Source organism: Streptomyces sp. NRRL S-118, assembly GCF_000716335.1.
GTDB lineage: Bacteria > Actinomycetota > Actinomycetes > Streptomycetales > Streptomycetaceae > Streptomyces.
In genome coordinates this window covers 67,747-123,016 of sequence record NZ_KL591023.1, presented here as the reverse complement: position 1 = coordinate 123,016, position 55,270 = coordinate 67,747, and the positions used below count along the sequence as shown (strand labels likewise).

Genomic DNA, 55,270 nt, shown 5'->3' with positions numbered 1-55,270 from the left:
ACCCCGACCCCGAGCCCCGCCACGTCCCCGTACCCGCATCTGCTGCGGCCGCTGGACCTCGGCTTCACGACCCTGCCCAACCGCGTGCTCATGGGGTCGATGCACGTCGGGCTGGAGGAGGCCGAGAACGGCTTCGAGCGCATGGCGGCCTTCTACGCCGCCCGAGCCCGCGGCGGCGTCGGGCTGATCGTGACCGGTGGCATCGCGCCGAACGACGCGGGGCGGCCGTACGAGGGTGGGGCGAAGCTCACCACCGAGGAGGAGGCCGCGAAGCACCGCGTCGTGACGGACGCGGTGCACGCCGCCGGCGGGCGCATCGCGATGCAGATCCTGCACTTCGGGCGGTACGCGTACCACCGCGACCTGGTCGCCCCGAGCGCCCTGCAGGCGCCGATCAGCCCCTTCGTGCCGAACGAGCTGACCGACGCCGAGGTCGAGCGGACCATCGAGGACTACGTGCGCGCCGCCGAGCTCGCGAAGTCGGCCGGGTACGACGGCGTCGAGGTCATGGGCTCCGAGGGCTACCTGATCAACGAGTTCATCGCGGCTGCCACCAACCGGCGCGAGGACCGCTGGGGCGGCTCGTACGAGAACCGCGTCCGCTTCCCGCTGGAGATCGTGCGCCGCACGCGCGAGCGCCTCGGCGAGGACTTCATCCTGATCTACCGGCTCTCCATGCTGGACCTGGTGCCCGGCGGGTCCACCCTGGAGGAGGTCGTCGCGCTCGCCAAGGAGATCGAGGCGGCCGGCGCGACGATGATCAACACGGGCATCGGCTGGCACGAGGCCCGCATCCCCACCATCGCGACGTCCGTCCCCCGCGGCGCGTACACCTGGGTGACCCGCAAGCTGATGGGTTCGGTCTCGGTACCGCTGATCACCAGCAACCGGATCAACACCCCCGAGGTCGCCGAGCGGCTGCTGGCGGAGGGCCGGGCGGACATGGTGTCGATGGCCCGCCCCTTCCTCGCCGACCCGGACTTCGTGGCCAAGGCGGAGCAGGGCCGGCCGGAGGCGATCAACACCTGCATCGGCTGCAACCAGGCGTGCCTGGACCACACGTTCAGCGGGAAGATCACCTCGTGCCTGGTCAACCCGCGCGCCTGCCACGAGACCGAACTCGTGCTCTCCCCCACCCGCCTGCGCAAGCGCATCGCGGTCGTCGGTGCCGGTCCCGCCGGCCTCGCCTGCTCCGTCTCGGCCGCCGAGCGCGGCCATGACGTGACGCTGTACGACGCGGCGGACCGGATCGGCGGACAGCTGAACATCGCCAAGCGGGTGCCGGGCAAGGAGGAGTTCGACGAGACCCTGCGCTACTTCCGTACGCAGCTGGCGGAGCGCGGCGTGGAGGTGAAGCTGGGCACGTACGCCACCGCCGAACTGCTCGCCGGGTACGACGAGGTCGTCATCGCCACCGGCGTCACCCCGCGCACGCCCGCCATCGAAGGTGTCGACCACGCCTCCGTGGTCAGCTACCTCGACGTGCTGCGCGACGGTGCGCCGGTGGGCGAGCGGGTCGCGATCATCGGGGCGGGCGGCATCGGTTTCGACGTCGCGGAGTTCCTCACGGACGGCGGCGAGGGAGCGAGCCGGGACCCGGAGACGTACTTCCGGCAGTGGGGCGTCGACATGACGTACACCGGGCGCGGGGGTCTGCGCGCACCCGAGCGGCCGAAGCCGCCGCGCACGGTGCACCTGCTCCAGCGCAAGGCGTCGAAGGTCGGCGCTGGCCTGGGCAAGACGACGGGCTGGATCCACCGCACCGAGCTCAAGCACCGGGGCGTGACCATGGTCGCCGGCGCCACGTACGAGCGGATCGACGACGAGGGCCTGCACATCACGGTGGACGGCGAGGCCCGGACGATCCCGGTCGACACCGTCGTGCTGTGCACCGGGCAGGAGCCGCGGCGCGAGCTGTTCGAGGAACTGTCGGCGGCCGGGGTGCCGGTGCACCTCATCGGCGGCGCCGACGTCGCGGCGGAGCTGGACGCGAAGCGCGCGATCGACCAGGGAACCCGGCTGGCCGCGGCGCTCTGACGCTCCGTACCTAGGATGCGGTCATGTCACTCCCGCACGCGATCCTCACCGCTCTGCTCGAAAAGCCGTCCTCGGGGCTGGAGCTGACGCGCCGCTTCGACCGGTCCATCGGGTACTTCTGGTCGGCCACCCACCAGCAGATCTACCGCGAGCTGGGAAAGCTGGAGCAGGCGGGGCACATCCGTGCCCTGCCCTCCCGGGCACCGGCCCGGGGCCAGAAGAAGGAGTACGAGGTGCTGCCCGCCGGCCGCGCCGAGCTGGCGGAGTGGGTGCGCAGGAGCGAGGATCCCAAGCCCATCCGGGACGCCCTGCTGCTGCGGCTGCGGGCGGCCGCGGTGGTGGGCACGGAGGGACTGGAGGCGGAGCTGCGCCGCCATCTCGCGCTGCACGAGGCGCAGTTGGCGGATTACCTGGGGATGGAACAGCGGCAGTTCCCGCCGGAGCGGAACGCCGAGGCCGACCGGCTGCGCCATCTCGTGCTGCGGGGCGGGATCGAGCTGGAGCGCTTCTGGACGGCATGGCTGACGGAGGCGCTGGCCGCGCTCGACAGGACGGGCCGGCACTCAGCAGATTGTTAATGGGAATCATATTCATGTAGCGTGACCGCCACCGTACCGACGATGGAGGTCCCGCAGTCATGGCCGTGCCCAAGCGCAAGATGTCCCGCTCCAACACCCGCCACCGGCGTGCGCAGTGGAAGGCGTCCACGCCCCGGCTCGTCCCCGTCACGGTCGACGGCTCCGTGTACCAGGTGCCGCAGCGTCTGGTGAAGGCCTACGAGCGCGGCCTGATCCACCCGGAGGACTGAGCGCGATGACGACGGCCACGGCGACCGGTGATCCCCGCCCGCCGGTCACGGTGCTCTCCGGCTTCCTCGGCGCGGGGAAGACGACCCTGCTCAACCACGTCCTGGACAACCGGCAGGGCCTCGAGGTCGCCGTGATCGTCAACGACATGAGCGAGGTCAACGTCGACGCCGCCCTGGTGCGCGGCGGCGAGGCGGCCCTGTCCCGGACCCAGGAGCGCCTGGGGCTGCGCGCCGGGGCCCTGCAGTGGGCGCTGGAGCACTGCCTGGTCGCCGAGGGCGAGCACGGCCCGTGGGACGACCCCTTCCCGGCGTGGGACGTGCACGGTACGGACGAGGCGTGCGCCCACGAGGGGGACCGGCGCCTCTGACGGGTGATCACGGGCCGGCTCCCGGGAGCAGCCGGAGGACGGCCTTCCGCCGTGGCCGCGCAAGACCCGCGACGGACGGAGTGCCGTTCCGGGCGGCTCGGACCCGCCACCCGCCGCGTCCACTGCGGGGACACGGACGCGTCGAGCGGTGGCCCCGGAAGGGGTGCGGCGAGGGAGCGGGCGAGCGACGAGAACGGCCATGCCGGGCCACATCAAACGCCTCCTGCCCCCGCTCCATCAGAAGTGGTGAACTCGGCAGCTCATCGGCGCAAAACGCCCGAATCGCCCTTCATGATGTCGTCGTCCCACCCACCCCCCTCGCACAAGGAGCACGACCATGACCGAGACGACCGAGCCCAACGTCGGTTCGTTCACCCTCGGCGGTCCGCTGACCGCCGAACCCGCCGGGACGATCGAGGTACCTGAGCACGAGGAGTGGACCCTGCCGAACGGCTTCGCCTGGGTCTTCCCCGGCGAGGGCAACGACGGCGGTCTCGTCCGGCCCGTGATCATGGCCGACGGCTTCAACCTCGGCCGGAGCAAGCTCGACGTGCTCCACCACGGACTGGAGAGCGGCTTCCCGTTCATCAGCGAGCTGCGCCGGCGCGGCAGGGACGTGATCCTCCTCGGCTTCGACGAGCGCAGTGCGTCGATCCTGGACAACGCGCGGACGGTCGAGGCCGCCATCATGCGGGCCATCGCCGTGCGGCTGGGCGACGCTCCTCTGGCCGTCGGCGGGTTCAGCATGGGCGGCATCGTCACCCGCTATGCGCTCGCCCGCATGGAGGTGCAGCGGATGGACCACCAGACCCAGCTGTACTTCTCCTACGACAGCCCGCACCGCGGCGCTTCCATCCCGGTCGGCGTGCAGGCGTTCTCCCACTTCATCCCCCTGCCGAACAACTTCGCGCGGCAGATGAACAGCCCGGCCGCGCGCCAGATGCTGTGGCAGCACTACGACGCGGACACCGGCAAGACCGGCGTCTCCCCGCTGCGCGAGGAGTTCCTGGAGGCCCTGCGCCAGGTCGGCTGGTGGCCGCGCAGGCCGAGGATGATCGGTGTGGCCAACGGTCGCGGCGACGGAATCGGCCTGCCGGAGGTGAAGGCCGGCGAGGTCGCGCTGCGCATCGACAAGATCTACCCGGGCACCACCTTCTACACCCAGGCGCAGGGCGACGACGTGACGGCCGCCTACCTCAACCGCAGGCTCCCCAAAGCCGAGAAGACCATCACGACCGGCGGCTTCCCGGAGCTGGACGGCGCGCCGGGCGGAACCCTGCACACCTACAAGATCCTCGCCGACACGGTGAAGAAGTTCGGCGGCGAGGCGGACCTGCGGCACGGGGACGTGTGCTTCGTCCCCTCGGTCAGCGCGGTCGCGATCCGCGACATCGACAAGCAGGACGACCTCTACGCGGGCGTCGACGAACTGGCCCCGGACGAGAGCGAGCTGGACGAGTTCCTCTGCTCCTCCACCACCACCGCGCACACCGCCATCACCGCAGAGCTGTGCACCTGGATCATGGACCGGCTCGCCGACTGACCCCGCGGGGTCACCCGCCGGCCGGGGCTGCCGTCCGCTCGCTGCGGGTGGACGGCAGCCGTTGGGCGGTCCACCGGCCGGCACGCCCGGCCTCCGTCGCCGGATGGACCCCTGCTCGGCGTCCCGGCGCGTCGTCACGTGGCCGGGCCCGGCGATGTGCTGCGCGTCGATGCGCGGGCTCCGACCGCGGCCCCCACCGGCTTCGGCCGCATGGCGGTCCTTCAGGATGCGCCGTCGACGGCGTCCAGCGCCGAGGCGATGACGGCGAAGGCCCGGTCGGTCAGCCCGGCGGGGTCCTGGGCGCCGGCACTGTCGCTCCACTGCCGCAGTACGGCGTCGAAGGCGGTGAGCGCCATCCCGGCCGCCATCTGCGGGTACAGGTCGGCACCCGGGTCGCGCCCGAGACGGCGCCCGAGCTCCGCCGCGAGGTCGTCGCGCCACTGCGCCTGGCGCTCCAGGAAGCGCGCGTGCAGTGCGGGGGGCCGAGGATGAGCCGCACCACGCGCAGAGCCCGGTCGGAGTGGTCGGCGCAGACGGCGACGGGGACCCACACGGCGTGCCGCAGGGCCACGGAGGGGCGCGCGGCGGCCGATCCCGCGACCGGCCGCCGCCTGGGGGAGCTGTCGGAAGAACCGACCGGGGTGCGTTTCGGGTTCCCGGCGCCGGTGTGACCGGCGGGCGGCGAACCGGTCCGCGGTCAGGCTGCCGCGTCGCGCCAGGCCTTCTCGCGCAGCAGCCGCAGGCCGTTGAGGCCGACGAGGACCGTGGAACCCTCGTGGCCCGCGACGCCGAGGGGCAGCGGCAGGTGCCCGGCCAGGTCCCAGATCACCAGGGCGCCGATGCAGACGCCCGCGATCACCAGGTTCTGCACGACGAGCCGGCGGGCGCGCCGGGAGAGGGCAACGACCGCGGGGACGGCGGCCAGTTCGTCCCGTACCACGACGGCGTCGGCGGTCTCCAGGGCCAGGTCGGAACCGGCGCGGCCCATCGCGATGCCGCTGTGCGCGGCGGCGAGCGCCGGGGCGTCGTTGACACCGTCGCCGACGACGAGGGTGCGCTGCCCCGCCCGCTCCCACTCCCGCACGGCCGCCACCTTGTCCTCCGGGAGGAGCCCGGCCCGTACGTCACCGATGCCGGCTTCGGCGGCGATCCGCCGGGCGGCGGGCTCGTTGTCGCCGGTGAGCAGGGCGGGGGCCGTGCCGCTGAGGCGTCCGAGGGCCGCGACGGCGGCCGCGGCGCCGTCACGCAGCCGGTCGGCGATGCCGAGCACGCCGACCGGCACGCCGTCGAGGGCGACGACCACGGCGGTCCGCCCGTCGGCCTCCACCTCGCGCACGGCGACCGCGGCCTCCTGGTCCGGCGCTGCCTCGCGAGGAGCCGCATCGGGTTCGCCGGTCCCCCGAGCCGACACGGACCCGCGGGGAGCCGAGGGCTCCCGGTCGCCGGCGGGTGCGGCGCCGGAGAGCTCCGCGGGGCGGCCCACGGTGACCTCGCGTCCGCCCACGAGCGCACGGACGCCGACGCCCGGGGTGGAGGTGAAGTCCACGGCCTGCGGCACCGCGAGGCCGCGGTCACGGGCGGCGGTGACAACGGCGCGGGCCAGGGGGTGCTCACTGGGCAGCTCGGCCGCGGCGGCCAGGGCGAGCACCTCGGGCTCGGCCGGGGAGCCGGCCAGCAGCCGGACCTCGGCGACCCTGGGCGCGCCCTCGGTCAGCGTGCCGGTCTTGTCCAGCGCCACCCGGTCGGCCTGCCCCAGCCGCTCCATGACCACCGCGGACTTGACGAGGACCCCGTGCCGCCCGGCGTTGGCGATCGCGGACAGCAGCGGTGGCATGGTGGCGAGGACGACCGCGCACGGCGAGGCGACGATCATGAAGGTCATGGCCCGCAACAGCGTGTCGGTGAAGTCCGCGCCGAGCGCGAGCGGCACGGCGAACAGGGCGAGGGTGGCGACGACGACGCCCACCGAGTAGCGCTGCTCGATCTTCTCGATGAAGAGCTGGGTGGGCGCCTTGGTCGCGCTCGCCTCCTCGACCATGGCGACGATCCGGGCGATGACGGACGCGGCGGCGTCCTTGTCGACGCGGAGGCGCAGCGCCCCGGTGCCGTTCAGCGTGCCCGCGAAGACCGGGTCGCCGGCCGCCTTGGGCGCGGGCAGCGGTTCGCCGGTGATGGTCGCCTGGTCGACGTCGCTCGTACCGTCGAGGACGGTGCCGTCGGCGGGCAGCCGCTCCCCCGGCCGTACGAGGACGGTGTCGCCGACCCGTAGCGCGGCCACATCCACCGGCTCCTCGCCCGCGGCGGTCAGCCGCACGGCGCGGGCGGGCGCCAGGTCGAGCAGGCCGCGGACCGAGTCGGCGGTGCGCCGGGTCGCGAGGGCCTCCAGCGCGCCCGACACCGCGAAGATGACGATGAGCAGCCCGCCGTCGAGGTACTGCCCGATCGCGGCGGCGCCGAGCGCCGCGACGACCATCAGCAGGTCGACGTCGAGGGACTTCTCGCGCAGGGCCTGGAGCCCGGCCCAGCCCGGCTCCCAGCCTCCGGCGGCGTAGCAGACGGCGTACAGGGGCCCCCAGGTCCATGCCGGGGCACCGGCCAGGTCGAGCGGCAGGGCGGCGAGGAACGCGAGGGCGGACAGCGCCGCCCAGCGGACCTCGGGCAGGGCGAGGAGCCCGGTCCTGCGTCCGGGGGGTGGTGCGGCGGCGGGCGGGGTCGCCGGCTGCCGGTCGGCGCCGAGCACCGGGGAAACCATCGGGGCACACCTCTGGGGGACGAGCGGGCGGACGGGTACGGGCACACCTTACCCGAACACATGAAGAGCTCTTCATTCATTCGAGACGCGCGCGGCTACGATGACCTGCATGGGACACGGAGTGCACGGTGAGACGACCCCCGCAGCCCGCCTCGACGCGGAGTCCGCGGCCACCATCGCCGCCACGCTCCAGGCCCTCGCCACGCCGTCCCGGCTGATGATCCTCACCCGGCTCCGCCAGGGCCCCTGCGGCGTGACCGAACTCGCCGAGTCGGTCGCCATGGAGCAGTCGGCCGTCTCGCACCAGCTGCGCCTGCTGCGGGCGCTGGGCCTGGTCACCGGGACGCGTCAGGGCCGCCGGATCGAGTACAGCCTGTACGACAACCACGTGGCCCAGCTGCTGGACGAAGCGGTGTACCACATCGAGCACCTCCGGCTCGGCGCACGTGATCTGCCCCGGTCCGCCGTGGATACTGGTCGCCCGTAGACCTACGAGGCTCAAGGGGCGGGCATGGCGGACCGGTTGGGGACGGCGGAACGGACACGACATGCGGTGGTGATCGGCGGGAGCATCGCCGGTCTGCTGGCGGCGCGGGTGCTCGCCGAGCACGCGGAGCGCGTGACCGTCGTCGAGCGGGACCGCTTCCCGGAGGACCCCGGACCGCGGGCGGGCGTGCCGCAGGGGCGGCACACGCACGTCCTGCTGGAGAGCGGGCAGCGGGCCCTGGAGGAGCTGCTGCCCGGAGTCGTCGGGGAGTTGCGCGCCCAGGGCGCACCGCGGGTCGGCATGCCGGAGGACATGGTCCAGTGGCAGGACGGCCGCTGGCTCCGGCGGACCCCCGCCACCGTGCACCTGTTCACCGGTGCGCGCCCACGGCTGGAGCATGTGCTCCGGCGCCGGGTCCTCGCCGACCCGAGGATCGCGACGGTCGAGGGCACCGACGCGGTCGGGCTGCTCGGCGACGCCGCGCGCGTCCGGGGAGTGCTGCTGCGGGAGCGCGGCGCCGGACGGGGCAAGGAGCCGCGGGCGCTGGAGGCCGACCTGGTGGTGGACGCGTCCGGGCGCGGCTCGCGCGCGCCCGAGTGGCTGTCGGCGATCGGCGCCCAACCGCCGGGCGAGGAGACGCTGGACACGGGTCTGGCGTACGCGACCCGGCTCTACCGCGGCACGCCGGCGGGCGCGGGCACCGACGCCCTCGGCCACTACACCGTGGCCAACCCGCGGCAGACGTACGCGGCAACCGTCCTGCCCATCGAGGACGGCCGTCATCTGGTGACGCTGTCGGGGCTGCGCGGCGACGAACCGCCCACGGACGATGAGGGGTTCGAGGCGTACGCGGCCAGGCTGCCGCACCCGGTGGTGAGCGAGTGGCTGGCCAAGGCGGAACCGGAGTCGCCGGTGCACGGCTTCCGCGCGACGGCGAACGTCCGGCGGCGCTACGACCGCCCGGGCCGCCGCCCGGCCGGTTTCGTCGCCACGGGCGACGCCCTGTGCACCTTCAACCCGATCTACGGACAGGGCATGGCGGTTGCCGCGCTCTGCGCGGTGGCGCTGCGGGACGCGCTCGCGGACGCACGCCGTACGCCGACCACCCGCCGCGTCCAGCGGGCGCTGTTCGACGCCTCCCGGCAGGCATGGGACATCTCGGCGGGCGCGGACCGGCAGATGCCGGGCGCGGCGGGCAACGCGGCCCGGACCGGGCCGGCCGGCCGGGCAGCGGCCTGGTACCTCAAGCGGGTCCAGGAGCGTTACGCGGGCGACCCCGAGGTGGGGGCGGCCTTCCGTTCCGTCCTGACGCTCAACGAGCCGGTGCACGCGCTGTTCGCGCCGCGGATCATGCGTGCGGCGCTGTTCCGGCCGGTACCCGCGACGCCCGCCGAACCGCCCCTGTGGCGAGAGGAGCACACCCCTTGATCAGGGGTGCATGACCACCTTCACCACGCCGTCCTCCTTGTGCTGGAACATCTTGTACGCGTGGGGCGCGTCGGCCAGCGGGACGTGGTGGGTGGCGAAGCCGTCGACGCCCAGCGGGTCGTCGTCGGTGAGCAGGGGCAGGATGTCGTCCACCCAGCGCCGGACGTTCGCCTGGCCCATGCGCAGCTGGATCTGCTTGTCGAACAGGGTCATCAGCGGCAGCGGGTCCGCGGCGCCGCCGTAGACCCCGCTGAGGGAGATGGTGCCGCCGCGCCGGACGAGCGCGATGGCCAGGTACAGCGCGGCGAGCCGGTCGGTTCCGGCCTTCTGGTGGAGCTTGGCCGCCCACGCCTTGGGCAGCAGTCCGGCCGCCTGCTGCTGGGTGCGGGCGAGGGGGCTGCCGTGGGCCTCGGTGCCGACCGCGTCGATGACGGCGTCGGGGCCGCGGCCCCGGGTGCGGGCCTTGACCGCCTCCACGAGGTCGTCCTGGCTGTCGTGTTCCGTCAGGTCGAACACCTCGACACCGCGGGCCTTGGCGCGCTGGAGTCGTTCCCGTACGAGGTCGATGCCGATGACCTGGGCGGCGCCCTGGTGCAGGGCGATGCGGCAGCACATGTCGCCGATCGGGCCGAGGCCGAGGACGGCCACGGAGCCGCCGGGCGGCACGGCGGCGTACCGGACGGCCTGCCAGGCCGTGGGCAGGACGTCGGAGAGGTAGAGGAACCGGTCGTCGGGCGGGCCCGCGGGGACCTTGACGGGGCCGAACTGGGCCTGGGGCACGCGGAGGTACTCGGCCTGCCCGCCGGGGACGGAGCCGTACAGCCGGGAGTAGCCGAACATGGCGGCACCCATGCCCTCCTCGGTGACCTGGGTGGTCTCGCACTGGGTCGGCAGACCGGAGGTGCACATCCAGCAGTGGCCGCAGGCGATCTGGAAAGGCACGACGACCCGGTCGCCGGGGGCGAGGCCCGTGACGTCCGCACCCACCTCCTCCACGATGCCCATCGGCTCGTGCCCGAGGACGTCACCGGGGGCCATGAAGGGGGTGAACACCTCGTACAGGTGCAGGTCGGAACCGCACAGACCGGTGGACGTGACCCTGATGACGGCGTCCGTCGGCTCCTCGATCCGCGGATCGGGCACCGTCTCCAGACGGACGTCGCGCTTTCCCTGCCATGTCACGGCCCTCATCCTGCGTGTCCCTTCGACCGGCTTCCTGCGGGGGCGCGGCCCGGGTACCCGGGGGCGACGGGCGGTGAACCCGTTGCGGTTCCGTTTCGGCCTCGTTGCGGGGGCGTCCGCCACAGGCATCCGTTTCGGACAGAGTGGTGCGTAATGCCGGGGAGCCCCTTCCGGGAAGGTTTAGACCAATGATAGGGATTGATCACCCACACGGCATGCTCGACTACACTGAGCGAAGGAAATTGAGGGTTGAACATGGCTGAGCCTGCCCCGGCACTTCCGCTCTACCTGCAGGTCGCCGCAGCGCTGCGCGACGACCTCACCCACCGGCGCATCGCACCCGGCGACCGGCTGCCCTCGGAGCGCTCCCTGGTGGAGCGTTTCCAGGTCAACCGGCAGACCGTACGCAATGCGCTCCAGCTCCTGCGCGACGAACGGCTCGTCGTGACCGAGCGGCGCGGTACGTACGCCGCGGCCCCCGGCCAGCAGGCCGCGAAGCCGGCCCTGGCGCCCGGCCTGCTGTACTTCCCCTGCGGACCGGGCACTCCGGACACGGTTCCCGAGACGCACCTGGCCTGGGAGGCCGCACCGGCGGAACTCGCCGAGCGGCTGGGCCTGCTGCCGGGCGAGCCGACGCTGCTGCACCGGCACCTGCTGACCGGGCCGGGCGGCACGCCCGTACGGCAGCACGCCCTGTCGTACTTCTCGCGGTACGCACTGGCCGAGATACCCGAACTGGCCCGCTACCGGCGGCCCGACGCCTGGCCCCACCGGGTCGACCTGCGGCTGCTGTACCACTGGATGCACCGGGCCGGGCTGCGGCTCACCCGGCGGGAGTCGGTCGGGGTGGACCGGGGGCCGGCGGACGCCGCGTGGCTCGGCGTCCACCGGGAGGTGAGCGACCAGCACGGCCACGTACTGGAGGTCACGGACCTCCGGTTCGCACCGGAGTCCGCGGCCTGGACGTACGAATTCACGAGCTGAGGCCGGGAGGGCTCAGACGATGCCCTCGGAGATCTCGGCCTGTTCACGCGCGTTGCCGTACGGAGCGGGCGTGCCGTACGAGCGGCGGGCGACGTACCACCACACGCTGGCCAGGACGAGCACCACGGCGAGCGCGATCACCGCGTAGTTCATCGAGTCGATGGTCACCGGCGCCTTCTGGGGCAGGCAGAAGAGCACGGTGACCACCGCGACCCAGACCACCGCGATCCAGCCGACCGGCTTGCTCCAGCGCCCCAGCGACCAGGGGCCGGGCCGGAAACGGTTCCCCGCGCGCAGCCGGAGGTAGACGGGGATGGCGTAGGCGGGGGTGATGCCGATGACGTTGATGGCGGTGACGGCGCCGTAGGCGGTCGCCGAGTACAGCGACGGCGCGGCGAGCACGGCGGCGACCGCGACGGACAGCCACACCGCGTTGGCCGGGGTCTGGGTGCGGCTGCTGACCTTGCGCCAGAGCGCCGACCCGGGCAGGGCGTTGTCACGGCTGAAGGCGAAGACCATGCGGCTGGCGGCGGCCACCTCGGCGTTGCCGCAGAACAGCTGCGCCACGATCACCACCAGCAGGAGCGCGGAGGCGCCGCCGCTGCCGAGCGCGTCGAGGAGGATCTGCGCGGGCGGGACGCCGGTGGCGCTGTTCTGCGTGCCCGCGTAGTCCTGGATGGCGAAGGTCAGCCCGGCGAGCAGGGCGAAACCGGCGACCCAGGAGACCCAGATGGCCCGGACGATGCCCTTGGCGGCGGAGACGGACGCGTTGGACGTCTCCTCGGAGAGGTGGGCCGAGGCGTCGTACCCGGAGAAGGTGTACTGCGCGAGGAGCAGGCCGACGGCCGCGACGTAGAACGGGCTCGACCAGCCGGTGTCGTTGACGAACTCGGTGAAGACGAACTCGGCCGACTGGTGGCGGTCGGGAACGATCGCGAGCGCGCCGACGATCACGGCGACACCGGTCAGGTGCCACCACACGCTGATGGAGTTGAGGACGCTCACCAGCCGGACGCCGAACAGGTTGAGCACGGCGTGCAGCAGCAGGATGCACAGGAAGATCACGAAGGTGGAGCCGGGCGTCGGCTCGAAGCCGAACCGCAGGTTGAGGAACGCCCCGGTGAAGAGCGCGGCCCCGTAGTCGATGCCGGCGATCGCGCCGAGCAGACCGAGCAGGTTCAGCCAGCCCGTGTACCAGCCCCAGCGGCGGCCACCGAGCCGGTCGGCCATGTAGTACAGGGCGCCGGAGGTGGGGTACGCGCTGGTGACCTCGGCGAGCGCCAGGCCGACGCACAGCACGAACAGGCCCACGCCGAGCCAGCCCCACATCATCACGGCCGGTCCGCCGGTACCGAGGCCGAAGCCGTACAGGGTCATGCAGCCGGAGAGGATGGAGATGACGGAGAAGCTGATGGCGAAGTTGCCGAAGCTTCCCATCCGGCGGGCCAGGACCGGCTGGTAGCCGAGCTCTCTGAGCCGCTGCTCCTCGTCCATGGGCGGAGCCTGCTGCTCCGGGCGGGCCCACAGGGTGCGGGACATGGCGGTACCTCCGAGGGGGTGGTGGCAGGGGACGTTCGGGGGTCTTCCGGGGTGCGGGTCGGGCTTCGGCGGTCAGCGGTCGCGGGCGGAGCCCAGGCACCGGGTGCGGGCGCGCCTGAAGACCTCCTCGGCCAGCGCCCGGTCGCCCGGGTCGGGGGTGCGGTACGCCCACGGCTGTGGCGTGTAGTACGGGCCGAGCGCCTCGAAGACCGGGGCGGCCTCCTCGAAGCGGAGGGCTCCCCACAGGGCGTGCGCCAGGTGGTTCAGGTCGAGCAGCGACACGTCGGCGGGCGCGATGTGGTCGAACCAGGCCAGCAGGGCGCGCAGGGCGTCCCGGGTGGCGTCCTCGGCCACCCAGTGCAGGTCCAGGGCCTTCTCCTGGCCCCGTTCGCGGCGGTAGCGCTCGACCCGCACGTACAGGGGCAGGAGGTGCAGGGCGGAGCCGGGTGGCGCGGAGCCGGCCGCCCACTGCACGAAGTTGACGGCCTCGGACAGCGAGCCCGGCGAGGGGCCCCACCGGCGGGCGTAGAGGAACTGGAGCATCCGGTGGTACGCCTCGCGGTTGTGCGGATCCCGCTTGTCGGCCTCCGCCAGCAGCCCCCAGGGTCCCGGGGGCAGCATCGGCCCGGGCGGGCGCATCCGGTGCTCCTCCATGCGCTGCTCCTCGTCGAGCACGGCGAGGGCCAGCAGGCATACCCACGGCACCGGGTCGGCGGGGGCCGCCCGGACGGCGGTGTGGCACGCCTCCCAGGCGGCCTGCCACAGCTCGTGGGTGCGCGGGTGCTTGTCGCGGTGGGCGCGCACGGCGCGTTCCACCGTGACCCGGGTGTGCATCACGGTGGCGGCGACGCTGTGCGGCTCCTCCGCGAGCCAGGCGTGCACGACGTCGGAGCCGGCGGCGACGGCCGCCAGCACCTGCGTGCGCTGGGTCCACTGCGCCCAGCCGGTGGTCTCGGCGAGGAGCTGGGCCATCGCGACCCAGCGTCCGGTCCGCAGGTCCTGCACCACGCCGCGCAGTGCGGCGTCGTGACCCGCGGGGTGGTACACCGGCCGGAAATCGTGGCCGGACATCACCTCGTCCCTGGCAGCGGACAGGCCGGGCAGGCCGGTGGTGCTGTGGTGGTCATGGGTCCTCATGCGGGGGGTGGCACGGGTCGCCCGAACCGGCGGGCGACTACAGGGCGTTGATCGGCGATCACTATAGAGTCCCTTGGACCTTTGCGGTCCACTTTCGACAAAGGTCGTAACCATTCGGCCAACAAAAGAACTTGACGTTAAGTCAGACGCGTGGTTGCGGCGCCGACGGAAGACCGGGGACCGCTTGACGCCGCCGCCGCGCTGGCCCAGGCTGGCGATCAAGGTTCTCCGAGAGCTTCACCGACCGGACGGGAGTGGCGATGACGGGCCCTGTACTGGCCGTCGACCAGGGAACTTCGGGCACCAAGGCGCTGGTCGTCTGTCCCGAGCGGGGTGTCATCGGATCCGGCTCGGCTCCGGTACGCCCCCGCCACCTGCCGGGCGGCCGGGTGGAGACCGACCCGCACGAACTGCTCGACTCGGTCGTCACCGCGGGCCGCGCGGCGCTGGCCGACGCCGGTGAGCCGGTCACGGCCATGGGTCTCGCCAACCAGGGCGAGACGGTTCTGGCCTGGGATCCGCGGACGGGGGCGCCGCTCACCGACGCGATCGTCTGGCAGGACCGGCGCGCGGAGGAAATCTGTGAGGAACTCGGGCCGCACGCCGAAGAGTTGCGCGAAACGACCGGGCTGCCGCTCGACCCCTACTTCGCCGCACCGAAGATGGCCTGGATCCGTCGGCGGCTCACCCGCGAGGGCGTGGTGACGACCAGCGACGCCTGGCTGGTGCACCGGCTGACGGGCGGCGGCGCGTTCGTCACGGACGCGGCGACGGCGGGACGCACCCAGCTCCTCGACCTCGACACCGTCGACTGGTCGCCGCGGGCGCTGAAGATCTACGGGCTGGCCGGGGAACGGCTCCCGCGGATCGTGGACTCGGCCGGGCCGGTGGGGACGACCTCGCTGTTCGGCGGCGCCGACGTGCCGCTGACGGGCCTGCTGGTCGACCAGCAGGCCGCGCTGCTGGCCCAGGGCGCCACCGAGCCCGGTGCCGCCAAGTGCACGTACGGCACCGGCGCGTTCCTGCTCGCGCACACCGGCGACCGGCCCCGGCGCGGAGGCTCCGGGCTGGTCGGCTGCGTCGCCTGGCGGCTCGGCGGCCGCACCGACTACTGCCTGGACGGCCAGGTGTACACGGCCGCCTCCGCGGTGCGCTGGCTCACCGACCTCGGGGTCATCGGCGGCGCGGCCGACCTCGACCCGGTGGGCTCGGCCGTGCCCGACGCCGGCGGTGTCACGTTCGTGCCGGCGCTCGCGGGACTGGCCGCCCCGTGGTGGCGCGGGGACGTGCGGGGCTCCCTGACCGGGCTCGGCCTGGACACCACCGCCGGGCACCTGGTCCGGGCGCTGTGCGAGGGCATCGCCGCACAGGTGGTGGAGCTGGCGCGGGCGGCCGGGGGCGAGCTCGGGGCACCGCTCGCCTCGCTGCGCGTCGACGGCGGGCTCACCCGCTCCGCACTGCTCATGCAGACCCAGGCCGATCTGCTGCAACTTCCCGTCGAGGTCTCGGCGCTGCCCGACGTCACCGCGCTCGGCGCCGGTGTCCTCGCCCGCCTGGGCCTGGAGCCGGCCCTCTCCCTGCGGCAGGCGGTGCCGCGGTGGCGGCCGGCCGCCGTCTACGAGCCGCGCATCACGGCCACCGAGGCCGCCGAGCGCATGGGCGCCTTCCGGGCGGCGGTGACCGCACTCGTGGACGGCGGGCGGTGACCGTCACCCGTGGCGGGCCGCTGCCGTCGCAGCCGTACGACGTGACGGTCGTCGGGGCGGGCGTGGTCGGCTGCGCCATCGCCCGCGAACTGGCCCGTCACGCGTCCCTGCGCACCGCCCTGGTGGAGTCCGCCGACGACGTCGGGGAGGGCACCTCGAAGGCCAACACGGCGATAATGCACACCGGTTTCGACGCCGTACCCGGCTCCCTGGAGTCGCGTCTGGTACGGGACGGGCAGCGGCGGCTGGTGGCGTACGCCGCGGAGGCCGGCATCCCGGTGGAACCGGTGGGCGCGCTGCTCGTGGCCTGGGACGAGGCCTGGGACGAGGAGCAGCGCGCGGCCCTGCCCGCACTGGCGGCGAAGGCGGGGCGGAACGGACACCACCGGACCCGGATCATCGGCGCGGCCGAACTGTACGCCCGCGAACCGCACCTGGGGCCCGGGGCACTCGGCGCGCTGGACGTGCCCGGGGAGAGCATCGTCTGCCCGTGGACCACGACCTTGGCGTACGCGACACAGGCCGTGCGTGCGGGGGTCGACCTGCACCTCCGCTGCCGGGTCGAGGCGGTGCGGCCCGGACATGAGCTGGTGACGGACCGGGGTGTGCTGCGCACCCGGTACCTGGTCAACGCCGCCGGACTGCACGCCGACACACTCGACCGGCACCTGGGGCGCCACGACTTCACGGTGACGCCGCGGCGCGGCCAGCTGATCGTGTTCGACGCGTTCGCGCGCGGGCTGGTCCGGCACATCCTGCTGCCGGTGCCGACCGAGCTGGGCAAGGGCGTGCTGGTCTCCCCCACCGTGCACGGCAAGGTGCTGCTCGGGCCGACGGCGGAGGACCTCCGCCCCGGCGACAGGACCGCCACCGGGTCGACGGCCGAGGGGCTGGCGTACCTGCGCGCACAGGGCCGGCGGATCCTGCCCGCCCTGCTGGACGAGGAGGTCACCGCGGTCTACGCGGGCCTGCGGGCGGCGACCGAGGAGGACGACTACCGCATCGCGGGCCACGCCGCCCGGCGGTACGTGACCGTGGGCGGCATCCGCTCGACCGGGCTGACCGCGTCGATGGCGATCGCCGCGCACGTGGTGGAGCTGCTGGCCGACGCGGGGCTGAAGACCGGTGCGCCGGGCGAGCTGCCGCAGGTGCGGATGCCCAACGTGGGCGAGGCGCTCCCCCGCCCGTACGCGCGCGCCGACTTGATCGCGGCCGACCCCGCCTACGGCGAGATCGTGTGCGCCTGCGAGCGGGTGACCCGGGGCGAGATCCGGGACGCGGCGGCCGGCACGATCCCGCCCGCCTCCCTGGAGGGGCTGCGGCGGCGGACGCGGGCGCGCGCCGGACGCTGCCAGGGCTCGCTGTGCGGCGCCGCGGTCCGCGCCCTGTTCGAGGAGGCCCGGCGATGAGCCGTCGTCTCCGCGCGGTGGACGTGCTGGTCGTCGGGGCGGGCCCGGCGGGCCTCGCGGCCGCACGGCGGCTGGCCGCCGCGGGCGCCGGCACGGTGGAGGTGCTGGAGCGGCAGCGGCACGCGCTCGGGGCGCGGGGGCCGGCGCGCGCGGCCGTCCGGGCCGGGGCGGTGCTGCGCGCCGGCGTCACCGCCACCGGCTGGGCGGGGCCGCTGACGCTGGACACGACCGGCCCGGACGGGCTGGAGCGGATCACCGCACGGGCGGTCGTGCTGGCGACCGGGGCCCGGGAACGCCCGCGCAGCGCGCGCCTGGTGCCGGGGACGCGGCCGGCCGGCGTGCTGACGGCGGGCGAACTGCGGCAGGCCGTGTACGGGTACGGGCAGTACGTCGGCACGCGCGCCCTGGTCGTCGGGGCGGAACCGGTCGCGTTCGGGGCGGTGCGGGCGCTGCGGCGGGCCGGTGTGCGGGTGGTCGCGCTGGTGACGGAGGAGCCGTGGCGCAGGCCGGGGGCGTTCGGCCCCGGCCGGACACCGGTCCCCGTGCTGGGTGGGACGGCGGTCGCCGAACTCCTCGGGCGCGGAAGGCTCTCGGGCGTCCGGCTGGTCGGCCGCGACGGGCGGACGACGACGGTGGCGTGCGACACGGTGGTGTTCACCGGCGACTGGATCCCCGAGCACGAACTGGCGCGGCTCGGCGGGGCGGAACTCGACCGCGGCACCCGCGGCCCCGCGGTGGACAGCGCCTTCCGCACGTCGCAGGCGGGCGTCTTCGCCGTAGGCGGCGTGCTGCACGGCGGCGAGCCCGCCGCGACGGCCGTCGCGCAAGGGCGGACCGTGGCCGGGCCGGTGCGGGAGTTCCTGGCGGGCGTCCCGCCGTGGCCGGCGCCCCGGGTCCCGGTGGTGGCGGACGCTCCCCTGCGGTGGGTGGCGCCGAACCGGCTCGTCCCCGGGGAGCACACCGGCCGCTTCCTGGTGCGCGCGCGGCAGCGGCTGGAGCGGCCGGTGCTGTCGGTCGCCCAGGACGGCGTGCTGCTGCACCGGCAGCGGGTGCGGGGCACGGCCACCCCGTCGCGGTCGGTGTCGCTGGCGGGCGGCTGGGCAGCCGCCGTCGATCCCGGGGGCGGCCCGGTGCGCATCACGGTCGCAGGCCCGCCGACCGGGCGGCGCGACGGAGGACCTCGGTCAGCATGCCGGGGGTGAGGCGGCCGGTGAAGGTGTTGCGCTGGCTGACGTGGTAGCAGCCGAAGAGCTCGAGGGCCGGGCCGCCGTCGGTGGCCGGCAGCGTGACGTGGGCACCGTGCGCGAAGGCCGGCCGGGGGCGGGGCACCGACCAGCCCGCGGCGGCGAGCGCGGGCAGGGTGGCCTGCCAGCCGAAGGCGCCGAGGACCACGAGCGCGCGCACCGTGGGCCGCAGCAGCCGCAGTTCGCCCGCCAGCCAGGGGCGGCAGGTGTCCCGCTCCTCGGGCGTCGGCTTGTTGGCGGGCGGGGCGCAGTGGACGGGCGCGGTGACCCGCACCCCGTACAGGCGCAGCCCGTCGTCGCGGTGGGTGGCCTCGGCCTGGCTGGCGAGCCCGATGCCGTGCAGCGCCGCGTAGAGGACGTCGCCGGAGCGGTCGCCGGTGAACATGCGGCCCGTGCGGTTGCCGCCGTGCGCGGCCGGGGCCAGACCGACGACGAGCAGCGCGGCGTCGTCGGGGCCGTAGCCGGGTACCGGCCGGGCCCAGTAGTCCCAGCCGGTGTAGGCGCGGCGGCCGTCGCGGGCCACCTGCTCCCGCCAGGCGACCAGACGCGGACAGGCCCGGCAGCGCGTGACGCGCTCGTCGAGAACGGGGACGGAACCGGCGCGGGGCGCCTCACGCGCCGGGAAGTCGGGCTGGTCGGGTGAGCCGGGCTTGGCTGGCATGGTCCTCCGTTCGCGCTGTGCCCCCGACGCTAACGTTTCCGGTATGACGGTGAAGCGAAGCGCGGGCCTGCTGCTGTTCCGTACCTCCCAGGGGCACCTGGAGGTGCTCATCGCCCACATGGGCGGCCCGTTGTGGGCCTCGCGCGATACCGGGGCGTGGTCGGTCCCCAAGGGCGAGTACGGACCGGACGAGACCCCCGAGGCCGCGGCACGGCGGGAGTTCGTCGAGGAGCTCGGGCTGCCGGCGCCGGACGGCGAGAAGGTTCCGCTGGGCGAGGCGCGCCAGGCGAACGGCAAGATCGTCACGGTCTGGGCGGTGGAGGGCGACCTCGACCCGGCGGCGGTCGTGCCCGGCACGTTCACCATGGAATGGCCGCGCGGCTCGGGCGTGTCACGGGACTTCCCCGAAGTGGACCGCGTCGCCTGGTTCACCCCGCAGGAGGCGGCACCCCGGCTGGTCTCCGGTCAGCAGGCCTTCCTGGAGCGGCTGGAGACGTACCTGCGCGAGCGGTGAGCCGCGGCCGCCGGGCGGGGGCAGGGGGCGTTGTCAGTGGCGTGCGCGAGAGTGGAGGGTCCAACACCTCGACAGGGAGCGAGAGATGACCGACACCCTCAGCACGCGGGAGCGCGCGGCGGCCCAGGCGTACCTCCGGCTGATGGAGGCGGCGCAGGCGGTGCTCACCGACCCGGCACTCGCGCCGCTGGCCGGGGCGTACTTGTCGTCGTCCATGGCCGAGGCGGACGAGGCGCTGCGCCGCGCGGGCCTCACGGGCAACGAGGCCCGCCTGCTGCGCCTGGTCTCCGCGGTGCGCGCCGTGCCGGGCCCGGAGCCCTCCTGAGGCGCGCTCGTCCCGGCCTCGCGGCCCGGGGCCGCGGTGCGCCCCGGCCGGGCCGGCGACCCGCAGGGGGCGTCCGGCCCGGCGGGGACGTCCGGCCCGGAGCCGCCGGGGGGCGCCTGGGTAGGGTGGGCGCGACAGCACACCGTGAAACCGGAACGAGGAGCAGACGTGAGCGAGCCGGCGTCCATCGCCCTGCAGCAGGAGATCGCCCGGGAGCTGGAGGTCGCCGAGACCTTCGAGGCCGAGCGGGAGATCGAGCGCCGGGTGGCCTTCCTCGCCGAGCGGCTGACCTCCACCGGTCTGCGCTGCCTCGTGCTGGGCATCAGCGGCGGCGTCGACTCCACGACCACCGGCCGGCTGTGCCAGCTCGCCGTCGAGCGGGCCCGGGCCGCGGGGCACGAGGCGCGGTTCTACGCCATGCGGCTGCCCTACGGGGTCCAGGCCGACGAGCACGACGCCCAGCTCGCGCTCTCCTTCATCCGGGCCGACCACGTGCTGACCGTGGACATCAAGCCCGCCAGCGACGCCGCGCTCGAGGCCGCGCTGGCCGCCGGGGTGACCTTCCGCGACGCCCACCACCAGGACTTCGTGCACGGCAACATCAAGGCCCGCCAGCGCATGATCGCCCAGTACGCGGTGGCGGGGGCGCACGACGGCCTGGTCGTCGGCACGGACCACGCCGCCGAGGCGGTCTCCGGCTTCTTCACCAAGTTCGGCGACGGCGCGGCGGACCTGGTCCCGCTGACCGGCCTGACCAAGCGCCGCGTGCGCGCCGTCGCGGACGCGCTGGGGGCGCCCGCCGAGCTGGTGTGGAAGACCCCGACGGCCGACCTGGAGACCCTCGACCCGGGCAAGGCCGACGAGGACGCGCTCGGAGTGACGTACGACGTCATCGACGACTTCCTCGAGGGCAAGCCGGTGGACGAGCGCGCCTTCGCGACGATCGTCCACCGCTACCGCCTCACCGACCACAAGCGCCGGCTGCCCATCGCCCCCTGAGCCGTGTCCGCCCGGTGCCGTCCGCCTGCCCCGGCGCCACCGGCCCGCCGGATCCGTGGGCCAGGACGACGGCTCGGGTGCGATCACGGGCGACGACGGCTCGGACGCGATCACGGCGTGGGGCGTGGTCGTGGCCCGGTCGATGTCGGCACCATGAGGGCCGTGCGGGCCGGGACCTTCGTGGCCGCGCCGGTGGACTGATCCGCGTGGTCGCCCGGCGGGCGGGCCCTGCCCAGCTCCACCGGGCGCGGCACCGGCTCCGTACGCGGCCCTGTCCTCGTGGCCCTGGGGCCGGGCGGTGCGGCACGGTTGTCGGCGGGCTGGTCGTGGCCGGCGCCGTGGGAGGCCCCCGCACGGGCGACGGGCATGGCGACAAGGTGTGACCCTGGTGCCGGGTCGGTCGCCGCGGCCCCGGCGAGGGCGCGCCCGGCACGCTCCCGCCGCGCGGGCCGACCGGAATTCCGCACGGCGCCGGAATTCCGCCCGGCGCCGGCGGCCGTGCCGGCCGTGGTGGACGCCGGGGCGGCGGGCCTGCGTTCCGGGCGGTTCCCGGCGCCGCGCGCCCCGGCGCGACCGGGAGGACGGCCCTGCCCTCCGGTGGCGCGGGTCAGGCGTCGAGCCAGCCGTGGGAGTGGGCGAGGTCGAGGACGCGTGCGCGGACGCGCTTCAACTGGGCCGTGGTCAGCGTGCCGTCGGCCTCGATGAGCGCCTCCGTCAGTTCGGCGCGGAACTCGGCGGTGGTCAGCACGTCCACCGCGTCGTCGTCCACGTCGTCCACGCCGTCCCGCCGTGCCGGCGCCGGCACCACCGGGCGCGGTGCGGGCTGGTGCAGGAGACGGATCTCCGACGCCTTGGGGCCCTTGTCGCCCATCTCCAGATAGAACTCGACCTCACGGCCGGCCTGGTACAGGTACTTCTCGTCCACCAGGTCGTTCGCGTGCATGAAGACGTCCTCGCCGCCCTCTCTGGGGACGATGAACCCGTAACCGCGGACCTCGTCGAACCGCAGGATCTTGCCCACCATCAACACAGCCGTTCCTCCCACGCCAGCACCTCTTCTGCGGCGTGAATCTACAGCCGGCCGAGCGCCGCCGGACACCGTCGGCGGCACAGATCACCGAACCGCATGTCGTCACATTGACGAGAACTGGCGCCGACCACTATCGTCGCATTGACGAAAAGGGGAGGCATCCATGGCCGACATCACCCGGCGCGCCGGCTGGCGCCATCTGCGTTCCGCGCCGACCGCCCACATACGCCACCACCGGCGCGGCCGGCTGGTGCACGACGGAACCGGGCTGAGCTTCTGGTACCGCTCGCTCACCGCCGCGCTCTCCGAAGTACCGGTGGACGACCGGGAGTTGACCATGTCGTTCCACGCCCGCACCGCGGACTTCCAGGACGTGGCCGTGCAGTCCACGGTCACGTACCGCATCAGCGACCCGGCCACCGCCGCCGCCCGGCTGGACTTCTCCGTAGACCCCGACACGGGCGCCTGGCGCGGCGCGCCGCTGGAGCAGATCTCCACGCTGCTCACCGAGACCGCGCAGCAGCACGCGCTCGACGTGCTGGCCCGGACGCCGCTGTCGGAGTCCCTGGTCGACGGCGTGGCGGCGGTACGGGAGCGGATCGCCGCCGGTCTCGCCGCCGAGCCGCGACTGCCCGCGACCGGCATCGAGGTGGTGGCCGTCCGCGTGGTGGCGATCCGCCCCGAACCGGAGGTCGAGCGTGCCCTGCGCACCCCCGCCCGCGAGCGGATCCAGCAGGACGCGGACCGGGCGACGTACGAACGGCGGGCCGTCGCGGTCGAGCGGGAGCGGGCGATCGCCGAGAACGAGCTGGCCAGCCGGATCGAGCTCGCCCGCCAGGAGGAACGGCTGGTCGAGCAGCGCGGCACCAACGCCCGCCGCGAGGCGGAGGAGAGTGCGGCGGCGGACGCGGTCCGCGCGCAGGCCGAGGCGGCCCGTACGGTCCGGCTCGCGCGCGCCGAGGCGGAGGCCGCGCGGGAGGTCGGCGAGGCGCGGGCCCAGGCGCAGGCCGCCTGGCTGCGCGTGCACGGCGAGGCGGACACGGCCACGCTGCACGCGCTCGCGGCCGGGCGGCTCGCCGAGAACCTGCCGCGCGTCGAGAGCCTGACCCTCTCGCCCGACGCGCTCAGCGGTCTGCTCGACCGGCTGGCCCGGCGGCCATGAGCCTCGCCCCGCGGGCGGTGCTGGTCCACCGCGTCAGCGAGTACGAGGAGTTGCTGGCACGGCACGGCACGCACGGCCAGGCGGCGTTCTTCCTCGCCTCCCGGGGCCGCACCGTCGACGGCGTACGGGAACGCCACCTGCGGGCGCAGCGGGCGCTGGCCGAGGTGGCCGCGGCGGTGCCGGGCCAGTGGCGGCAGGCGCGGGTGGAGCGGGCGGACCTGGACCGGTTCCTGTTCGGCCCCGAGGACGTGGTCGTGGTGGTGGGGCAGGACGGCCTGGTCGCCAACGCCGCCAAGTACCTGGACGGCCAGCCGGTGATCGGGATCGACACCGATCCCGGCCGCAACCCGGGCGTCCTGGTGCGGCACCGGGCCGCCGACGCGGCGCGCCTGCTCCCCGCGGCCGTGGCGCACCGGGCCGCCTTCGACGCGCTGACGATGGTGGAGGCCGTCACGGACGACGCACAGCGGCTGGTGGCGCTCAACGAGATCTACCTGGGCAGCCCCGGCCACCGCACCGCCCGCTACCGCCTCTCCCCCGCCGGCGCCCCCGCCGACCGGGCCGACGACCGCGCCGAGGCCCAGGCGTCGTCCGGTGTCCTGGTCGGTACGGGGACGGGCGCCACCGGCTGGCTGCGCTCGCTGTGGCAGCAGCACGGCAGCTCCCTGCCGCTGCCGGGGGCCGCCGAGGCGCGCCTGATCTGGTTCGTACGCGAGGCCTGGCCGTCCCCGGCCACCGGTACGTCGCTCGTCGAAGGCGTCCTGGCGGGCGGCGAGCGGCTGCACCTGACCGTGGAGTCGGACCGGCTGGTGGCGTTCGGCGACGGCATGGAGAGCGACGCACTGGAACTGACATGGGGCCAGTCGGTGCGGCTCGGCATCGCCGGGAGCTCGCTGCGGCTGCTGTGCTGACGCCGCTCGCACCCCGGGGCCGGCGTGTCGCCGGCAGCCGGCCCCTGCGCCGTTGCGCCGTCCGGCACCGTTCGCGTCAGACGGCCGTACCAGAGCAGCATCAGCGGGGGCAGCACCAGCTCGACGCCGATGAACGCGGTGTGCATCACGTGCGGGGCGCCGGCCGAGAGGTAGGAGATCCCACGGGCCAGACCGCCCAGGAACACGGCGCCGAAGACCGCGCGCAGGGCCGTGCCGTGTGCCTCCGGGCGCGGCACGGCCAGCATCAGGACGATGCCCGCGGCGGTCCAGACGCCGGCGAAGAAGCGGTAGCTGCTGTCGACGGTGGGTGGCACGTCCGGGCTGCCGGGCAGGGCGGCTGGTCCGAGGACGATCTCCAGCGCTCCGGTGGCCAGCACGACCATCGCGAGCAGGAAGAGGACGATCCGGAACGTGCGGCGTGACGACATGGGGGCTCCTCGCGACGGATGGTGCGTCCATCCTGCGCGGCGCCGCGGCCGCCCGTGCGGGGCCGGCGCCGGGCCCCGGTGGCCGCGCGGCACGGCACGCCGACGGTGGCGCAGCGCCGGGCCGCGGCCGCGGGCCCGCGGCGGAGCGGCAGCCGGGGCAGTGGGCGGCGGACGGGGGACGGCGGAGCCGGTTCGGAGCGCAACCCGCGGGCGTGAGCACGGCGTGGACCGTGGAGCCCCCTCGTACGGGTGGCCGACGGGCCAGTGCGCGCTCCGCGACCTTGCGGGCCCGGTGGCATACGATCGCGGCCGGCGGCTGCCTCGACCGGCGCCGCCCGCCCCTCGCCATGGAGGTCAACCGTGCTCAGGACTGCCGGCGGCCAGCGCGCCCCTCGACCCCGTACCGCCTTCATCGCCTGCGCCGCCACGGCCGGGCTGCTGCTCGCCGCCACCGGCTGCGGGAACGGCGACGAAGGACCGGGTGAGGCCGTGGGCGGTGTGCCCGTCGTCGAGAAGGGCAAGCTCACGACCTGCACCCATCTGCCGTATCCGCCTTTCCAGTTCGAGCAGGACGGCAAGATCGTCGGCTTCGACGTGGCGCTGATCGACCTGGTGGCGAAGAACCTGGGCGTCGAACAGAAGATCCTCGACACGCCGTTCGAGAACTTCAAGACGGGTGCGTTCCTCAATTCCGGCGAGTGCGACCTGGCCGCCGCCGGTATGACCATCACCGAGGACCGCAAGAAGAACGTCGACTTCTCCGTCCCGTACTTCGACGCCACCCAGGCGCTGCTGGCGACGAAGAAGAGCGGTGCGACCACGCTCGCCGACGTCAAGGCGAGGAAGCTGAAGCTGGGCGCGCAGGCCGAGACCACCGGGGAGAGCTACGCCACGTCCCAGGGCTTCGACCCGGTGGCGTTCGAGAGCTCCGACGCCGTGCTCAACGGGCTGCGCACCGGGCAGGTCGACGCGGTCGTCATCGACTACCCGGTGGTCCAGGGCTGGCTGAAGGACAAGGCCAACGCCGACGCGTTCGCCCTCGGCCAGAACATCGAGACGGGCGAGCAGTACGGCTTCTCGGTGAAGAAGGGCAACGACAAGCTGCGGGCCGCGATCGACAAGGCGATCAACGACGCCAGGGCCGACGGTACGTACAAGAGGATCTACGAGCAGTGGATCGGCCCGCTGCCCCAGGGACAGTCGTGACCTCACGGCTGACCAGGCGGCAGCGGCGGCGCGTCTCGCAGTCCGTCCAGTACGCGGTCTTCGTGGCGGTGGTGGTGCTGATCGCCGTCACGGCCGACTGGGACCGTCTGCAGAACCAGTTCGCGCAGCAGTCCCTCGCCGAACAGCTCTTCCCCGACATCATCACCGTCGCGCTGCGCAACACGGTGGTGTACACGGTGTCCGGGTTCGCGTTCGGGCTGGTCCTGGGGCTGGTCGTCGCACTGATGCGGCTGTCGTCGGTGGCGCCGTACCGGTGGGTGGCGAGCGTCTACATCGAGTTCTTCCGCGGCCTGCCCGCGCTGCTGATCTTCATCTTCGTCGGGGTGGCGGTGCCGCTGGCGTTCCCGGGGACGGAGTTCCCCGGCGGTACGTACGGGAAGGTGGCGCTCGGACTCGGGCTGGTGGCCGCCGCGTACATGGCCGAGACGATCCGCGCCGGTATTCAGGCGGTCCCGAAGGGGCAGATGGAGGCGGCCCGCTCGCTGGGCTTCTCGCACGCCCGCGCCATGGTGTCGGTGATCATCCCGCAGGCGTTCCGCATCATCATCCCACCGCTCACCAACGAGCTGGTGCTGCTGTTCAAGGACTCCTCGCTGGTGCTGTTCCTCGGTGTCACGCTGGACGAACGGGAGCTGACCAAGTTCGGCCGGGACCTGGCCAGCCAGACCGCGAACTCCACCCCGATCCTGGTCGCCGGGCTGTGCTACCTGCTGGTGACCATTCCGCTGAGCTTCCTGGTGCGCCGCCTGGAGGCCCGGGCGGCCCGGGCCAAGTGAGGGAGGGGAGCCGATGACCACGCGCAACGAGATCGAGATCCGCGGGCTGCACAAGTCGTTCGGCGACAACGAGGTGCTGCGCGGCATCGACCTGGACGTCGGCACGGGCGAGGTGGTGTGCGTCATCGGGCCCTCGGGTTCCGGCAAGTCGACGCTGCTGCGCTGCGTGAACCTGCTGGAGGAGCCGACCGCGGGCCAGGTGTTCGTGGGCGGTACGGAGGTCACCGATCTGGACGTCGACATCGACGCCGTACGCCGACGGATCGGCATGGTCTTCCAGCAGTTCAACCTCTTCCCGCACGTGACGGTGACCGAGAACCTCACGCTGCCGCAGCGCAGGGTGCTGCGGCGCGGCAAGGAGCAGGCGGCGGAGGTCGCCCGGGAGAACCTGGCCCGGGTCGGGCTCGCCGACAAGGCGGACGCCTACCCGGCGCAGCTGTCGGGCGGCCAGCAGCAGCGGGTGGCCATCGCCCGGGCACTGGCGATGGGCCCGGAGGTGATGCTGTTCGACGAGCCCACGTCGGCGCTGGACCCGGAGCTGGTGGGGGATGTGCTGGCCGTCATGCGCATGCTGGCGGCGGAGGGCATGACGATGATGGTCGTCACGCACGAGATGAGCTTCGCCCGCGAGGTCGCGGACCGGGTGGTGTTCATGGACGGCGGTGTGATCGTCGAGGAGGGCCCGGCCGCGCAGGTCGTGGGCGATCCACGGCACGAGCGCACGCGGCACTTCCTCACCCGGATCCTCGATCCGGCCGCGGCGCCGGGCCCCGACGAGGCACCGTAGGGCCGCGCCCGGCAGGACACCGCAGGGCCGGGGCCGGCGGCGCGGGTCACTCCGCGTCGCCTCCCCCGTTCAGCCGCTGGACGAACCGGGCCTGGTCGGCGAGGAATCCGGCGGCGTACAGCTTTCGGGGGGCGAGGACGGCGGTCAGCGTCAGCCGCCACTGCGAGCCTTCGACCTCGTGGTCCACCAGGGAGTGGGCGGCCCGCGGGTAGTGCGCCACCTCCAGGCGCGATGCGGGGAGGATCCGGCGGTAGACGGACTCGGTCTCGGCGACGTCCACGTTGATGTCGTGGCCGGCCAGCACCAGCAGCACCCGGGTGCCGCGCAGGGCGGGCAGGTCCGGGGTCGCGTCGGAGCGGTGATTGGTGGTGATGAACGCCCAGCGCGCGGCGGTCATGTCCCCGGGGTCGCCGACCGCGGCGCGGTACTCCTCGAAGGAGGCGCCGTTCCTGAGCAGCGACAGGGTGGTCTCCCGCCTGCGCAGCGCGGCGGCCGTCTCCTCCGCGGTGGCGCCGTCCCTGCGGAGCCCGGCGAGGAGGTGGTAGCGGCCCTGCCGGAGCCAGTGGACGGCCGGGGAGACGGCGATGACGAACTGCAGGCCCTTGTCGCGGGCAGCGACCTTCGGCAGCACCCATCCGGCCTGGCTGGCGCCCCACAGACCGATGCGGCGCCCGTCGACGTCCGGACGCGCGCGGGCCCAGGCGAGAGCAGCGAGGGTCTCCTCCGCCCGGTCGGCCATGCTCTGCTCCAGCCAGTCCCCCTCGGAGCGGCCGACACCCGGCTTGCTGAACGACAGCGAGGCGTAACCGGCCCGGGCGAGGGACTCCCACAGCGGCCGGTAGAAGGTGTCGTGCGTCGCGTCGACCGGCCCGTCGCCGTGGACGAAGACGACGAGTCCCCAGGGCCCTTCGCCGGTTTCCGGTCTGGCCAGCACCCCGTCGAGCTGTTGTCCGTCGTGCCGCAGCACCACACGCTCCTCGCGCAGCGCGTAGGTGTTCTGCCACACCGCCACCCCGCCCAGGCCGGTGGCCAGGAGCACCGCCCCGACCAGGGTCCACAGCAGCATCCGCCCGGTGACGGCGAACCGTCGGTCCCTCATGATCTCCCCCTCCAAAAAACTATCGCCATCCAAACGCTCGTATCGATAGTGAACGTATTACGATTGATAGCGCAAGCGGAGACCCGGCGGATGGAGGGGCGGCATGGACCGCGCGAACGGCACGGACCCGAAGCCCGGTACGGAGGGCGGGGGTGCCCCGGTGGTGAGCAGAGGCGTACCGGAAGGCGGCGAACGGGACGTCGCCTCCCTGTACTGGGAGGCGTTCGGCCGCAAGCTCGGCCCCGCGCTCGACCCGCCCGAGGCCGGACAGGAGTTCATCTCCGCCCACCTCCACCACGACCGCGGCATCACCGCTCTCGTCGAGGGCCGGGTGGTCGGCGTGGCGGGCTACCGGCTCGGCGGACGCGGCCTGACGGGGGGCAGCGCGAAGGACGTCCTGACCGCCTACGGCCCGTTCCGCGGCCTGCCCCGGCTGGCGGTCCTGGCCCTCTTCGAGCGGACGCCCTCCGCCGGCGAACTGGTCATGGACGGCATCGCCGTCGCCGCGGCGCACCGCGGCGCCGGGATCGGCGGGTTGCTGCTGAAGGAGGTCGCGGCCGTCGCGGCCGAGAACGGCTGCCGGCGGATCCGCCTGGACGTCATCGACGTCAATCCGCGCGCCCGCGCTCTCTACGAACGGCACGGCTTCACCGCCGTCCGCACCGAGCGCACCCCCTGGCTGCGGGGACTGCTGGGCTTCAGCGCCGTCACCACCATGCACCGACCCGTCACCGCGGCGGACGCCGCCGCCCGCCCGGAGGCACAGTGAGCACCAGCAGCACCACCACCGGCCACGCCGCCGATCGCGACGCCGGTCGCGACGACACCGCCCCGGCGCCCGGGATCCCCACCCGGCTCCTCGTGCACGCGCTCGTCCGCGAGGACGGCACCGTCGACGCAGGAGAGCTCTACACCGTCGCCGGCGTCCTGAGCATGACCGACCAGCAGGTGCGACTGTGCGTCAAACGCCTGGTGGCGGAGGGCCGGTTCACCCAGGAGGGCCGTGGGCGCAGGGCCACGCTCCGCGCCGTCGCCGACGCGACCGGGGCGCTCGCTCCAAACGCGGCGTACGTACGCCACGCGTACCGGCAGGACCGAGGACTCGCCCCGTGGGACGGCACCTGGCACCTCTTCGCCTTCGCCGTCCCCGAATCCCGCCGGGCCGCCCGCGACGCCCTGCGCGAGACGCTGCTCCACCTGGGCGCCGCTCCGGTCCAGAGCGGTCTGTACGTCACGGCCCATCCGGTGGGCGCGCTGGTCGAAGCCCAGGCCCGGCATCTCGGCGTCCTGGACTCGCTCACCGTTCTCACCAGCACCGACCTGCGCATCGGAGACGTCACGGATCCGCCCGCCCTGGCGGCGAGGCTGTGGCCGCTGGACGAGATCGCCGCACGGCACCACCGGCTCGCCGCCCTGGCCGAAGCCCGCCTCGCGGAGCTGGACGGCGGGCCGGCTCCCGGCATCCGCGAGGCACCGGGAGTGGCCGGGTCGGACGGCGGGGCGCCGGCGATCCGGCGGCTCACCGTAGCGGTCGAACTGGCCGCCGAGTTCACCCGGGCCATGGAACCCGACCCGCTCCTCCCACCCGAGCTGCTGCCCCGGCCCTGGCCCGGCGCCCGGGCCCGCGGTCTCGCGGCCACGTGCTGGGCCCGCCTGCGCGAGGCCGGCCGGCACGACCCCCAGGCGCCCGACCTGCGCCTGTTCCGTCTGTACGAGGACGCCCTTGCGCCGGCGGACCGCTGAGCGAGGACCACGGCCCTACCATGGGAACGGCGGTCGGTCCTCCCCGAGGCCGGGGACGGCCGGGCGCCGATCGTGCGACCCACGGGGGGAATCGTGTCCGGTCACGTGCTGCACCTCGGTCCTCCGGACCGGCTCGGCGTACAGGTGAGGACCCATCCGGGCGCCACCGTCTTCTCGGTGCTCAGGGACGCGCTGCGCGCCGCGCCGCAAGGGCTGCCCGCCCGGTGGCGGGCGGCGTTGCGGAGCTCGGTCCCGGGCGGTGCGGTCGAGGTGGTGCGCCCCGTGCTGTTCCAGCGGGATTGCTGGATGCCCGACCCGCTGGCGCTGGTCCCGGAGCTGACGGCCTACGGCCTGTCGGAGGTCGGAGCCAGGCTCCGCGCCGTCGACCCCGATCGCGTGGCCGCCGAGGCCGACGGCCACTTCGGCGGTGCACCACCGGCGGGGTGGCGGGCGGTGGTCGACGCCCCGCGCGGCTTCCTCGACACGTACGCGAGCGTGGTGGACGCCGTGGTGGACGCCCTGGGCCCGAGGTGGCGCCAGGCGCAGCCGCTGCTGTCCCGGGAGACCGAGCGGGTCGGCGTCGCGGCCGTCACCGGTGCCCTCGACGTCCTGCTCGGCACCCTGCCCCCGCCCGTGCGGTACGAGCCGGGGCGGATACGGCTGGCCCATGCCTGCGGGGTGCAACGGCTCGCGGACCGCCCGCTGGTCCTGGTGCCGCTCGTGTCGGGGTACAGCGCGGGCATGTACGGGGTGGACCGTGACGACGTGGTCTGGTTCGCCTACCCGGTCCCGGGGCTGGGCACCCTCGCCGCCGGCTCGCCCCGAGGCACCGCCGGCACCGGCCGGGGGCCGCTGGACCTCGTGATGGGCCCGGTGCGGGCGCACATCCTGCGCCGCCTGCCGCACCGGCCCTCCCTCGGCCAACTGGGCGACGAACTGTCGCTGGGGCCGAGCACCCTGACGTACCACTGCGACCAGCTCGCGGCAGCCGGGCTCCTCCACCGGCAGCGGCGCGGGCGGCAGGTGGTGCTGCTGGCGACGGAACGGGGGGCGGCACTGGTGGACGTGCTGGAGGAGTAGCCGGGTCCCGCCCGGGTCGCGTCAGCCGGCGATGTCGAGCGCCGTGCCGTAGAGGCGGTGCACCTTCAGCCCAGGGCGTCGTCGGACAGGGGGCGGGGCGCGGGTCCTTGAGTCATGACGTGCAGAACTGCCGCCGCCTGCAAGGGCATTCCCGGAGGCGAGGCGGGATCGCCACCGGGAGGGCGATGGCCCCGCGCGCACCGGTCCGGCGCTCGCCGCAGGGGCTGCCGCGGACGCGGCCTAAGCGCTGCGCACGGCGCGCACCAGCAGCAGGACCGACGCGACGGCGGCGTAGGCGCACCAGGTGGAGATGAACTCCAGACGCCACAGCAGGACGCACAGCACCGCACCGGCGGCGATCACGGCGCCGAGCGTCCGCAGCAGCCGGTCACCGGCGACGACGAGAGCGCCCACCGTCGCCAGGAGGTAGCCGGCGATCAGCAGGGGTGCGTACGGGAGGTCGAGGACGTAGCCGACGGTGCGGCCGCGGATCTCCGCCGTCACCGGCCGGGTGGCCAGGCTGTACGACAGGGCAGCGGCCGTGACCGCCCCGGCGGCGGCCGGGACGGCGAGGCGTCCGCGGGCGCCGGGCGGAGTGGTGAGCAGCACGCCGAGCGGCACCCACACGGGGAGCACCGGCAGGGCGATCACCGCCCAGGCGAGCGTCGCGGGGCCGCTTCCGCCGCCCGCGCGCCACACGGCGGCCTCGACGATCTGGTGGGCGCCGAGGAGCAGGGGCAGGGCCGCGAGCGGGAGTTCACGGGCGCGGCGCACCCGGGCCGTGCAAGCCACACCGATCGCGGCGACGACCGTGCCCGCAGCGAGATCGGCCGTGGCGCTCCAGCACATGCCGGGTAGCGTACGGGGGCAACCGATCGGCGGCCCGGAGGAGGAGCGATGGCAAGGCTTCAGGTGTCGCGGGCGACACCGGCGCAGTGGTCGCGGGTGGCGGAGTGGGCCGTGGCGGAGGGGTGGAACCCCGGTCTGTCGGACGGGCCGTGCTTCTTCGCGCAGGACCCGGACGGGTTCTTCCTGGGCCGGCTCGACGGCGACCCGGAGCCGGTGTCGGCCGTCTCGGTCGTCACGTACGGCGAACGGTACGCCTTCCTCGGCTTCTACCTGGTACGCCCGGACCTGCGCGGGCGCGGCCACGGGCTCGCCACCTGGACGGCGGGGCTCGCGCACGCCGGGGACCGGACGGTCGGCCTGGACGGGGTTCCGGACCAGCAGGACAACTACCGGCGTTCCGGCTTCGTCCTCGCCCACCGCACGGCCCGCTGGACCGGGCAGGTGACCGCAGGGGCCGTGCCGGACCCCGGCGTGGTGCCGGTGGCGCGGGTCGGGGCGGCGGCGATCGCCGCGTACGACAGTGCCTGCCACCCGGCCGAGCGTCCCGGGTTCCTGGCGCGATGGCTCACCGCTCCCGGGCACCGGGCGCTCGCGCGGGTGGTGGACGGGCGGCTGACGGGGTACGGGGTGGTGCGGCCCGCTCATGAGGGGGCCCGGATCGGGCCGCTGTTCGCGGACACGGCGGCCGACGCGGAGGCGCTCCTGGAGGCGCTGGCGGCCGCCTCGGGTGCGGAGCGGGTCGCCGTCGACGTCCCGGAGGCGAACCCGGAGGCCGTGGCGCTGATGAAGGCGCGAGGACTGACACCGGCGTTCGAGACGGCGCGTATGTACACCGGACCGGTCCGGCCGGTCGCCCAGGACCGGATCTTCGGCATCACCACGCTGGAGCTCGGCTGACGCTCCGGCCGTCCGGGGATGCCCGACCCTGCGTCCGGCCGGCCGGACGCAGGGTCGTGATGTCCGCGCGCCCCGCCACCGGGGACCGTCGTGATCACCGCGCGGCCCTTCGGCCGCGTCTGCGCTGTGCGGCCCGCCGCCCGCGCACGCGCCGACCGGGCCGTGCCGTACCGCTGCGTCCCGACCGGCCCGCCCCCTCCGCCGCCGCCGCCCGGTGAGCCGACGGCGAGTGAGCCGACACGCGCCCCGGAGGAGACCGGGCTCCCGGCAAAGGGGGATCGATCGGCGTGATGCGGGTACCCGGAGCCCCTCCTGCAGCCGAGGAGGGGAGGACCGAGCACCGTGAGGAACCAATCGCACGACGCGACGCGGCCCGCCGGGCCGGCGGAGCCGTCCGAGTTGCGGCTGGCCGGAGGCAGAGCTGTGGAGGGCGACCCGGGCGCCGGGCCGCCGGACACCGGGCCGCCGGACGCGGCCATGGCCGGCGGCGTGGTGCCCGGCGACGCCTGGCTGCCACGGGACCGCATGCAGGCCATCCTGGAGGCCACCAAACAGGTGGCGGGGCTGCTCAAGAGCGCCGGGCACCCCTTCGCACTGGCCGGGAGCGTCGCCGCGTACGCCCACGGCGTGCCCGGGAACCTCCAGCACGACACCGACTTCGCCATCCTGCGCGAGGACGCGGACGCGGTGGCGCAGGAGCTGGAGCGGGCCGGGATCCCGGTGTACAAGCCGCCGGAGGACTGGCTGATCAAGGCCACCGCGCACGGCGAGAACATCGACCTGATCTTCGAGCTGGCCCGGCACCCGGTCACGACCGACCTGCTGGAGCGGGCGGAGATCCTCCCGGTGGACTCCGTGCGCATGCCGGTCCTGGCGCCGACGGACCTGGTGGGCAGCCTGCTGGCCGCCTTCTCGGAGCACCACTGCGACTTCGGGGCGGTGCTGCCGATCGCCAGGACCCTGCGGGAGAAGATCGACTGGGACCTGCTGCGGCGTGAGAACGAGGGGAACGCGATGCCCGAGGCGTTCCTGTACCTGCTGGAGCGCCTGAACGTCATCGAACCGATCGAACCACGCGAGGCACGGGAGGGACCGCCATGAGCGCGGCCGACACCGCCGAGTACCGCATCGCCCACCTGCGGGACCGGCTGGCGAGCGAGGACATCGCCGAACTCGGCGTACGCATCGAGCAGCGCGGAACGAGCGTGATGGTGTACGGCACCGTCTCCAGCTCCGCGTGCCGCACCGAGATCCTGCGGATCGCCCAGGAGGAACTGGCCGGGCTCCCGCTGCGCGAGGACCTGGTCGTGGCTTCGGCGAACCCGCCCGACCACTCCGAGGAGCTGTCGTGATCCGAGTAGCTGCCGTCGGCGACATCCATCTGGGACCGGACAGCGGCGGGACGCTGCGGCCCGCCTTCGAGACGCTCCGCGAGTGCGCGGACCTCCTGCTGCTGGCGGGGGACCTGACGCGCCACGGGACGGTCGAGGAGGCGGAGGTGGTCGCCGGGGAAGTGCGCGGGCTCGGCGTGCCCGTCGTGGCGGTCCTGGGCAACCACGACTACCAGAGCGACCAGGAGGCGGAGGTGGCCGCGGCGCTGGACGCCGCCGGGGTGACGGTGCTCGAGGGTGAGGGCACCGTGGTGAACATCGGCGGCGTGCGCGTGGGCGTGGCCGGCACCAAGGGCTTCGGCGGCGGTTTCGCGGGGCGCAGCGGCGGTGAGTTCGGTGAGCCGGAGATGAAGGAGTTCATCCGGTACACCCGGCGCTGCGCGGACGGGTTGCGCGGGTCGCTGACGTTGCTGGAGGAGGCCGGCTGCGCGGTACGGATCGCCCTGACGCACTACGCGCCGGTGCCGGACACGCTGGCCGGTGAGCCGCTGGAGATCTACCCGTTCCTCGGCAGCTACCTGCTGGCCGAGGCGGTGGACGAGGCGGGCGCGGACCTGGCGGTGCACGGTCATGCGCACATGGGCGTCGAGCACGGGATGACCAGCGAGGGCATCCGGGTCCGCAACGTCGCCCAGCCGGTGATCGGACGGGCCTTCGCCGTCTACCACCTGGCGGTCCACTCCGCCGTCGGTGACGGGCAGGGCACGCGGGAGCGGGAACGGGCGGGCGTGGCGCGTTAGGCGACCCCACGGCACGGGTATCGGAGCATACTGCGACATAGAGGACGAAATCGCATATAAGGAGCCGAGGATCGTGACGGACGTTTCGAGCCGGGGTCCCGCGCCCGGCGACGACCGGAAAGTGCTCACCAATCGCCAGGGGCACCCGGTCTACGACAACCAGAACCAGCGAACGGTGGGTGCCCGCGGCCCGGCGACGCTGGAGAACTACCAGTTCCTGGAGAAGATCAGCCACTTCGACCGGGAGCGCATCCCCGAGCGCGTCGTCCACGCCCGCGGCGTCACCGCCTACGGCTACTTCGAGGCGTACGGTGCCTGGGGCGACGAACCGATCAGCCGTTACACCCGTGCCAAGATCTTCCAGGAGCGCGGCAAGCGCACCGACCTGGCCGTGCGGTTCTCGACCGTGATCGGCGGACGCGACTCCTCCGAGGCGGCCCGCGACCCTCGCGGGTTCGCGGTGAAGTTCTACACCGAGGACGGCAACTGGGACCTGGTCGGCAACAACCTGGGGGTGTTCTTCATCCGGGACGCCATCAAGTTCCCGGACGTGATCCACTCGCTCAAGCCGGACCCCATCACCTTCGAGCAGCAGCCCCGCCGGATCTTCGACTTCATGTCGCAGACCCCCGAGGCCATGCACATGCTGGTGAACCTGTTCAGCCCGCGGGGCATCCCCGCCGACTACCGCCACATGCAGGGCTTCGGCGTGAACACGTACAAGTGGGTCAACGCCGAGGGCCACACGGTCCTGGTCAAGTACCACTGGATGCCCAAGCAGGGCGTGCGCAGCATGACCGAGGAGGACGCGGCGAACGTGCAGGCCCAGGGCCTGGGCCACGCCACCAAGGACCTGTACGAGGCGGTGGGTCGCGGTGACCACCCGGAGTGGGAACTGCTGGTCCAGATGATGGAGGACCACGACCACCCGGAGCTGGACTTCGACCCGCTGGACGACACCAAGACCTGGCCGGAGCAGGACTTCCCGCCCAAGCCGGTCGGCAGGATGGTGCTCAACCGGATGCCGGAGAACTTCTTCGCGGAGAACGAGCAGATCTCCTTCGGCACGGGCGTCCTCGTCGACGGCCTGGACTTCTCCGACGACAAGATGCTGGTCGGCCGGACCTTCTCGTACAGCGACACCCAGCGCTACCGGGTGGGCCCGAACTACCTCCAGCTGCCGGTCAACCAGGCGAAGAACGCCGACGTGCGGACGAACCAGCGCGACGGGTTCATGACGTACCGCCAGGACGGCCACGGCGAGAACCCGGACGTCAACTACGAGCCGTCGATCAGGGGCGGGCTGCGTGAGGGCCGGTACCCGACGCACGACGAGCAGGGCCCGGAGATCCGGGGCCGGCTCACCCGCAAGCGCATCCCGCGGACCAACGACTACCAGCAGGCCGGACAGCGGTACCTGCTGATGGAGCAGTGGGAGCGCGACGACCTGGTGCGCAACTTCACCAACGCGCTCAAACAGTGCGACCGGCCGGTGCAGGAGCGGATGGTCTGGCACTTCCTGCTGGTGGAGAACGACCTGGGGCTCCGGGTCGGCGAGGGCCTCGGGATCAGCCCGCAGGACGTCGCCCACCTCGAACCGCTGGCGAGCCAGGACCTCACCGACGAGGACCGCAAGCGGCTGGCCAACCTCGGCGAGAACCCGCCGCGGGACGTGGAGGGGCTGACCATGACCCACTGCGTTCCGGACGAGCGGCATGTGGTGACCCGCTGACCGCTCCCCCCGCCGAGCCCACGACGTCGGGGCCTGCGTCGCGTTTCCCGTCGCGCCGGTCCCAGGCGGCGGTCCCGTCCCGCGGGCCTCAGGGGCGGCGCCAGGCGTCGCTCTCCAGGTGGGAGCCGGCCTGCGGGCCCATCCGGAGCATGCCGCCGTCCACGACCCACGAGGCGCCGGTGACGTACGAGGCGTCCTCGCTCGCCAGGAACGCGATGACCGACGCGACCTCCCGGGCGTCACCGGGGCGTCCGAGCGGCACGCCCGGACGTGAGGTGCTCGTCACGTCCTCGTCCTCCTGGCCGGTCATCGGCGTGGCGATCTCTCCGGGTGCGACGGCGTTGACGGTGATGCCGTGCTCGGCCAGTTCCAGTGCCATGACCTGGGTGAGCAGCCCGAGGCCGCCCTTGGCGGCGCAGTAGGGCGCGGCGCCGACCCGCGGCTGGTGCTCGTGCACGGACGTCACGTTCACGATCCGGCCGCCGCTGCCCTGCCGGATCATGCGGCGGGCGGCGAGCTGGCCGCAGAGGAACGGCCCCACCAGGTCGACGTCGAGAACGCCGCGCACGGTGTCGTACTCCATGTCCAGGAAGGGCGTGGCCGTTCCGGTTCCGGCGTTGTTCACCAGGACGTCGATGCGACCGAGCTCCTCCGCGAGCCGGTCGACCGCGTCGGCGGCGCCGGGCAGCTCCGTCAGGTCCATGTGCGTGACGGCCGCGCGGCGCCCGTGCGCCCGTACTTCCTCGGCGGTCCGCCGGGCGCCGTCCTCGTCGGCGTGCCAGGTGATGCCGATGTCCATGCCGTGGGCGGCGAGCCGGACGGCGGTGGCGCGGCCGATCCCCGAGTCGGAGCCGGTGACGACGGCGACGGGGGTGGGCCGGTGGGCCCCGGAGTCGGCGGGAGAGTTCATGCGCTCCTCCTCAACGTGGTCAAGGCTTTGGCGGTACCACGTCCCGCGGTCGGCAAACGCCGTCCCCACCCTCCCCGGGGTGGTCGGCCCGGTCCGTGGGCGTTAGAGGGGTTCCTGTGGCTGGTGTGTGCTGAGTGGCTGATGAGAGGGCAGGGGAATGGGATGCCAGAAGTATCAGCTCCCGTGATCAAACTGGTGCGGCGGACGACCGAACCCGTCGCGGCACAGACCATTCGTTCCACCGCGGCGGCCGTGATCTCGTTCGTCGTCGCCCTGGCGGTACTGCCCGACCAGCCGTCCCCCCTCACCGCGCCGCTCACGGCGCTCCTCGTCGTACAGGTCACCCTCTACTCGACCATCACCACCGGCATCAGGCGGGTGAACTCGGTCGTCGTGGGGGTGCTCATCGCCATCGGCTTCTCCGCCCTGGTCGGACTGACCTGGTGGAGTCTCGGCCTGACGATCTTCACCTCGCTGATCATCGGGCGCTTCGTGCGGGTGGACGAGTTCGTGCCGGAGGTGGCGATCAGCGCGATGCTGGTCCTCGGGGTGTCGCAGATCGCCTCCATGGCCTGGCACCGGGTGCTGGAGACGCTGATCGGGGCCGGTGTGGGGCTGCTGTTCAACCTGCTGTTCGCGCCACCCGTATGGGTGCAGAGCGCCGGGGCCTCCATCGACGGGCTGGCGCGGGCGATGGGCCGCATGTTCCGCACCATGGGCGACGAGGTCGGTGCGGGCCACATCCCGTTCGCGCACGCGGCGGCGCGGCTGCACGAGGCACGGCGGCTGGACCACGACATCGTGGAGGTCGACGCCTCGCTGCGGCAGGCGGAGGAGAGCCTCATGCTCAACCCGCGGGTGCGTGAAGGGCTGCTCTCGCGGATCGTGCTGCGCACCGGCCTCGACACCCTGGAGATCTGTGCCGTGGTGCTGCGGGTGCTGACCCGCTCCCTGACCGACCTGGCCAAATTCCGCACCGAGGAATCGCTGTTCCCGCCGGACGTGGCGGCCTCCCTGAAGGACCTGTTCGGCCAGATGGCCACCGCCATCGAGAGCTTCGCCCGGCTCATCACCACCCAGGTCGCCGCCAACGCCGAGCGCGCCGAGGAGCAGCTGACCGAGGCGCTCGCCGTCAGCCGGGCCACCCGCGACCGGGTCGCGGACCTGCTCCTGGAGGACGTGCAGGAGCACCCGCGCCAGTGGCAGCTGCACGGGGCCCTGCTCGCCGAGATCGACCGGATCCTCGACGAGCTGGACATCGACAAGCGCACCGAGCGCCTCACCCAGGAGCTCGACCGCCGCTCGGCCGAACTGCGGGAGCGGCGCCCCCGGCTGATGGCGCTGACCCGCCGCCTGCGGGGCCACCACGGCACGGAGCGCCCGCCGGGAGTGGAGGCCTGAGGCGCGACCGCGGCCCCGTGGCCGGGCCGGGGCCGCGTCACCGGAGCGCCGGAAGTGGCAAGCTGGCGGGAGTACCGCCGCCACCGCCCGGAGAACCGATGCACCACCCGCCCACCCCGCCCGAGGAGACCGACGCCCTGTTCGGTCTCGCGGAGATGCTGGGCGCCGGCCAGGGCGAGGACGACGGGCCCGCGGCGCCCGCGGACACTCCGACGGCACCAGCGGCGGCAGCCGAGCCGGCCGGCACCGCCGGGCTGCTCGACGTGACCGAGATCCATGCCGAGCCGGCGGCCGCACTGTCGCCCCGGGGCCGGCGCATCATCGGCCGGTTCCCCGGCGCGCGGCTCGTCGAGGCCGGCTCCCACTGGAACATCCCCCACCTCCACGGCAACCAGGGCAACGCGGACCGCTGGGTGCGGGTCAAGCGCGGCACGCTCGTCCTCGGCGTGCGCAAGTCGTTCGACGTCCGCCCCAACGGCCGCTCCGCCGACTGGATCGCCCCCGGCGCCTCCAACGGCTGCGCCATGGCCTGCGCGTACTGCTACGTGCCGCGGCGCAAGGGCTACGCCAACCCCATCACGCTGTTCACCAATGTCGAGGACATCGTCCGGGCCCTGGACCGCCACATCGGTGGGCTCGGCCCCAAACCGGAGCCGAACCAGTGCGATCCGGACCGCTGGGTGTACGACATCGGCGAGAACGGCGACTGCTCCGTGGACGCCCTGGTCTCGGACAGCACCGCCGTGCTCGTGGACGCGTTCCGGCGGTGGCCCACCGCCAAGGCCTCCTTCGCCACCAAGTACGTGAACCGCGGGCTGCTGGACCTCGACCCCCGCGGGGCCACCCGCATCCGCTTCTCCGTGATGCCGTCCGCCGATTCACGGCTCCTGGACATCCGCACGAGCCCGGTGGCGGACCGGATCGCGGCTGCGGGGGACTTCGTCGCGGCAGGGTACGAAGTGCACTTCAACCTCTCCCCCGTGGTCGTACGGCCCGGCTGGGAGGCGGACTGGGCCAAGCTGCTGCGGCACATGGACGACGTGCTGCCGCGTGCCGTCAAGGACGGGGCGGCAGCCGAGGTGATCATGCTCACGCACAACCGTGAGCTCCACGAGGTGAACCGGAGCTGGCACCCGCGGGCCGAGGAGGTCCTGTGGCAGCCCGGTCTGCAGCAGGCCAAGCGCTCGCAGAACGGCGCCCGCAACGTCCGCTACCGCGACGACGTCAAGCGGGACGCCGTCGAGCGGCTCACGGGTCTGATCGCCGCGCACGCGCCGTGGCTGCGCGTGCGGTACGCGTTCTGACACCTGCCGGGGACGGAGCATCGGGGGCGGCTGCCGTGGAACACGGACGGAAACGACCGGCACACCCCCAGGGAGGTCTTCCGTGCCCGACCACCTCGACCCCGTTCCCGATCACCCCGAGCGCCCCGTACCCGGCCCCGACCGTGCCGTAGCCGGCCCTGGCCCCGTACCCGGCCCCGACCGCGACGACCAGGGCCGCACCGTCCCGGTGTCCGCCGGCGCCGGTCCCGTGGACGGCGGCCTGGAGGCGGTGTACGACCGGATCCGCCAGGAGGTCGCGGCCCGCGCCGACCGCCTGTGGGACACCGCCCTGGCCCTCCACCGCGACCCCGAGCCGGCGTACGAGGAGCACCGGGCGGCCGGACTGCTCACGTCGGAGCTGGCACGGGAGGGCTTCCGGGTCGAACGCGGGACGGCCGGCCTGCCCACCGCGTTCACCGCGGCCGCCGGCACCGGCGAGGGGCCCCGGGTGGCGCTGCTGATGGAGTACGACGCGCTGCCGGGGCTCGGGCACGCCTGCGGCCACAACCTGATCGCCGCGGCCGGCCTGGGAGCGGCCCTCGCCCTGAAGGCGGCTCTCGGCGGCCCGCGCGGTTCCCTGCTGGCCGTCGGCACGCCCGCGGAGGAGCGGGGCGGCGGCAAGGTCACGCTGGTGGAGGCCGGGGTGTTCGACGACGTCGACGCGGCCCTGATGGTGCATCCCGGCGTCCACAGCTGGTCGTGGGCGCCGCTGACGGGGAGCGCACAGGTGCGGGTGGGGTTCCACGGGCGCGCCGCCCACCCGACGGGCGATCCGACGGAGGGCATCGACGCGCTCGGCGCGCTGATCCAGCTGTTCAACACCCTGGGGGTGCTGCACCGCAGGCTCCCGTCCGGGTCCCACGTCCAGGGCATCATCACCGACGGCGGCCGGGCCACCAACATCGTGCCCGAGTACGCCGAGGGGCTGTTCGGGCTCCGCGGCGCGACCACGGCCGCTCTGGAGGACCTCGCGGGCGAGCTGGAGCGGTGCGCCGAGGGGGTGGCCGCGGCCACCGGCACCAAGGTGACGGTGGAGCGGGTGGGCGGGCGGTACGAGCACTTCCGCGACAACCCGGTGCTGTCCGGCCGGTTCGCCGGGCACCTGGCGCGAGCCGGGATCGAACTGACGGAGCCGGAAGCCGGCGTGTACCTGGGATCGTCCGACATCGGGAACGTGAGCACGCGCGTGCCGGCCATCCACCCGTTCATCGCCATCATGGACGCGGCCGACGGTTCCGACCACACTCCTCTGTTCGCCGCGGCGGCCGCGTCGCCCCGCGGGCGCCGCGTCCTGCTCGCGGCGGCCGAAGCGCTCGCCTGCACGGCGGCGGAGGTGCTGCTGCGCCCGGAGGTGAGCGCGCGGGCCTGGGCGTGCCTGCGGGAGAGGGCGGCGGCCGGTCGGTGAGGACGCGCGGGCTGGCGTCCTCGGGGAGCCGGCGGGAAGCGGGCACCCTCTCGCCGGGCCCGCCCTGTGTTCCGGGGCCGGGGCCGAGAGCCGGCGGGGCCCGGACGCCGCCCAGGGTCCGGAGGCCTGCGGGCGGCGTCCGGGCCCGGCCTGGTCGCGTCCTGTCGGGGCCTTCAGTCCTCGATGGCCACCCGTACGCTCTTGACCTCCGTGTCCGCCGCGTCGGGGACGACCATCCCGGCCTCGACGCCGCTGCGCAGGTAGTGCAGCACCTCGGAGGTGAGGCGTTCGCCCGGGAGAGCGGCCGGGATGCCCGGCGGGTACGGGGTGAGCATCTCGGCGGTGACGCGGCCGACGGCCTTCTCCCACGGCACCTGCTCCGTCCGGCCGAAGAAGGCGTCACGCGGCAGGATCACCTGTTCCAGTCGCAGCTCGGCCGGGTCGGGAACCTCGACCCGGGGTGCGGGACGGAGTTCGCCGGCGTGGGCCGCCACGTCGCGGAGGGCGGTGACCAGCGTCTCGGCGGTCGTCTCGTCGTCCGCGTGGGTGAGCTGGGCGCTGCTGCGGCGGTGGTCGGACAGGTGCAGGTTGATCGCGTGGTGTTCGCGCAGCCAGTCCGCGATGCGGTAGCCGGTCGTGCCCAGGCCGGTGATGTCGATGATGACCTGGAGGGGGTCGAGGTCGGAGGCGCGGCCCGGACCGCAGAAGTCGTCACGGCCGTGGACGCGCATGCCGTCGATCCCGTCGATCTGCGTCCGTACCGACTTGGCGAGGGCGAGGGCGTCGTCGTACAGGGCGTGGCCGTGCTCGACCATCTGGCGGCGCCAGCCGTCGAGGGCGGCGTAGATGAGGACGGAGGGGCTGGTCGTGCCGAGCAGGTCCTCACGGTTCTTCAGGACCTCGGGCTTGATCAGATCGCCCTGGAGGTGGAAGACGGAGCCCTGTTCGAGCCCGGAGCCCATCTTGTGGACGGAGGTGACGCACACGTCCGCGCCGGCGTCCATCGCCCAGGTCGGCAGGTCCGGGTGGAACGGCAGGTGCGCGCCCCACGCCTCGTCGACGATGAGGGGGACGCCGTGGTCGTGGCACACACGGGCGATGCCGGGCAGGTCGGAACAGGTGCCGTACGGCGTCGGGGTGGTCACCAGGGCGCCCCGTGCGTCGGGGTGCTCGGCGAAGGCGGCGCGGAAGGCGTCGGCGGACGGCGGGTGGGCCAGGTGCCGTTCGGCGTCCCACTGGGGGTCCACCCAGATCGGCACGATCCCGGCCAGGACGAGGCCGGAGACGACGGACTTGTGCGCGTCCCGGCCCACCAGGAGCTTCTGGTGGGGGCCCGCCACCGACAGCATGGCCGCCTTGACTGACAGGGAGCTGCCGCAGGTGGAGAAGAAGGTGTGCTCGGCGCCGACGGCGTCGGCCATGAGCTCCTGGGCCTCCTCCAGGATGCCCTTCGACGACATGCGGTCGTCCAGGCCGCTGGTGGCCAGGACGTCCGAGCGGAAGACGGCGTCCCCGAGCGCGTGGAGGACGCGGGGGTCGGTCCCGCGCCCCTGCTTGTGACCGGGGGGCGTGAACGGGGTCTGGTTCTGGGCGTGGTACGCCGTGAGTGCTTCCAGTACGGGCGCCTTCGAGTGGTCCATGGCTCCCGGGTGCCCGCGCCCCCGGCCGGAAAACGGGAGCGGCTCACGGCCGGGAGCGGCTCACGGCCGGGGGCGGGTGCGCTGCCAGCGCGGGCGCGCGTCTCCTCCGCGGCGGCCGGCGACCGAGGCGCAGCGTGGGCACTGGCGCTGGACGCGGTCGGCGGCCCCGCCGGACTCGGGGAAGGTGTCGGACCAGGTGACGTGCGGGAAGCGGTCGAGCTGGGAGCGGCTGAGGGAGAGACCGCAGACGGTCTGGTTCATGCCGGGCTCCCAGGCGTGGACCTCACCGGCCGGCAGTCGCCGCCGGCCTTCCTCCTCGTCGGTCCACCGGCCCGAGGCGGCGACCGCGTAGTGGCGGGGACGAGGGGACATCGCGGCGCCTCCCGGCTCAGCCCGCGGCGTTGTCCACGCGCAGCCGGACCTGCTCCTCGAGGCGTTGGAGGCTGCGGTCGAGCGCGTCGGAGACGGTCTCTCCGCCGGGGTCGTGGCTCTCGTCGAAGAAGGAGAGGTGCACGGTCACCTCGGACGTGCCGGTGCCGATGCCCGCCACCTGGAGCCAGCCGGTGTAGCTGCCCTGTTCCCGGGTGCCCCACTCGAGGCGCATCTGGTCCCGCTCGGCGCGCAGCAGCGCGGCGGTGTCCTCGTCGGTGCGGTCCTCGTGGACGGTGACGGCGGGGAGCTCGCCCGCCGCGTGCACATGGAGTTCCTCGGGGAGCCAGGAGTCCAGCTGGTCGATGTTGGCCGCCTGGTCGAAGACGTGCTCGGGCAGCGCGGGCATGGTGCGGGAGCGTTCGTACTCGGTCATCGTCGTACCGTCCCTCGGCTCGGGGTCGTTCCACGGACGGGTGCCCGGACCGAGCGAGCTGAAGCAGGCAAAGGGAAAGCCCCGGCTGGACGGGGGAACCAGCCGGGGCAGTCACGGGGGTTGTGAACGCTTCTTCACAACCGACTGGGTGAACGATAAACCACTTATCCGTACGAACGCCAATCGGGGTCGCGTCGTTCACGCGGCGTGCCCGCGGGCGTGACACCGTGTCCCGGGCGAGGCCGGGGAAGCGCCGTCGCGGAGTCGTCCGGGACGCCGTGGGGGGACGGGATCGCGGAGGCCTCCTCGGCCGCCTGCGCCGAGAGCGGGGTCGCGATGTCCTCCAGGGATTTGCGCTCCGCCGGAACGGCCAGGAAGAGCGCCACCAGGCCGCCCAGGACCATCACGGTGGCGCCGGTGCAGAAGGCGATGACCGTGTCGGAGACGACCCCGCTCTCCGTGAGCCCCGCGAAGATCAGGGGGCCGGAGATGCCGCCGGCGGCCGTGCCGACGGCGTAGAAGAAGGCGATCGCCATCGCGCGGGTCTCCATCGGGAAGATCTCGCTCACGGTGAGGTAGGCCGAGCTCGCGCCCGCCGAGGCGAAGAAGAGGACCACGCACCAGCAGGCCGTCAGGGTCGTGGCCGTCAGCAGGCCCTCGCCGAAGAGCCAGGCCGTGCCGAACAGCAGGATCCCGGACAGCAGGTACGTCCCGGCGATCATCGGACGGCGCCCCCAGGTGTCGAAGAGGTGGCCGAGCAGCAGCGGGCCGAGGAAGTTCCCGGCCGCGATGACCGCGAAGAAGTAGCCCGTGGAACTGCTGGGCACGTCGTAGAAGGTCACCAGGATCGCGCCGAAGCCGAAGGTGATGGCGTTGTAGAGGAACGCCTGTCCGATGAAGAGCGCGAGGCCGAGCACCGCCCGCCGCGGATAGGCGCGCACGAGCGTGCTCGCGATCCGGCCGAAGCCGACGCTGTGCCGCTGCTTGATGGTGATGGACCCGGCGGGCTCGGGCAGTGGCTTGCCCGTCTCCCGTTCGATGCCGCGCTCGACCTCCGAGACGAGTCGCTCGGCGCCCTCACCGCGGCCGTGGATGAACATCCAGCGGGGCGACTCGGGGACGTGCCGGCGCACCAGCAGGATGACCAGACCGAGGACCACCCCGAGGCCGAAGGAGACCCGCCAGCCCAGGTCCTTGGGCAGGACGTCGGTGTCCAGCAGGACGACGGAGAGCAGCGCGCCGCCCATGGCGCCGAGCCAGAAGCTGCCGTTGATGATGAGGTCGACGCGGCCGCGGTACTTGCTGGGGATGAGCTCGTCGATGGCGGAGTTGATGGCCGCGTACTCGCCGCCGATGCCGAAACCGGTGAGGAAGCGGAAGAGGAAGAACCACCAGGACGAGAACGACAGGGCGGTCAGCGCCGTCGCGGCCAGGTACACGGCCAGGGTGATCAGGAAGAGCTTCTTGCGGCCGAAGCGGTCGGTGAGCCAGCCGAAGAACAGGGCGCCGGAGCACGCTCCGGCGACGTACAGGGCGGCGGCGACACCGGTGACCTGGGCACTGCTGATGGCCAGCCCGCTGCCCTCCTCGGAGAGGCGGCTGGCCATGTTGCCCACGATCGTCACTTCCAGGCCGTCGAGGATCCAGACGGTGCCCAGTCCGATCACGATCATCCAGTGCCACCGCGACCATGGCAGCCGGTCCAATCTGGCAGGGACCTGTGTGGTGACGGTCCCGTTCGTCGATTGTCCGAGCTCGCTCATCGGTCACCTCCGGGGGCGTAGTGGCCGCTCCCGGATACCCCATGATCAAACCGGCGAAACGGGCCTGCCCCACGGCGGGCGGGGTACCCCGCCGGGCATGGGGACCGTGAAGCCCCTGGCCGTCGTGACCGGGGCCTCCAGCGGCATAGGCCGTGCCCTGGCCATGGAGTTCGCGGGCCACGGGTACGACCTGGTGGTCTGTGCCGAGGACGCGGGGCTGGCGGCCGTGGCCGGCGAACTGCGCGGGCGGGGCGCCGACGTCGTGGCCGTGCGCGCCGACCTCGCGCTGTACGACGGGGTCGAGCAGTTGTACGCCTCGGTGCTGGCGACGCGCCGCCCGGTGGCCGCCGCGGCGCTGAACGCGGGGGTGGGCGCGGGCGGGACGTTCATCGACACCGCCCTCGCCGACCACGCCAGGGTCATCGACCTCAACATCAGCTCGACGGTGCACCTCGCGCACCGGCTCCTGCGGGACATGGTGGACGCGGACGAGGGCCGGCTGCTGATCACCTCGTCGGTGGCCTCGATGGCGCCGGGGCCGTTCCAGTCGGTCTACAACGCGTCCAAGTCGTTCCTGCAATCCTTCGCGCAGGCGCTGCGGGAGGAGCTGAAGGACACCGGCGTGACGGTGACGGCGCTGATGCCCGGGGCCACGGACACGGCCTTCTTCCACCGCGCCGGCATGGACCACACCCGCCTCGGCCGCCTCCCGCACAAGGACGACCCGGCCCGCGTGGCACGGGACGCCGTGGAGGCGCTGCTGCGCGGCCGGGGCAGGATCGTCCCCGGATCCCTCTGGACGAAGGCGCTGGGCGCGGCCACCAAGGCGGCGCCCGACCGGGTGAAGGCCGCCGGGCAGCGCTACCTCTCCGAGCCGCCCCCCGGGGGCGGGCCGCACGCCCGGGCCCGCGAGTGACGCGAACGCGGGGGCGTCGAGAGGCAGAGCCGCGCGGGCACCTCCCACACCGCCGGGCGTGGGAGGAACCGGCCGTCGACGCACGCACGTACCAGGCGTCCCGGAGCCGAACCGGGCCCCGGGACCTCGACTCGGCCTCCCGCATCCCTCGCCGTCGACGGACCCGCCGCCCCGGGACCGGGTGGCCGCGCGGGCGGTCAGCGGCGCAGGACGTCGGGGTTGGCGCAGTGGGCGAGGGGTTCGCCGCGCAGGAAGCGGCCGACCTCGCCCGCCACGATGCGGGCCGCCTTGTGGGCGACCTCCTGGCTGCCGCCCGCGATGTGCGGGGTGAGGACGACGCCCGGGGTCGACAGCAGCCGGGCGCCCGCCGGGACCGGTTCGACGGGGAACACGTCGAAGCCGGCGCCCGCGAGCTGCCCCGAGTCCAGGGCGTCGCAGACGGCGTCGTAGTCGAGCAGCGCGCCGCGGGCGCAGTTGACGAGGACCGAGCCGGGCGGCATGGCCGCGATCTCGGCGGCTCCGATCATGCCGCGGGTCTCGTCCGTGACGCGCGCGTGCAGCGAGACGATCCGGGAGCGGCGCAGCAGCTCGCCCAGGGGCACCAGCTGCGCGATGCCCTCCACCACCTCGGGCTTCACGTACGGGTCGTGCACGAGGACCGTGGCTCCCATGGCCGCCAGGACACGGGCCACGCGTGAGCCGATCGCGCCGAAGCCCACCAGTCCGACCACCGAGTTCTCGATCTCGATGCCGCAGCTGCGGTAGTCGTAGTAATCGCCCCGCCAGACGCCGTGCTTCAGGTCGGTGTGGACGTCGCCGATCCCGCGGGCGGCGGCGAGGATCAGGGCGAGGGTGTGCTCGGCGGTGGCGACGGCGTTGCGGCCGGGCGCGTAGCAGACCGCCACGCCGTGGCGCGTGGCGGCCTCCAGGTCGGCGTTGACCGGGCCGCCGCGGCTGACGCAGAACAGCTCCAGGCCGGGGCAGGCCGCCAGGATCCGCTCGGTGAGCGGCGCCAGCTGGGTGACGCAGACCCGCGCGCCGCACAGGGCCTCGATCATCTCCTCCTCGGTGCCGGACGCCTCGTCGACCTCGGCGACCCTGCCGAACGGCGTGTGCGGCCAGGGCAGCTGGATCTCGCGGATGTCCAGGTCGGCCCCGCCGGGTGCGGCGGCCCGCAGCTCACGGGTGAACAGACCCGGCAGGACGAAGTGGTCGCCGGCGGCGACGACGGTGGTGGTGGTCACGGGTGGTGCTCCAGTCGGTCGGTGGTGGCGGGGGCGTTGAGCCGCAGCAGCGACGCCCGTCCGCCGGGCAGCAGCCGCAGTTCGGTCAGGGCGCCGTTCTCCAGGGCGGGGAAGACCTGGCGGTAGCGGGCGAGGGGGATGCCGAGGAGCGCGCAGAGCACGAGGCGGACGAGGGTGGAGTGGGCGACGACGAGGACGCGGCCGTCGGGCAGCTCCCGGGCGACCTCCTCCAGGCAGGCGATCGCCCGGGCCGCCGCCGCCGCGGGGTCCTCGCCGCCGGGCAGGTGGTGGGCGACCGGGTCGGTGAGGAAGGCGGCCAGGTCGTCGGGGAACTCCTCGGCCATCTCCGCGCGGGTCAGCCCGTCTCCGCGTCCGAAGTCGACCTCGTACAGCCGCTCGTCGACGCGCGGGGTGAGGCCGAGCGCGGTGGCGGCGGGTCCGGCGGTGAGCCGGGCGCGGGACAGCGGGGAGCAGAGCACGGCGTCGAGCCGCTGTCCGGCGGCCCAGGCGCCGAGCGCGGCGGCCTGCTGGTGGCCGAGCTCGGTGAGCGGTACGTCGGTGCGGCCCGCGTAACGGTTCTCCGCGTGCCAGGCGGTCTCGCCGTGGCGGACGAGGACGAATTCGGTCACTGCTCGGCCTTTCTGCGGGCGTGCGCCGCGACGGCCGGGTCGAGCCAGCCGCGTCGGGTCAGTTCGTCGGCGAAGTCCAGGTAGGCGGGGGTGAGCCGGGCCGTGGCGGACGGATCCGGGTGCAGTTCCTCGCGGACCCGCACCATGGCGGCCGCCGCCCGTTCCAGCGTGGCGCCCGAGGCGGTCGCGGCCAGTACCGCCATGCCGGTGGCGCTCTCGGCGTGTTCGGGGAGTGCGACCGTACGGCCCAGGACGTCGGCGCGCAGCTGCGACCAGTAGCGGTTGCGGGCGCCGCCGCCGGTCAGGGTGAGCGGACCGTCGACGGGGGCGCCGATGTGGTCGAGGTAGTCGAAGCAGAGCCGTTCGACGCAGGCGACGCCGAGCAGGCAGGCGTGGAACTCCTCCGCGTCGCCGGAGACGTCGCCGAGGACGAAGGGGGTCGCGTCGGGGGCGCGGAACGGGAAACGTTCGCCGCCCGCCCCGGTGAGCGGGTAGGCGACCGCGGTGGCTCCGGTGGCGGCGGCCCGTGCGGTGAGGGCCTCCAGGTCGGCACCGGGGAAGCGGCGGGTGAGGATTCCGGCGCCACTGCTGGAGGCGCCGCCGGGCAGCCAGGTCCCGCCGGGACCGCGGTGGCAGTAGACCACTCCCCCGGGGTCGCGGACGAGACGGCGGCTGGCGCCCTTGAACACCAGGGTGGTGCCGAGGACGGAGTTCCAGGCGCCGGGCGTGAGGGCCCCGGCGCCGATCTGTGCCGCGCAGCCGTCGGTCATGCCGGCGACGACGGGCGTCCCGGCGGGCAGGGAGGTGGCGGCCGCGGCGGCGGCGCAGACCGTGCCGATGACGGTGCCGGGCCGTACGACGTCGGGCAGCAGCCCGGCCGGGACGCCGAGTGCGGCGAGCTCGTCGTCGGGCCAGCGTTCGTCCACGAGGTGGTAGCCGGTCTTGAGGGCGTGGCTGGCGTCGGCCGCCACCTGGTGTCCGGCCAGCCGCCAGGTGATGAGGTCGGCCTGGTGCAGGAGCCGGGCGTCGGGGAAGTCGGTGTTGTCGAGCAGCCACAGGAGTTTGGGCAGCGCCCAGGACGGCTGCATGGTGCGGTAGCCGAGCTCCTGCCAGACCGTCGCGCCCGTCGTGTTGACGCGGGCGGTGTACGCGCGGGCGCGCCCGTCGTCGTACATCAGGCCCGGGGTCAGTGGCGTGCCGTGCCGGTCGGCGAGGACGACGGTGCCGGAAGTGGCGTCGACGGCCACGCCCCGGACGCGGTCCGGGTCGATGCCGGTGAGGGCCTCCCGGCAGGCGCCGGCGAGGGCCGTCCACCACTGTCCGGGGTCCTGCTCGTGGCGCGGCCCGTCGCGCCGGCCGGCCAGTGGGCGGGACGCGGCGGCGAGCAGCCGGCCGGTGCCGTCGACGGCGACGGCGCGGGCGCTCTGGGTACCGAGGTCGAGGCCGACGTGGACGGCGTCGGCGGACAGTGCGTCAGGCATGCGGTGCCTCCCGTACGGCGTCGGGTACGGGGGTGAGGGCGGGCTTCCAGCCGGCGGCGCGGGCGGCACCGCGCCAGGTCAGGAACGCCTCGTGGAGCTCGTCGTAGAGCGCGGCGCGCCCGGGGTCCGGCTCCCAGCCCGAGCGCATCCGGACGTATTTCGCGGCCGCGTCCCGCATGCTGCTCTCGGCTCCGCTGAGCACCAGCCCGGTGAGGAACGCGCCCTTGGCGCCGAGTTCGGTGTCGGCGCTGCGGGCCGTGGGCACACCGGTGGCGTCGGCGATGAGCCGGCACCAGGCGTCGCTGGCCGATCCGCCCCCGCACAGGCGCAGTTCGTGCACCTCCGTCCCGGACGCACGAAGGCAGTCGCGGACGACGAGGGACAGCCCTTCGAAGACCGCCCGGGCGAGGTGCGCGGGCGTGTGGTCGAGGGACAGGCCCCAGAAGGTGCCGCGGGCGCGCGGGTCGAGGAACGGGGCGCGCTCCCCGGCGGGTGAGAGGTACGGCAGGAACGCCAGGCCGCCGGCGCCCGGTTCGGTGCCGAAGGCGAGTGCGCCGAGGGCTGCGGGTCCGTCGACGGCGAGGGTGCGGGAGGCCCAGTCGAGGACCTCGGTGCCGGAGAGGGTGGGGAAGGCGCGCAGGATGCGTCCGCGGCCGCCGTAGGCGATGTTGATGCCGCACGGTTCGCCCGTGGTGTCCACCGTCGGGGTGACGATCTCCGTGCACAGGGTGGTGCCGAGGATGGCGCACGCCTGGCCGGGGTCGACGACGCCGGCGCCGCGGGCGGTGGCGGCGATGTCGTAGGGGGCCACGACGACGGGCAGGCCGGCGGGCAGGCCGAGTTCGCCGGCGGTGCGGTGGGTGAGCTCGGCGATGCGCTCGTGCTCGCCGAGCACGCGGGGCAGGAGCCGTTCGTACGGGCCGAACCCGAACAGCTCCAGGATCGCCGGGTCGTACGCCCCGGTGGAGTGGTCCAGGAACGGGGCGGACGCGTCGGACTCGTCGATCGCGGTGACGCCGGTGAGTCTGAGGAACAGCCAGCCTGCCGCTGTCAGGGCTGTGTCCGAGCGCTCCAGGCGGCCGGGGTCGTGCGCGGCGAGCCAGCTGATGACCGCGTTGGGCATGCCGCTGCAGGTGAGGGAGCCGTTGCGGCGGTAGGCCTCGTCCAGGACGCCGTCGGCGGCCCAGCGGGTGAGGAGGTCACCGGCCCGTCCGTCGGACCACAGGACGGCGGGGCCGGTGGGGCGTCCGTCGCCGTCGACCAGCCAGCAGCCGTCTCCCTGGGCCGTGAACGAGACCAGCCGCACGGGGTCGTGGCCGGGGCCGAGCCGGGACAGGGCGCCGCGCACGGTGGTGACCACCCCGTTCCACACCGCGTCCATGTCCTGCTCGGCCCAGCCGGGGCGGGGCCGCAGCACTTCGGTGCCGATGCGGGAAAGCGCGATTTCCTGTCCCTGGTCGTCGAACACGACCGCTTTGATGACCGACGTACCGACGTCGATGGTGAGAACCGACATGAGTGGAATACCTGCCCCTTCGCACTTGCGGACGCCAGGGAAACGTGGAGCCGGACGGGGCGTCAATCGGTCGCGGAATTATCCCGTGACCGGACGTGACCGTGGTGTGAGGTGGGCGGCCGGGTACCGGGGGACCGGGCGGCGGCGCGCCCCCGTCGTGTTAACTTCACGTGAGGTTCGCACGTCTTCGTCCCACACGTTCCCGCCCGTGTCGCGCGCCTGTCCACCCCGCACGGTGGAGTGAACCGGAAAGGAGCCGGCCGCCATGACCCGTATGGACGCCCAGGAGGAGCGCCGGCGCCGGCTGCGCGATCTGGTGACCGCCAAGGGGTTCGTCCGCACCGCGGACCTGGCGGAGGAGTTCGGCGTGAGTGTGATGACCGTGCACCGCGATCTGGACGCGCTGCAGTCGCAGGGCTGGCTGCGCAAGGTGCGGGGCGGGGCGAGCTGTCTGCCGTCGACGCAGTTCCACGGCAGTGTCAGCGAGCGCATGACGACGATGGCGCGGACCAAGCACCGGCTGGCGCGGGCGGCCGCCGAACTGCTGGCGCCCGGGCAGATCGTGATGCTGGACGACTCGACTACCTGCCTGAGCCTGGCGCAGCAGATGGCCGACCGCACCCCGCTGACGGTGATCACCAACTCGCTGCCGGCCATCTCGGCGCTCGCGCGGGAGCCGGGTGTGTCGCTGATCGCGCTGGGCGGGACGTACTTCCCGGCGTACGACGCCTTCATGGGGCTGCACACGGCACAGACGGTGGAGTCCTTCCGGGCCGATGTGCTGTTCATGTCGACCACGGCCGTGACCGGCGGGCGCTGCTACCACATGTCGCCGGAGACCGTGCAGGTCAAGCGGGCGATGATGGCGTCGGCCGGGCGCCGGGTGCTGCTCGTCGACCACACCAAGTTCGCCAATCAGGGGCTGTACGCGCTGGCGCCGCTGGCCGACTTCGACCTGGTGCTCGTGGACGAGGCGGCACCCGCGGGCGAGGTGCGGCGGCTGCGGGACATAGGCGTCGACGTGCGGACGGTCGACACCTCCGCCTGACGGGCGCGGACGTCCTGGGACCTTCCGGGGCACCCCAGGACGTCACGTGAACATCACACGGATGTCACACCGTCTGCGACCCGGCTCCCTCCTCTCGGCACCGCGCTGAGCTGCGCAGACGCGTCCGTGGACGGCATCCCGCCGAGGGCGCGCTGATCGATGTCACGCCGGGGCCGCCGACGGCGGCGAGGTATTCCGCGCGCTCATTGACCCCCTTGCCGCACGGCCGTTTCATCGTGACGCCTCAGGCACCCCCCACTCCCGCCGGTATTTCGAAAAAGGTGGTTCGCGTGGCCGTCGTCATGAATCCCTCGTCCTCGGCCGAGGAGAAGCCCCCAGGGCATTGGCTGGACAGGATCGGCATTCCCGCATCGCTCGCGTGGGGATTCCTCGGCGTTCTCATTTTCATGATCGGTGACGGTGTCGAATCCGGATACCTGTCGCCGTACCTCCTGGACGAGGGGATGTCCAAGGAGCGGGTCGCCCTGCTGTTCAGCGTCTACGGTGCGACCGCGAGCATCGCCGCGTGGTTCTCCGGCGCGCTGTCGGACCTGTGGGGGCCGCGGCGGGTGATGATGCTCGGCCTCGGCATCTGGGCGGCGTTCCAGGTGGTGTTCCTGGTCTTCGCGGTTCCCGCCGCCGACTTCACGCTGCTGCTGGTCAGCTACGGGCTCCGCGGCTTCGGCTACCCGCTCTTCGCCTACGGCTTCCTGGTGTGGGTGACGGCGGTGACGCCGAAGCGGAGACTCGGCTCGGCGGTGGGCTGGTTCTGGTTCGCCTTCACCGGCGGGCTGCCCACGCTGGGATCGCTCGTGGCCAGTTTCGCGGTGCCGTGGATCGGCGCGTACAGCACGCTGTGGTTCTCGCTCGGCCTGGTTCTGGCCGGCGGTCTGATCGCGCTGCTGCTCGTCCGGGAACCCACCGGCCGGAGCCGCCTCGCGCCCGCCGGGGAGCGCCCGGTCGCCACCCTGCTCGGTTCGCTCGCCATCATCTGGCGCAATCCGCGCATCGGCACGGGGGCGGTGGTGCGCGCGATCAACACGGCGCCGCAGTTCGGCTTCCTGGTCTTCCTGCCGGTGTTCTTCACCGACACCCTGGGCTTCACGCTCAGCGAGTGGCTCCAGCTGCTGTCGGCGATGTTCGCCACCAACATCTTCTTCAACCTGATCTTCGGGGTGGTCGGGGACCGCATCGGCTGGCAGCGCACCGTGGCCTGGTGCGGCGGTGTCGGCTGCGCGGTGACGACGCTGCTGCTGTACTACGGGACGGTGTCGGCGGGCGACCACTACGCCCTGGCCATGGTGCTGGTGAGCCTGTTCGGCGCGACCCTGGCCGGGTACGTGCCGCTGTCCGCCCTGATGCCGTCCCTGGACCCGGCGCACAAGGGACAGGCGATGTCGGCGCTGAACCTCGGCGCCGGGGCCAGCACCTTCCTGGGGCCGGCGCTGGTGGGGCTGTTCCTCGGGCCGCTCGGCGTCGAGGGCGTGATGTGGATCTTCGCGGCGCTGTATCTGGCGAGCGCCGTCATGACCCTGTTCCTCAGGCTGCCGGACGCGGTAGCACCGGCGGCTCCCGGGTACCCGTCGGACCCCGCCCCGGCAGCGCGGGCGCGGAACGATTCCCCGGAGGCGTAGCCATGAGTGATCCGTACAGCTACTCGACGCCTTCCCAGGCGGAAGGCGAGCGGGAGCCGGAACCGGGCAACGACCAGCACCCGGACGTGGCCCGTACGACCCCGTCGCAGGCGGAGGGTGAGCGCGCCGCCGAGACGGAGGAGCTGGGAAGCGAGGGCAAGGGCGAGAAGTGATGCGGTGGGCGGGCGCGCCGGGGCGGCGTGCCCGCCCACCGGTGTTCCGCCCCGCCCTGGCGGGCTCCCGCCCGCCCCGGGCGGGCCGGGAGGCGGTGGGCCGGGCCCCGCGGGCCCGGCGTGGCGCCACAGCCCGTGGGCCCTTGGCCGGTGAGGCCCGGACCCGACGAGGCCCGGCGGCGCGCGGAACCGGGGCCCGGACCCGGGGAGCTCCGGGGGTACAGAGGCCATGGAGCCGGCGACGGCCGGAACGCGGCCGGGCGCACAGGCCGTGGAGCCCCGCACCCGGGCAGGCCCCACGAGACACGAAGCCGACGCGTCCGGGGCCGTCCGTCGGCGCCGCCCACCCCCGGATGGCGGCCCGGCCGAGGCGACGTCACGGCC

At 73.8% G+C, this 55,270-nt stretch carries 50 protein-coding genes and 3 pseudogenes; 34 read left to right on the top strand and 19 right to left on the bottom strand.

The features are described 5' to 3' along the window. Positions 1-39: 39 nt before the first annotated feature. The 5 genes and pseudogenes from IH00_RS0129720 to IH00_RS0129700 all read left to right on the top strand — a co-directional run bounded on the left by IH00_RS0129720 (position 40) and on the right by IH00_RS0129700 (position 4,756). Positions 40-2,037 (top strand): NADPH-dependent 2,4-dienoyl-CoA reductase, encoded by a 1,998-nt coding sequence (locus tag IH00_RS0129720; RefSeq protein WP_031078992.1) that lies wholly within the window; start codon positions 40-42, stop codon positions 2,035-2,037. A gap of 23 nt (positions 2,038-2,060) precedes the next feature. Then, positions 2,061-2,615, top strand: a complete 555-nt coding sequence (locus tag IH00_RS0129715) for a PadR family transcriptional regulator (protein ID WP_031078990.1) — start codon at positions 2,061-2,063, stop codon at positions 2,613-2,615. A gap of 59 nt (positions 2,616-2,674) precedes the next feature. Continuing rightward, the gene (gene rpmF / locus IH00_RS0129710; RefSeq protein ID WP_031078988.1) at positions 2,675-2,845 is read left to right on the top strand and encodes a 50S ribosomal protein L32; all 171 of its coding nucleotides are present in this window, start codon (positions 2,675-2,677) and stop codon (positions 2,843-2,845) included. Then, positions 2,842-3,066: pseudogene (locus IH00_RS40680) on the top strand (GTP-binding protein); the annotation flags it as partial. The gene rpmF and the pseudogene IH00_RS40680, both read left to right, overlap by 4 nt. A 484-nt stretch (positions 3,067-3,550) precedes the next feature. Next, complete coding sequence (locus IH00_RS0129700) at positions 3,551-4,756, top strand: esterase/lipase family protein (protein WP_031078982.1); 1,206 nt, start codon at positions 3,551-3,553, stop codon at positions 4,754-4,756. A 221-nt stretch (positions 4,757-4,977) separates the two neighbouring features. Here the strand turns inward: IH00_RS0129700 and IH00_RS37805 are convergent. After that, positions 4,978-5,342, bottom strand: a pseudogene (locus tag IH00_RS37805) (TetR family transcriptional regulator); the annotation flags it as partial. 111 nt (positions 5,343-5,453) lie between these two features. After that, positions 5,454-7,508, bottom strand: a complete 2,055-nt coding sequence (locus IH00_RS0129690) for a heavy metal translocating P-type ATPase (protein WP_031078980.1) — start codon at positions 7,506-7,508, stop codon at positions 5,454-5,456. Positions 7,509-7,617: 109 nt separating this feature from the next. Here IH00_RS0129690 and IH00_RS0129685 point away from each other — a divergent pair, with 109 nt between their 5' ends. Both IH00_RS0129685 and IH00_RS0129680 read left to right on the top strand, forming a co-directional pair. Continuing rightward, the gene (locus tag IH00_RS0129685) at positions 7,618-7,995 is read left to right on the top strand and encodes an ArsR/SmtB family transcription factor (RefSeq protein WP_031078979.1); all 378 of its coding nucleotides are present in this window, start codon (positions 7,618-7,620) and stop codon (positions 7,993-7,995) included. A gap of 24 nt (positions 7,996-8,019) precedes the next feature. Beyond that, entirely contained in the window at positions 8,020-9,423 is a 1,404-nt protein-coding gene (locus IH00_RS0129680) for an FAD-dependent oxidoreductase (RefSeq protein ID WP_031078978.1), read from the top strand. On the opposite strand, the gene IH00_RS0129675 is transcribed toward IH00_RS0129680, so the two are convergent. Next, on the bottom strand, positions 9,424-10,614 hold the full coding sequence (locus IH00_RS0129675) for a zinc-dependent alcohol dehydrogenase (RefSeq protein WP_031078977.1): 1,191 nt from the start codon (positions 10,612-10,614) through the stop codon (positions 9,424-9,426). A 246-nt stretch (positions 10,615-10,860) separates the two neighbouring features. On the opposite strand from IH00_RS0129675, the gene IH00_RS0129670 reads away from it, so the two are divergent. Next, positions 10,861-11,589 (top strand): GntR family transcriptional regulator, encoded by a 729-nt coding sequence (locus IH00_RS0129670; RefSeq protein ID WP_031078975.1) that lies wholly within the window; start codon positions 10,861-10,863, stop codon positions 11,587-11,589. Positions 11,590-11,601: 12 nt separating this feature from the next. On the opposite strand, the gene IH00_RS0129665 is transcribed toward IH00_RS0129670, so the two are convergent. Together IH00_RS0129665 and IH00_RS0129660 are read right to left on the bottom strand one after the other, a co-directional pair. Continuing rightward, entirely contained in the window at positions 11,602-13,128 is a 1,527-nt protein-coding gene (locus IH00_RS0129665; protein WP_031078972.1) for an amino acid permease, read from the bottom strand. Between the two features lie 72 nt (positions 13,129-13,200). Next, positions 13,201-14,199 carry a hypothetical protein gene (locus IH00_RS0129660; RefSeq protein ID WP_031078971.1) on the bottom strand — a complete coding sequence of 333 codons (999 nt, stop codon included), beginning with the start codon at positions 14,197-14,199 and terminating at the stop codon, positions 13,201-13,203. A gap of 326 nt (positions 14,200-14,525) precedes the next feature. On the opposite strand from IH00_RS0129660, the gene IH00_RS0129655 reads away from it, so the two are divergent. Genes IH00_RS0129655 through IH00_RS0129645 form a run of 3 tightly spaced genes read left to right on the top strand, consistent with a single transcriptional unit; the run spans position 14,526 to position 18,582 of the window. After that, entirely contained in the window at positions 14,526-15,971 is a 1,446-nt protein-coding gene (locus IH00_RS0129655) for an FGGY family carbohydrate kinase (protein ID WP_031078970.1), read from the top strand. Next, positions 15,968-17,380 carry an FAD-dependent oxidoreductase gene (locus tag IH00_RS0129650; RefSeq protein ID WP_031078967.1) on the top strand — a complete coding sequence of 471 codons (1,413 nt, stop codon included), beginning with the start codon at positions 15,968-15,970 and terminating at the stop codon, positions 17,378-17,380. The genes IH00_RS0129655 and IH00_RS0129650 overlap by 4 nt, the downstream gene beginning before the upstream one ends. After that, positions 17,377-18,582 (top strand): FAD-dependent oxidoreductase, encoded by a 1,206-nt coding sequence (locus IH00_RS0129645; RefSeq protein ID WP_052411717.1) that lies wholly within the window; start codon positions 17,377-17,379, stop codon positions 18,580-18,582. Before IH00_RS0129650 ends, IH00_RS0129645 begins: the two co-directional genes overlap by 4 nt. Here IH00_RS0129645 and IH00_RS0129640 read toward each other — a convergent pair. After that, a complete protein-coding gene (locus tag IH00_RS0129640; RefSeq protein WP_031078964.1) occupies positions 18,518-19,285 on the bottom strand; it encodes a uracil-DNA glycosylase in 768 nt (255 codons plus the stop codon). The two genes, IH00_RS0129645 and IH00_RS0129640, sit on opposite strands and share 65 nt — an antisense overlap. 43 nt (positions 19,286-19,328) lie before the next feature. Here IH00_RS0129640 and IH00_RS0129635 point away from each other — a divergent pair, with 43 nt between their 5' ends. From IH00_RS0129635 to nadE, 3 genes are all read left to right on the top strand, one after another. Next, complete coding sequence (locus tag IH00_RS0129635) at positions 19,329-19,799, top strand: NUDIX hydrolase (protein WP_031078962.1); 471 nt, start codon at positions 19,329-19,331, stop codon at positions 19,797-19,799. Positions 19,800-19,884: 85 nt separating this feature from the next. Continuing rightward, a complete protein-coding gene (locus IH00_RS0129630) occupies positions 19,885-20,124 on the top strand; it encodes a hypothetical protein (protein ID WP_031078961.1) in 240 nt (79 codons plus the stop codon). A 168-nt stretch (positions 20,125-20,292) separates the two neighbouring features. Beyond that, positions 20,293-21,123, top strand: a complete 831-nt coding sequence (gene nadE, locus IH00_RS0129625) for an ammonia-dependent NAD(+) synthetase (RefSeq protein WP_031078959.1) — start codon at positions 20,293-20,295, stop codon at positions 21,121-21,123. A 607-nt stretch (positions 21,124-21,730) separates the two neighbouring features. Here the strand turns inward: nadE and IH00_RS0129615 are convergent. Then, positions 21,731-22,153 carry a cold-shock protein gene (locus IH00_RS0129615; protein ID WP_039947552.1) on the bottom strand — a complete coding sequence of 141 codons (423 nt, stop codon included), beginning with the start codon at positions 22,151-22,153 and terminating at the stop codon, positions 21,731-21,733. A gap of 163 nt (positions 22,154-22,316) precedes the next feature. Between IH00_RS0129615 and IH00_RS0129610 the strand changes: the two genes are divergently transcribed. Both IH00_RS0129610 and IH00_RS0129605 read left to right on the top strand, forming a co-directional pair. Next, the gene (locus IH00_RS0129610) at positions 22,317-23,315 is read left to right on the top strand and encodes an SPFH domain-containing protein (RefSeq protein WP_031078956.1); all 999 of its coding nucleotides are present in this window, start codon (positions 22,317-22,319) and stop codon (positions 23,313-23,315) included. Then, on the top strand, positions 23,312-24,226 hold the full coding sequence (locus tag IH00_RS0129605; protein WP_031078955.1) for an inorganic polyphosphate kinase: 915 nt from the start codon (positions 23,312-23,314) through the stop codon (positions 24,224-24,226). The genes IH00_RS0129610 and IH00_RS0129605 overlap by 4 nt, the downstream gene beginning before the upstream one ends. A gap of 98 nt (positions 24,227-24,324) precedes the next feature. Here the strand turns inward: IH00_RS0129605 and IH00_RS45505 are convergent. Next, positions 24,325-24,675 (bottom strand): annotated as a pseudogene (locus IH00_RS45505) (DUF4345 domain-containing protein); the annotation flags it as partial. A 360-nt stretch (positions 24,676-25,035) separates the two neighbouring features. On the opposite strand from IH00_RS45505, the gene IH00_RS0129595 reads away from it, so the two are divergent. Genes IH00_RS0129595 through IH00_RS0129585 form a run of 3 tightly spaced genes read left to right on the top strand, consistent with a single transcriptional unit; the run spans position 25,036 to position 27,465 of the window. Further along, positions 25,036-25,881, top strand: a complete 846-nt coding sequence (locus IH00_RS0129595) for an ABC transporter substrate-binding protein (protein WP_031078951.1) — start codon at positions 25,036-25,038, stop codon at positions 25,879-25,881. Beyond that, positions 25,878-26,678 (top strand): amino acid ABC transporter permease, encoded by an 801-nt coding sequence (locus tag IH00_RS0129590; protein WP_031078949.1) that lies wholly within the window; start codon positions 25,878-25,880, stop codon positions 26,676-26,678. Before IH00_RS0129595 ends, IH00_RS0129590 begins: the two co-directional genes overlap by 4 nt. 13 nt (positions 26,679-26,691) lie before the next feature. Further along, complete coding sequence (locus IH00_RS0129585) at positions 26,692-27,465, top strand: amino acid ABC transporter ATP-binding protein (RefSeq protein WP_031078947.1); 774 nt, start codon at positions 26,692-26,694, stop codon at positions 27,463-27,465. A 46-nt stretch (positions 27,466-27,511) separates the two neighbouring features. Here the strand turns inward: IH00_RS0129585 and IH00_RS0129580 are convergent, their stop codons facing one another. Further along, on the bottom strand, positions 27,512-28,564 hold the full coding sequence (locus tag IH00_RS0129580; RefSeq protein WP_052411716.1) for an alpha/beta hydrolase family protein: 1,053 nt from the start codon (positions 28,562-28,564) through the stop codon (positions 27,512-27,514). 103 nt (positions 28,565-28,667) lie between these two features. Between IH00_RS0129580 and IH00_RS0129575 the strand changes: the two genes are divergently transcribed. From IH00_RS0129575 to IH00_RS0129565, 3 genes are all read left to right on the top strand, one after another. Next, entirely contained in the window at positions 28,668-29,333 is a 666-nt protein-coding gene (locus IH00_RS0129575; RefSeq protein ID WP_039947551.1) for a GNAT family N-acetyltransferase, read from the top strand. Beyond that, positions 29,330-30,307: a PaaX family transcriptional regulator C-terminal domain-containing protein gene (locus IH00_RS0129570; RefSeq protein ID WP_039947550.1), complete on the top strand. Its 978-nt coding sequence runs from the start codon at positions 29,330-29,332 to the stop codon at positions 30,305-30,307. Before IH00_RS0129575 ends, IH00_RS0129570 begins: the two co-directional genes overlap by 4 nt. A gap of 93 nt (positions 30,308-30,400) precedes the next feature. After that, positions 30,401-31,387 carry an ArsR/SmtB family transcription factor gene (locus IH00_RS0129565; RefSeq protein WP_031078940.1) on the top strand — a complete coding sequence of 329 codons (987 nt, stop codon included), beginning with the start codon at positions 30,401-30,403 and terminating at the stop codon, positions 31,385-31,387. Positions 31,388-31,627: 240 nt separating this feature from the next. Here IH00_RS0129565 and IH00_RS0129560 read toward each other — a convergent pair whose 3' ends face one another. After that, on the bottom strand, positions 31,628-32,236 hold the full coding sequence (locus tag IH00_RS0129560; RefSeq protein ID WP_031078939.1) for a DUF6629 family protein: 609 nt from the start codon (positions 32,234-32,236) through the stop codon (positions 31,628-31,630). A gap of 48 nt (positions 32,237-32,284) precedes the next feature. Here IH00_RS0129560 and IH00_RS0129555 point away from each other — a divergent pair, with 48 nt between their 5' ends. The 5 genes from IH00_RS0129555 to IH00_RS0129535 all read left to right on the top strand — a co-directional run bounded on the left by IH00_RS0129555 (position 32,285) and on the right by IH00_RS0129535 (position 36,996). Continuing rightward, on the top strand, positions 32,285-33,133 hold the full coding sequence (locus IH00_RS0129555) for a GNAT family N-acetyltransferase (protein ID WP_031078936.1): 849 nt from the start codon (positions 32,285-32,287) through the stop codon (positions 33,131-33,133). Positions 33,134-33,475: 342 nt separating this feature from the next. Then, on the top strand, positions 33,476-34,234 hold the full coding sequence (locus IH00_RS0129550) for a nucleotidyltransferase family protein (RefSeq protein ID WP_052411715.1): 759 nt from the start codon (positions 33,476-33,478) through the stop codon (positions 34,232-34,234). After that, positions 34,231-34,485: a hypothetical protein gene (locus tag IH00_RS0129545; protein WP_031078931.1), complete on the top strand. Its 255-nt coding sequence runs from the start codon at positions 34,231-34,233 to the stop codon at positions 34,483-34,485. The genes IH00_RS0129550 and IH00_RS0129545 overlap by 4 nt, the downstream gene beginning before the upstream one ends. Next, complete coding sequence (locus IH00_RS0129540) at positions 34,482-35,264, top strand: metallophosphoesterase family protein (protein ID WP_031078929.1); 783 nt, start codon at positions 34,482-34,484, stop codon at positions 35,262-35,264. Before IH00_RS0129545 ends, IH00_RS0129540 begins: the two co-directional genes overlap by 4 nt. Positions 35,265-35,337: 73 nt before the next feature. After that, positions 35,338-36,996 (top strand): catalase, encoded by a 1,659-nt coding sequence (locus IH00_RS0129535; RefSeq protein ID WP_031078927.1) that lies wholly within the window; start codon positions 35,338-35,340, stop codon positions 36,994-36,996. Between the two features lie 88 nt (positions 36,997-37,084). On the opposite strand, the gene IH00_RS0129530 is transcribed toward IH00_RS0129535, so the two are convergent. Continuing rightward, positions 37,085-37,906 (bottom strand): SDR family oxidoreductase, encoded by an 822-nt coding sequence (locus IH00_RS0129530; protein ID WP_052411714.1) that lies wholly within the window; start codon positions 37,904-37,906, stop codon positions 37,085-37,087. A 162-nt stretch (positions 37,907-38,068) separates the two neighbouring features. Here IH00_RS0129530 and IH00_RS0129525 point away from each other — a divergent pair, with 162 nt between their 5' ends. The 3 genes from IH00_RS0129525 to IH00_RS0129515 all read left to right on the top strand — a co-directional run bounded on the left by IH00_RS0129525 (position 38,069) and on the right by IH00_RS0129515 (position 42,037). Next, on the top strand, positions 38,069-39,307 hold the full coding sequence (locus IH00_RS0129525; protein ID WP_031078925.1) for an aromatic acid exporter family protein: 1,239 nt from the start codon (positions 38,069-38,071) through the stop codon (positions 39,305-39,307). Between the two features lie 98 nt (positions 39,308-39,405). Beyond that, positions 39,406-40,611, top strand: a complete 1,206-nt coding sequence (locus IH00_RS0129520; protein ID WP_031078923.1) for a spore photoproduct lyase family protein — start codon at positions 39,406-39,408, stop codon at positions 40,609-40,611. Between the two features lie 229 nt (positions 40,612-40,840). Continuing rightward, complete coding sequence (locus IH00_RS0129515) at positions 40,841-42,037, top strand: amidohydrolase (protein ID WP_107064536.1); 1,197 nt, start codon at positions 40,841-40,843, stop codon at positions 42,035-42,037. A gap of 173 nt (positions 42,038-42,210) precedes the next feature. Here IH00_RS0129515 and IH00_RS0129510 read toward each other — a convergent pair whose 3' ends face one another. The 4 genes from IH00_RS0129510 to IH00_RS0129495 all read right to left on the bottom strand — a co-directional run bounded on the left by IH00_RS0129510 (position 42,211) and on the right by IH00_RS0129495 (position 46,245). Then, the gene (locus IH00_RS0129510; protein WP_031078920.1) at positions 42,211-43,677 is read right to left on the bottom strand and encodes an aminotransferase class I/II-fold pyridoxal phosphate-dependent enzyme; all 1,467 of its coding nucleotides are present in this window, start codon (positions 43,675-43,677) and stop codon (positions 42,211-42,213) included. 60 nt (positions 43,678-43,737) lie between these two features. Next, complete coding sequence (locus IH00_RS0129505) at positions 43,738-44,049, bottom strand: hypothetical protein (protein ID WP_031078918.1); 312 nt, start codon at positions 44,047-44,049, stop codon at positions 43,738-43,740. 16 nt (positions 44,050-44,065) lie between these two features. Next, complete coding sequence (locus IH00_RS0129500; protein ID WP_031078916.1) at positions 44,066-44,482, bottom strand: SRPBCC family protein; 417 nt, start codon at positions 44,480-44,482, stop codon at positions 44,066-44,068. A 164-nt stretch (positions 44,483-44,646) separates the two neighbouring features. Next, positions 44,647-46,245 carry an MFS transporter gene (locus tag IH00_RS0129495; RefSeq protein WP_078888023.1) on the bottom strand — a complete coding sequence of 533 codons (1,599 nt, stop codon included), beginning with the start codon at positions 46,243-46,245 and terminating at the stop codon, positions 44,647-44,649. Positions 46,246-46,342: 97 nt separating this feature from the next. Here IH00_RS0129495 and IH00_RS0129490 point away from each other — a divergent pair, with 97 nt between their 5' ends. Further along, positions 46,343-47,161, top strand: a complete 819-nt coding sequence (locus tag IH00_RS0129490) for an SDR family NAD(P)-dependent oxidoreductase (RefSeq protein WP_031078912.1) — start codon at positions 46,343-46,345, stop codon at positions 47,159-47,161. A 197-nt stretch (positions 47,162-47,358) separates the two neighbouring features. Here IH00_RS0129490 and IH00_RS0129485 read toward each other — a convergent pair whose 3' ends face one another. Genes IH00_RS0129485 through IH00_RS0129470 form a run of 4 tightly spaced genes read right to left on the bottom strand, consistent with a single transcriptional unit; the run spans position 47,359 to position 52,031 of the window. After that, positions 47,359-48,405 carry a 2-hydroxyacid dehydrogenase gene (locus tag IH00_RS0129485; protein ID WP_031078910.1) on the bottom strand — a complete coding sequence of 349 codons (1,047 nt, stop codon included), beginning with the start codon at positions 48,403-48,405 and terminating at the stop codon, positions 47,359-47,361. Continuing rightward, the gene (locus IH00_RS0129480) at positions 48,402-49,034 is read right to left on the bottom strand and encodes a histidine phosphatase family protein (protein WP_031078907.1); all 633 of its coding nucleotides are present in this window, start codon (positions 49,032-49,034) and stop codon (positions 48,402-48,404) included. The genes IH00_RS0129485 and IH00_RS0129480 overlap by 4 nt, the downstream gene beginning before the upstream one ends. Beyond that, positions 49,031-50,515, bottom strand: coding sequence for an FGGY-family carbohydrate kinase (locus IH00_RS0129475; RefSeq protein ID WP_031078905.1), 1,485 nt, complete (start codon positions 50,513-50,515; stop codon positions 49,031-49,033). The genes IH00_RS0129480 and IH00_RS0129475 overlap by 4 nt, the downstream gene beginning before the upstream one ends. Beyond that, on the bottom strand, positions 50,508-52,031 hold the full coding sequence (locus IH00_RS0129470; protein ID WP_052411713.1) for an FGGY-family carbohydrate kinase: 1,524 nt from the start codon (positions 52,029-52,031) through the stop codon (positions 50,508-50,510). Before IH00_RS0129470 ends, IH00_RS0129475 begins: the two co-directional genes overlap by 8 nt. Positions 52,032-52,296: 265 nt before the next feature. Between IH00_RS0129470 and IH00_RS0129465 the strand changes: the two genes are divergently transcribed. The 3 genes from IH00_RS0129465 (at position 52,297) to IH00_RS43485 (ending at position 54,886) form a co-directional block, all read left to right on the top strand. Continuing rightward, positions 52,297-53,079: a DeoR/GlpR family DNA-binding transcription regulator gene (locus IH00_RS0129465; protein ID WP_107064534.1), complete on the top strand. Its 783-nt coding sequence runs from the start codon at positions 52,297-52,299 to the stop codon at positions 53,077-53,079. A gap of 290 nt (positions 53,080-53,369) precedes the next feature. After that, entirely contained in the window at positions 53,370-54,713 is a 1,344-nt protein-coding gene (locus IH00_RS0129460; RefSeq protein WP_234334996.1) for an MFS transporter, read from the top strand. Between the two features lie 2 nt (positions 54,714-54,715). Beyond that, on the top strand, positions 54,716-54,886 hold the full coding sequence (locus IH00_RS43485; RefSeq protein WP_199819831.1) for a hypothetical protein: 171 nt from the start codon (positions 54,716-54,718) through the stop codon (positions 54,884-54,886). The last annotated feature ends 384 nt before the right edge of the window (positions 54,887-55,270 follow it).

Coding starts and splice junctions, on each gene's coding strand:
- IH00_RS0129715 (WP_031078990.1), top strand. CDS start 2,061: ATGTCACTCCCGCACGCGATCCTCACCGCTCTGCTCGAAAAGCCGTCC.
- rpmF (WP_031078988.1), top strand. CDS start 2,675: ATGGCCGTGCCCAAGCGCAAGATGTCCCGCTCCAACACCCGCCACCGG.
- IH00_RS0129700 (WP_031078982.1), top strand. CDS start 3,551: ATGACCGAGACGACCGAGCCCAACGTCGGTTCGTTCACCCTCGGCGGT.
- IH00_RS0129690 (WP_031078980.1), bottom strand. CDS start 7,508: ATGGTTTCCCCGGTGCTCGGCGCCGACCGGCAGCCGGCGACCCCGCCC.
- IH00_RS0129685 (WP_031078979.1), top strand. CDS start 7,618: ATGGGACACGGAGTGCACGGTGAGACGACCCCCGCAGCCCGCCTCGAC.
- IH00_RS0129680 (WP_031078978.1), top strand. CDS start 8,020: ATGGCGGACCGGTTGGGGACGGCGGAACGGACACGACATGCGGTGGTG.
- IH00_RS0129675 (WP_031078977.1), bottom strand. CDS start 10,614: ATGAGGGCCGTGACATGGCAGGGAAAGCGCGACGTCCGTCTGGAGACG.
- IH00_RS0129670 (WP_031078975.1), top strand. CDS start 10,861: ATGGCTGAGCCTGCCCCGGCACTTCCGCTCTACCTGCAGGTCGCCGCA.
- IH00_RS0129665 (WP_031078972.1), bottom strand. CDS start 13,128: ATGTCCCGCACCCTGTGGGCCCGCCCGGAGCAGCAGGCTCCGCCCATG.
- IH00_RS0129660 (WP_031078971.1), bottom strand. CDS start 14,199: ATGTCCGGCCACGATTTCCGGCCGGTGTACCACCCCGCGGGTCACGAC.
- IH00_RS0129655 (WP_031078970.1), top strand. CDS start 14,526: ATGACGGGCCCTGTACTGGCCGTCGACCAGGGAACTTCGGGCACCAAG.
- IH00_RS0129645 (WP_052411717.1), top strand. CDS start 17,377: ATGAGCCGTCGTCTCCGCGCGGTGGACGTGCTGGTCGTCGGGGCGGGC.
- IH00_RS0129640 (WP_031078964.1), bottom strand. CDS start 19,285: ATGCCAGCCAAGCCCGGCTCACCCGACCAGCCCGACTTCCCGGCGCGT.
- IH00_RS0129635 (WP_031078962.1), top strand. CDS start 19,329: ATGACGGTGAAGCGAAGCGCGGGCCTGCTGCTGTTCCGTACCTCCCAG.
- IH00_RS0129630 (WP_031078961.1), top strand. CDS start 19,885: ATGACCGACACCCTCAGCACGCGGGAGCGCGCGGCGGCCCAGGCGTAC.
- IH00_RS0129610 (WP_031078956.1), top strand. CDS start 22,317: ATGGCCGACATCACCCGGCGCGCCGGCTGGCGCCATCTGCGTTCCGCG.
- IH00_RS0129605 (WP_031078955.1), top strand. CDS start 23,312: ATGAGCCTCGCCCCGCGGGCGGTGCTGGTCCACCGCGTCAGCGAGTAC.
- IH00_RS0129585 (WP_031078947.1), top strand. CDS start 26,692: ATGACCACGCGCAACGAGATCGAGATCCGCGGGCTGCACAAGTCGTTC.
- IH00_RS0129580 (WP_052411716.1), bottom strand. CDS start 28,564: ATGAGGGACCGACGGTTCGCCGTCACCGGGCGGATGCTGCTGTGGACC.
- IH00_RS0129575 (WP_039947551.1), top strand. CDS start 28,668: ATGGACCGCGCGAACGGCACGGACCCGAAGCCCGGTACGGAGGGCGGG.
- IH00_RS0129560 (WP_031078939.1), bottom strand. CDS start 32,236: ATGTGCTGGAGCGCCACGGCCGATCTCGCTGCGGGCACGGTCGTCGCC.
- IH00_RS0129555 (WP_031078936.1), top strand. CDS start 32,285: ATGGCAAGGCTTCAGGTGTCGCGGGCGACACCGGCGCAGTGGTCGCGG.
- IH00_RS0129545 (WP_031078931.1), top strand. CDS start 34,231: ATGAGCGCGGCCGACACCGCCGAGTACCGCATCGCCCACCTGCGGGAC.
- IH00_RS0129530 (WP_052411714.1), bottom strand. CDS start 37,906: ATGAACTCTCCCGCCGACTCCGGGGCCCACCGGCCCACCCCCGTCGCC.
- IH00_RS0129525 (WP_031078925.1), top strand. CDS start 38,069: ATGCCAGAAGTATCAGCTCCCGTGATCAAACTGGTGCGGCGGACGACC.
- IH00_RS0129520 (WP_031078923.1), top strand. CDS start 39,406: ATGCACCACCCGCCCACCCCGCCCGAGGAGACCGACGCCCTGTTCGGT.
- IH00_RS0129510 (WP_031078920.1), bottom strand. CDS start 43,677: ATGGACCACTCGAAGGCGCCCGTACTGGAAGCACTCACGGCGTACCAC.
- IH00_RS0129505 (WP_031078918.1), bottom strand. CDS start 44,049: ATGTCCCCTCGTCCCCGCCACTACGCGGTCGCCGCCTCGGGCCGGTGG.
- IH00_RS0129500 (WP_031078916.1), bottom strand. CDS start 44,482: ATGACCGAGTACGAACGCTCCCGCACCATGCCCGCGCTGCCCGAGCAC.
- IH00_RS0129495 (WP_078888023.1), bottom strand. CDS start 46,245: ATGAGCGAGCTCGGACAATCGACGAACGGGACCGTCACCACACAGGTC.
- IH00_RS0129490 (WP_031078912.1), top strand. CDS start 46,343: ATGGGGACCGTGAAGCCCCTGGCCGTCGTGACCGGGGCCTCCAGCGGC.
- IH00_RS0129475 (WP_031078905.1), bottom strand. CDS start 50,515: ATGCCTGACGCACTGTCCGCCGACGCCGTCCACGTCGGCCTCGACCTC.
- IH00_RS0129470 (WP_052411713.1), bottom strand. CDS start 52,031: ATGTCGGTTCTCACCATCGACGTCGGTACGTCGGTCATCAAAGCGGTC.
- IH00_RS0129465 (WP_107064534.1), top strand. CDS start 52,297: ATGACCCGTATGGACGCCCAGGAGGAGCGCCGGCGCCGGCTGCGCGAT.
- IH00_RS43485 (WP_199819831.1), top strand. CDS start 54,716: ATGAGTGATCCGTACAGCTACTCGACGCCTTCCCAGGCGGAAGGCGAG.